Annotated in this window: 48 protein-coding genes and 4 tRNA genes (2 of these 52 cut by a window edge); 27 read left to right on the top strand and 25 right to left on the bottom strand. The window is 30.7% G+C overall.

Going from position 1 to position 57,671, the window contains the following annotated elements; genetic code table 11:
* The 14 genes from tuf to H0I27_RS05670 all read right to left on the bottom strand — a co-directional run.
* Positions 1-1,182: the 5' portion of an elongation factor Tu gene (gene tuf, locus H0I27_RS05735; RefSeq protein WP_218732905.1), read on the bottom strand. The gene continues 6 nt to the left of window position 1, outside the view; 1,182 of the gene's 1,188 nt are visible here — the first part of the coding sequence; the start codon lies at positions 1,180-1,182; its stop codon lies beyond the left edge, outside the window.
* A gap of 60 nt (positions 1,183-1,242) precedes the next feature.
* Positions 1,243-1,315 (bottom strand) — tRNA-Thr (locus H0I27_RS05730).
* 15 nt (positions 1,316-1,330) lie between these two features.
* Positions 1,331-1,403: transfer RNA gene (locus H0I27_RS05725), tRNA-Gly, on the bottom strand.
* Between the two features lie 16 nt (positions 1,404-1,419).
* Positions 1,420-1,501: transfer RNA gene (locus H0I27_RS05720), tRNA-Tyr, on the bottom strand.
* 54 nt (positions 1,502-1,555) lie between these two features.
* Positions 1,556-1,629 (bottom strand) — tRNA-Thr (locus H0I27_RS05715).
* A gap of 105 nt (positions 1,630-1,734) precedes the next feature.
* Positions 1,735-2,043, bottom strand: a complete 309-nt coding sequence (gene raiA / locus H0I27_RS05710) for a ribosome-associated translation inhibitor RaiA (protein WP_165732787.1) — start codon at positions 2,041-2,043, stop codon at positions 1,735-1,737.
* A 3-nt stretch (positions 2,044-2,046) separates the two neighbouring features.
* The gene (locus H0I27_RS05705) at positions 2,047-2,940 is read right to left on the bottom strand and encodes a tyrosine-type recombinase/integrase (RefSeq protein ID WP_218732904.1); all 894 of its coding nucleotides are present in this window, start codon (positions 2,938-2,940) and stop codon (positions 2,047-2,049) included.
* 101 nt (positions 2,941-3,041) lie between these two features.
* A complete protein-coding gene (gene rpsU, locus H0I27_RS05700) occupies positions 3,042-3,239 on the bottom strand; it encodes a 30S ribosomal protein S21 (protein ID WP_036822200.1) in 198 nt (65 codons plus the stop codon).
* A gap of 291 nt (positions 3,240-3,530) precedes the next feature.
* On the bottom strand, positions 3,531-4,697 hold the full coding sequence (locus tag H0I27_RS05695; RefSeq protein WP_218732903.1) for an acyl-CoA dehydrogenase family protein: 1,167 nt from the start codon (positions 4,695-4,697) through the stop codon (positions 3,531-3,533).
* Between the two features lie 26 nt (positions 4,698-4,723).
* Positions 4,724-5,611, bottom strand: a complete 888-nt coding sequence (locus tag H0I27_RS05690; protein ID WP_218732902.1) for a helix-hairpin-helix domain-containing protein — start codon at positions 5,609-5,611, stop codon at positions 4,724-4,726.
* Between the two features lie 10 nt (positions 5,612-5,621).
* A complete protein-coding gene (locus tag H0I27_RS05685) occupies positions 5,622-7,211 on the bottom strand; it encodes a sodium:alanine symporter family protein (protein ID WP_218732901.1) in 1,590 nt (529 codons plus the stop codon).
* Positions 7,212-7,300: 89 nt separating this feature from the next.
* Positions 7,301-8,200 carry an NAD(P)-dependent oxidoreductase gene (locus tag H0I27_RS05680; protein ID WP_218732900.1) on the bottom strand — a complete coding sequence of 300 codons (900 nt, stop codon included), beginning with the start codon at positions 8,198-8,200 and terminating at the stop codon, positions 7,301-7,303.
* Positions 8,201-8,290: 90 nt separating this feature from the next.
* Entirely contained in the window at positions 8,291-9,295 is a 1,005-nt protein-coding gene (locus tag H0I27_RS05675) for a TrkA family potassium uptake protein (protein WP_218732899.1), read from the bottom strand.
* Positions 9,296-9,298: 3 nt separating this feature from the next.
* Entirely contained in the window at positions 9,299-9,520 is a 222-nt protein-coding gene (locus H0I27_RS05670; protein WP_218732898.1) for a PspC domain-containing protein, read from the bottom strand.
* Between the two features lie 177 nt (positions 9,521-9,697).
* On the opposite strand from H0I27_RS05670, the gene uvrA reads away from it, so the two are divergent.
* The 7 genes from uvrA (at position 9,698) to H0I27_RS05635 (ending at position 23,862) form a co-directional block, all read left to right on the top strand.
* Entirely contained in the window at positions 9,698-12,520 is a 2,823-nt protein-coding gene (gene uvrA, locus H0I27_RS05665) for an excinuclease ABC subunit UvrA (RefSeq protein WP_218732897.1), read from the top strand.
* Positions 12,521-12,621: 101 nt separating this feature from the next.
* On the top strand, positions 12,622-13,329 hold the full coding sequence (locus tag H0I27_RS05660) for a TIGR00730 family Rossman fold protein (RefSeq protein WP_208888706.1): 708 nt from the start codon (positions 12,622-12,624) through the stop codon (positions 13,327-13,329).
* A gap of 146 nt (positions 13,330-13,475) precedes the next feature.
* Entirely contained in the window at positions 13,476-16,235 is a 2,760-nt protein-coding gene (locus H0I27_RS05655; protein ID WP_254713148.1) for an aminopeptidase, read from the top strand.
* A 102-nt stretch (positions 16,236-16,337) separates the two neighbouring features.
* Positions 16,338-17,003 (top strand): hypothetical protein, encoded by a 666-nt coding sequence (locus H0I27_RS05650; protein WP_218732895.1) that lies wholly within the window; start codon positions 16,338-16,340, stop codon positions 17,001-17,003.
* A 12-nt stretch (positions 17,004-17,015) separates the two neighbouring features.
* Positions 17,016-18,665, top strand: coding sequence for a hypothetical protein (locus tag H0I27_RS05645; protein WP_218732894.1), 1,650 nt, complete (start codon positions 17,016-17,018; stop codon positions 18,663-18,665).
* A gap of 180 nt (positions 18,666-18,845) precedes the next feature.
* Positions 18,846-21,299 (top strand): thiamine pyrophosphate-dependent enzyme, encoded by a 2,454-nt coding sequence (locus H0I27_RS05640; RefSeq protein WP_218732893.1) that lies wholly within the window; start codon positions 18,846-18,848, stop codon positions 21,297-21,299.
* A 139-nt stretch (positions 21,300-21,438) separates the two neighbouring features.
* Positions 21,439-23,862: a zinc-dependent metalloprotease gene (locus H0I27_RS05635; RefSeq protein ID WP_218732892.1), complete on the top strand. Its 2,424-nt coding sequence runs from the start codon at positions 21,439-21,441 to the stop codon at positions 23,860-23,862.
* A gap of 2 nt (positions 23,863-23,864) precedes the next feature.
* Here the strand turns inward: H0I27_RS05635 and H0I27_RS05630 are convergent, their stop codons facing one another.
* The gene (locus tag H0I27_RS05630) at positions 23,865-25,139 is read right to left on the bottom strand and encodes a DUF2851 family protein (protein ID WP_218732891.1); all 1,275 of its coding nucleotides are present in this window, start codon (positions 25,137-25,139) and stop codon (positions 23,865-23,867) included.
* Positions 25,140-25,257: 118 nt separating this feature from the next.
* On the opposite strand from H0I27_RS05630, the gene H0I27_RS05625 reads away from it, so the two are divergent.
* The 10 genes from H0I27_RS05625 (at position 25,258) to H0I27_RS17615 (ending at position 34,128) form a co-directional block, all read left to right on the top strand.
* The gene (locus H0I27_RS05625) at positions 25,258-25,890 is read left to right on the top strand and encodes an NAD(P)H-dependent oxidoreductase (protein WP_218732890.1); all 633 of its coding nucleotides are present in this window, start codon (positions 25,258-25,260) and stop codon (positions 25,888-25,890) included.
* Positions 25,891-25,962: 72 nt separating this feature from the next.
* Positions 25,963-27,423, top strand: a complete 1,461-nt coding sequence (locus H0I27_RS05620) for an aminoacyl-histidine dipeptidase (protein WP_218732889.1) — start codon at positions 25,963-25,965, stop codon at positions 27,421-27,423.
* Positions 27,424-27,616: 193 nt separating this feature from the next.
* Positions 27,617-28,381, top strand: a complete 765-nt coding sequence (locus tag H0I27_RS05615; RefSeq protein WP_165732805.1) for a ParA family protein — start codon at positions 27,617-27,619, stop codon at positions 28,379-28,381.
* A gap of 1 nt (position 28,382) precedes the next feature.
* Positions 28,383-29,267, top strand: coding sequence for a ParB/RepB/Spo0J family partition protein (locus tag H0I27_RS05610; protein ID WP_208888696.1), 885 nt, complete (start codon positions 28,383-28,385; stop codon positions 29,265-29,267).
* Positions 29,268-29,858 (top strand): DUF5683 domain-containing protein, encoded by a 591-nt coding sequence (locus H0I27_RS05605; protein ID WP_218732888.1) that lies wholly within the window; start codon positions 29,268-29,270, stop codon positions 29,856-29,858.
* 1 nt (position 29,859) lies between these two features.
* Positions 29,860-30,561: a 4-hydroxy-tetrahydrodipicolinate reductase gene (gene dapB, locus H0I27_RS05600; protein WP_218732887.1), complete on the top strand. Its 702-nt coding sequence runs from the start codon at positions 29,860-29,862 to the stop codon at positions 30,559-30,561.
* Between the two features lie 136 nt (positions 30,562-30,697).
* The gene (gene lepB / locus H0I27_RS05595; protein WP_218732886.1) at positions 30,698-32,395 is read left to right on the top strand and encodes a signal peptidase I; all 1,698 of its coding nucleotides are present in this window, start codon (positions 30,698-30,700) and stop codon (positions 32,393-32,395) included.
* Between the two features lie 73 nt (positions 32,396-32,468).
* Positions 32,469-33,071: a WbqC family protein gene (locus H0I27_RS05590; protein WP_218732885.1), complete on the top strand. Its 603-nt coding sequence runs from the start codon at positions 32,469-32,471 to the stop codon at positions 33,069-33,071.
* 44 nt (positions 33,072-33,115) lie between these two features.
* On the top strand, positions 33,116-33,691 hold the full coding sequence (locus H0I27_RS05585; RefSeq protein ID WP_218732884.1) for a Crp/Fnr family transcriptional regulator: 576 nt from the start codon (positions 33,116-33,118) through the stop codon (positions 33,689-33,691).
* Positions 33,692-33,822: 131 nt separating this feature from the next.
* Positions 33,823-34,128, top strand: a complete 306-nt coding sequence (locus tag H0I27_RS17615; RefSeq protein ID WP_218752453.1) for a DUF6122 family protein — start codon at positions 33,823-33,825, stop codon at positions 34,126-34,128.
* On the opposite strand, the gene H0I27_RS05580 is transcribed toward H0I27_RS17615, so the two are convergent.
* The 5 genes from H0I27_RS05580 to H0I27_RS05560 are packed head-to-tail and all read right to left on the bottom strand — an operon-like array spanning position 34,119 to position 40,739.
* Complete coding sequence (locus H0I27_RS05580) at positions 34,119-35,606, bottom strand: lipopolysaccharide biosynthesis protein (protein ID WP_218732883.1); 1,488 nt, start codon at positions 35,604-35,606, stop codon at positions 34,119-34,121. The two genes, H0I27_RS17615 and H0I27_RS05580, sit on opposite strands and share 10 nt — an antisense overlap.
* A 2-nt stretch (positions 35,607-35,608) precedes the next feature.
* Entirely contained in the window at positions 35,609-36,874 is a 1,266-nt protein-coding gene (locus tag H0I27_RS05575) for a glycosyltransferase family 4 protein (RefSeq protein WP_218732882.1), read from the bottom strand.
* Positions 36,871-38,094, bottom strand: a complete 1,224-nt coding sequence (locus H0I27_RS05570; RefSeq protein WP_254713147.1) for a glycosyltransferase family 4 protein — start codon at positions 38,092-38,094, stop codon at positions 36,871-36,873. The genes H0I27_RS05575 and H0I27_RS05570 overlap by 4 nt, the downstream gene beginning before the upstream one ends.
* The gene (locus H0I27_RS05565) at positions 38,061-40,469 is read right to left on the bottom strand and encodes a YfhO family protein (protein ID WP_218732881.1); all 2,409 of its coding nucleotides are present in this window, start codon (positions 40,467-40,469) and stop codon (positions 38,061-38,063) included. The genes H0I27_RS05570 and H0I27_RS05565 overlap by 34 nt, the downstream gene beginning before the upstream one ends.
* Positions 40,470-40,472: 3 nt before the next feature.
* Entirely contained in the window at positions 40,473-40,739 is a 267-nt protein-coding gene (locus tag H0I27_RS05560; protein WP_165732817.1) for a DUF4834 family protein, read from the bottom strand.
* Between the two features lie 178 nt (positions 40,740-40,917).
* Between H0I27_RS05560 and H0I27_RS05555 the strand changes: the two genes are divergently transcribed.
* The 7 genes from H0I27_RS05555 to H0I27_RS05525 all read left to right on the top strand — a co-directional run bounded on the left by H0I27_RS05555 (position 40,918) and on the right by H0I27_RS05525 (position 47,297).
* On the top strand, positions 40,918-42,054 hold the full coding sequence (locus tag H0I27_RS05555) for a transporter (RefSeq protein ID WP_218732880.1): 1,137 nt from the start codon (positions 40,918-40,920) through the stop codon (positions 42,052-42,054).
* Positions 42,055-42,084: 30 nt separating this feature from the next.
* Positions 42,085-43,206: a GTP cyclohydrolase gene (locus tag H0I27_RS05550; protein ID WP_218732879.1), complete on the top strand. Its 1,122-nt coding sequence runs from the start codon at positions 42,085-42,087 to the stop codon at positions 43,204-43,206.
* 73 nt (positions 43,207-43,279) lie between these two features.
* Positions 43,280-43,990, top strand: a complete 711-nt coding sequence (locus tag H0I27_RS05545; protein WP_218732878.1) for a 16S rRNA (uracil(1498)-N(3))-methyltransferase — start codon at positions 43,280-43,282, stop codon at positions 43,988-43,990.
* 39 nt (positions 43,991-44,029) lie between these two features.
* Complete coding sequence (locus H0I27_RS05540) at positions 44,030-44,671, top strand: DUF4159 domain-containing protein (protein ID WP_218732877.1); 642 nt, start codon at positions 44,030-44,032, stop codon at positions 44,669-44,671.
* Between the two features lie 148 nt (positions 44,672-44,819).
* On the top strand, positions 44,820-45,731 hold the full coding sequence (locus H0I27_RS05535) for a bile acid:sodium symporter family protein (protein ID WP_218732876.1): 912 nt from the start codon (positions 44,820-44,822) through the stop codon (positions 45,729-45,731).
* A gap of 13 nt (positions 45,732-45,744) precedes the next feature.
* Entirely contained in the window at positions 45,745-46,803 is a 1,059-nt protein-coding gene (locus H0I27_RS05530) for a 1-acyl-sn-glycerol-3-phosphate acyltransferase (RefSeq protein ID WP_218732875.1), read from the top strand.
* A gap of 11 nt (positions 46,804-46,814) precedes the next feature.
* Positions 46,815-47,297 carry a toxin-antitoxin system YwqK family antitoxin gene (locus H0I27_RS05525; RefSeq protein WP_218732874.1) on the top strand — a complete coding sequence of 161 codons (483 nt, stop codon included), beginning with the start codon at positions 46,815-46,817 and terminating at the stop codon, positions 47,295-47,297.
* 188 nt (positions 47,298-47,485) lie between these two features.
* On the opposite strand, the gene H0I27_RS05520 is transcribed toward H0I27_RS05525, so the two are convergent.
* The 4 genes from H0I27_RS05520 to H0I27_RS05505 form a co-directional block, all read right to left on the bottom strand.
* Positions 47,486-50,404, bottom strand: coding sequence for a glycoside hydrolase family 3 N-terminal domain-containing protein (locus H0I27_RS05520; RefSeq protein WP_218732873.1), 2,919 nt, complete (start codon positions 50,402-50,404; stop codon positions 47,486-47,488).
* A 189-nt stretch (positions 50,405-50,593) separates the two neighbouring features.
* On the bottom strand, positions 50,594-51,079 hold the full coding sequence (locus H0I27_RS05515) for an ABC transporter ATPase (RefSeq protein WP_218732872.1): 486 nt from the start codon (positions 51,077-51,079) through the stop codon (positions 50,594-50,596).
* 110 nt (positions 51,080-51,189) lie between these two features.
* Positions 51,190-52,017 carry a 3'-5' exonuclease gene (locus H0I27_RS05510; RefSeq protein WP_218732871.1) on the bottom strand — a complete coding sequence of 276 codons (828 nt, stop codon included), beginning with the start codon at positions 52,015-52,017 and terminating at the stop codon, positions 51,190-51,192.
* A 66-nt stretch (positions 52,018-52,083) separates the two neighbouring features.
* Positions 52,084-52,941, bottom strand: coding sequence for a PPK2 family polyphosphate kinase (locus H0I27_RS05505; RefSeq protein WP_218732870.1), 858 nt, complete (start codon positions 52,939-52,941; stop codon positions 52,084-52,086).
* A 443-nt stretch (positions 52,942-53,384) separates the two neighbouring features.
* Between H0I27_RS05505 and H0I27_RS05500 the strand changes: the two genes are divergently transcribed.
* A complete protein-coding gene (locus tag H0I27_RS05500; RefSeq protein WP_218732869.1) occupies positions 53,385-54,941 on the top strand; it encodes an NAD(P)/FAD-dependent oxidoreductase in 1,557 nt (518 codons plus the stop codon).
* 202 nt (positions 54,942-55,143) lie between these two features.
* On the opposite strand, the gene H0I27_RS05495 is transcribed toward H0I27_RS05500, so the two are convergent.
* On the bottom strand, positions 55,144-56,025 hold the full coding sequence (locus tag H0I27_RS05495) for an NAD(P)-dependent oxidoreductase (protein ID WP_218732868.1): 882 nt from the start codon (positions 56,023-56,025) through the stop codon (positions 55,144-55,146).
* Between the two features lie 426 nt (positions 56,026-56,451).
* Between H0I27_RS05495 and H0I27_RS05490 the strand changes: the two genes are divergently transcribed.
* Complete coding sequence (locus H0I27_RS05490) at positions 56,452-56,889, top strand: RimK/LysX family protein (RefSeq protein ID WP_218732867.1); 438 nt, start codon at positions 56,452-56,454, stop codon at positions 56,887-56,889.
* A protein-coding gene (gene rimK / locus H0I27_RS05485; RefSeq protein ID WP_165732831.1) for a 30S ribosomal protein S6--L-glutamate ligase crosses the window boundary here: on the top strand, positions 56,889-57,671 show its 5' portion. Its footprint extends 93 nt past the window's final position; 783 of the gene's 876 nt are visible here — the first part of the coding sequence; its start codon is at positions 56,889-56,891; its stop codon lies off the right edge, out of view. Before H0I27_RS05490 ends, rimK begins: the two co-directional genes overlap by 1 nt.

Genomic DNA, 57,671 nt, shown 5'->3' with positions numbered 1-57,671 from the left:
TAATAATTCAGTAACCTGACCTGCTCCAACTGTTCTACCACCCTCACGGATTGCAAAACGTAAACCAACATTTAATGCGATTGGTTGAATTAAATCTACTGTAATTGTTAAGTTATCTCCTGGCATAACCATTTCAACTCCTTCAGGTAAATTAATAGTACCTGTTACATCTGTAGTTCTTACATAGAACTGTGGACGATAGTTGTTATGGAATGGAGTGTGACGACCACCTTCTTCTTTCTTAAGAACATAAACTTCTGCTTTAAACTTAGCATGTGGAGTTACAGAACCTGGCTTACAGATTACCATTCCTCTTTTTATGTCTTCTTTTGCAATACCTCTTAATAAGATACCTGCATTATCTCCTGCCTCACCTCTATCTAAGATTTGACGGAACATTTCAATACCAGTAATAGTAGAAGTCATTTTTTCAGCTCCCATACCAATAATATCTACAACATCACCTGTATTAGCAATACCAGTCTCAATACGACCAGTTGCAACAGTACCACGTCCAGTAATAGAGAATACATCCTCAACTGGCATTAAGAAATCTTTATCAACTTCTCTTAAAGGCTCCTCAATCCAAGCATCAACTGCTTCCATTAATTCTAAAACAGTATCAACCCATTTTTGCTCACCATTAAGTGCACCTAATGCAGATCCAGCAATTACCGGTCCGTTATCACCATCATACTCATAGAAAGAAAGTAATTCTCTTACTTCCATATCTACTAATTCGATTAATTCTTCATCATCAACCATATCCACTTTATTCATGAATACAACCATACGAGGAATACCAACCTGACGACCTAATAAGATATGCTCTCTAGTTTGAGGCATTGGCCCATCTGTAGCAGCAACAACTAAAATAGCACCGTCCATTTGAGCAGCACCTGTAACCATGTTCTTCACATAATCCGCGTGACCAGGACAGTCAACGTGCGCATAGTGACGATTAGCAGTTTGATACTCTACGTGAGAAGTATTAATTGTAATACCTCTTTCTTTTTCTTCTGGTGCATTATCAATCTGATCAAAAGACCTAGCTTCAGAAAATCCTGCATCAGCTAATACTTTAGTAATAGCCGCAGTTAAAGTTGTTTTACCGTGATCTACGTGTCCGATAGTACCAATGTTTAAGTGTGGTTTCGAACGGTCAAAAGTTCCTTTTGCCATAATTATTAATTTTAATTCTTTAGTTTATTATATTTAGTGTGTAATGATAAATATTATATGAGCCAGCGATGGGATTTGAACCCACGACCTCATCCCTACCAAGGATGCGCTCTACCAACTGAGCTACACCGGCTTGCTGATAAAATTGAGCGAAAGACCGGGTTCGAACCGGCGACATTCAGCTTGGAAGGCTGACGCTCTACCAACTGAGCTACTTTCGCAATAATATGTAAATTGTGGGGAGAGCAGGATTCGAACCTGCGAAGACGTAGTCAACGGAGTTACAGTCCGTCCTCGTTGGCCGCTTGAGTATCTCCCCTTTAATTTACTATTTCAATGAACTTAATTGCTTTCGCAATTCTTATTGTTTTTGAGCCGATGGAGGGACTCGAACCCACGACCTGCTGATTACAAATCAGCTGCTCTAGCCAGCTGAGCTACATCGGCTTTTGATGTAAAAAACAATCCGCTATTTCTAACGGATTGCAAATGTACGAAGTTATTTCAGTTTTCAAAACTTTTTTTAAAGTTTTTTCATTTTTTTTTTCATTTTTATGAATTAACAGAGTCTCGAAGCTTTTCTTTAGACCTTTTTAACTGTCTTTTTAAATTATCAACCGCAGCATTAACGCCCTCTTCAAAGGTTTTTGCCTCTCTTTTTATGATTAACTCACTTCCTGGTATATTTATCTTAACTTCTGTAACTTTATTTTCTTTATCGCTCGTATTAATCACTTTTAAAAAAACTTCTGCGTCAACTATCTTATCGTGAAATTTAGTTAATGATAAAACCTTTTCATCTACATATGCTATAAGTTCTTTATCTGCATTAAAATTAACTGATTGCGTGAATACTTTCATATTTTATTGTGTTTTATGACTCTTAGGGTGAGCCTGATTATATACTTTTTTAATAACAGCAAGACTATTTTGCGTATAGACTTGTGTTGAAGCTAAAGATGAATGCCCTAACAACTCTTTAACTGAATTTATATCTGCCCCTTCATTTAAAAGATGTGTTGCAAAAGAATGCCTTAATATGTGAGGGCTTTTTTTCTGCTTTGAAGAGACTTGACTAAAGTAGGTATTAATAATTCTGTAAACAAGAGTTTCATAAATTTTATTTCCTTTTTCGGTAATAAAAAGCTCCTCTAAACCAATTGTAAATTCTTGTTTAAGTTTTAAATATTGTTTTAACGTTTGAATAACAGTATCTAATAAAGGCACAAAGCGTTCTTTATTTCTTTTCCCCAATACTTTTATAGTTTTATCTAATAAACTAACGTCTCTTTCTTTTATATTAATTAACTCTGCTCTTCTAATACCTGTGGAATAAAACAATTCAACAATTAATTTGTTTCTAATGGATGTAAAAGTAACATCGACCTCTTTTTCTATTTGATTGATAACCTCATTAATTTCTTTTGATGTAAAAGGCACCTGAACTCTTTTTTCTGTTTTTAAGGCTTTATGCTTAGAAAGCGGATTTAGTTCTACCTGTTTGGTTTTTTGTAAAAATTTATAAAAAGACTTTAAAGAACTTACCTTTCTATTAATGGTTCTATTTGATATTTGAGTATCTACTAAAAAAACAATCCAACTTCTAATTTGTGGATAATGCACTTCTAACAAACTTTCTTGACCATACTCCGTCTCTAAAAAATCTCTAAATGAGGTTAAATCGTTTTTATAAGCAGTAATAGTATGTAAAGAGTATTTTTTCTCAAAAGACAAATATTCTAAAAAAGGATCAATCAAATTGTTAGATATTAAGTGTTAGTAAATTTACAAAAAATTGAACACAAAAAACCCGTATTGAAAATTCAATACGGGTTTTATTTCTTAGAATTAAGTTATTTCTAACCTACTTCTTCTTGTGTTCTTAATCTCTGAACGTAAGAAGCTTTAATTCTTTGAGCTCTGTTTGCTACAGAAGGTTTTGTGAAGTTCTTTCTAGCACGTAAGTTTTTCATCGTTTTTGTACGATCGAATTTTCTCTTGTAACGCTTTAAAGCTCTATCGATATTCTCTCCTTCTTTAATTGGTATAATTAACATAAGTTGGCACCTCCCTTCATAGTCTCTTTATATTTTAGAATAGTATTTAAACTATTATTTTTATTTTTTGGACTGCAAATGTAATTACAAATTATGAATTGACAATTAGTTATTACAATATATTTTAAAAAAGCCATATGTGTTAGGGATTGAACGACTTGTTTGAGCTCTTTTGAGGCACGAAAAAAGCGAGTAGTGAAAGCCCGACCTTTAGGAAACGGCCTAAAAAAGAGTGTCCAGTGTATTCAAAAATTATTTTTTTTAATTGATACTTACAATGTTTTGGAAACCTTATGTTGCTGGTTTATATTCTTTCTTATCAATTACAATCTTTGCGATAATCTCTTTTAAGATTTCTGAAGTCCCACCTCCTATGGGTCCTAATCTACTATCTCTTAATAAACGCGCCATCGGGTAATCTTCCATATAACCATAACCGCCTAACATTTGCAAAGCGTCGTAAATAACTTCATCTGCCATTTTTGTAGAGAGTAATTTAGACATACTTGCCTCCTTTACTACATATTGACCATCGTCGAGACGTTTTGTAATTGAGTAGTTGTATTCTTTACACATATCTACTCTACTTGCCATTTCTGCTATTTTATGCCTTAATACTTGAAATTTATCTAAAGATTTACCAAAAGCAATTCGTTCTTGCATATAATTTAAAGCATATTCTAGCGCAAATTCTGCTCTAGCATGTGCATTTACACCCATTACCAATCTTTCTAAGGCAAAATGTTGCATAATATAAGGGAATCCTTTTCCTTCTTCTCCTAATAAATTTTCTGCAGGAATTTCTACATTATCAAATGCTATTTCTCCGGTATCTGATGCTTTCCAACCTAACTTATCTAACTTTGTAGCTGTAAGTCCTTTTGAGGCTCTATCTACCACAAAGATGCTAATTCCTTTATATCTATCTGAAGGATCTGTTTTTGCTGCTACAATTAAATAATCTGAATAAACGCCATTTGTAATAAAAGTTTTTGAACCGTTTAAAATATAGGTATCTCCTTGCTTAATTGCTGTAGAACGCATACCTGCAACATCAGACCCACCAAATGGTTCAGTGATACACATGCAACCAATCATATCTCCCTCTATACTTGGTGTTAAATATTTATTTTTTATAAAATCATTACCTTCTTTAGTTAAGTGCGTCATGGCTAAATATTCGTGCGCCCACATTGCAGCAGCAAAACCACCTGAATTAACTTTCTGCAATTCTTCTAAAAAGATAACTGTATAAAATAAATCTAAATTTAAGCCTCCGAACTCTTCTGGAGTGTTTAAACCGAAATAGCCCATTTCTCCAAATTTCTTCCAAATAAAACGTTCTATACTACCTTCTTTTTCCCATTTATCTATATGAGGAATTACTTCTTTTTTCAAAAACTCTTTAAAACTTGCACGGAAAGCTTCGTGCTCTTCAGTAAAATACATACTGCTCATAAGCCAATAAATGTGTTTGTGGTTTGTTATTCAGCCATCAAATATAAGACTATTCTATCATATTTATCTAACGGAAAATCTATGATGTTTTTTAATTCAGAAATATTTTGAAGTTCGGCTACTTCATCTCTGTATTCAAAAATCTTTTTACACAACGAATAATCAATATAAGGATTCTTTAAAAGTGCTTTAAATGAAGCTGTATTTACATTTATTTTATTGATAATTGGTTTATCAACTATTTTAAATTTTGATAATACTTTATTTGCAACTTCTACATCTAATCCCCAAACTTCCTTTAGTTGATCTTCAATAGAAAAGCCTTGTAGCTTTGTTCGATAGTTTATAATTCGTTCGGAAAAAGCGGCTCCGACTCCACTTACCGTTCTAAAATCTTGGGCAGTTGCTTTATTGATATCTGTAGTAGATACAATTTTTTCATTCTTTTTATAATAAATTTGCTTTCTGCCTGAAGATGATGGGCTAGAATTTTGTTTGACAACCCAATTTGGAAACTTAAAATACGGTGCAATTTTATGTAGTAAAGAATCAGAAATTTGGGTTACTCTTTGAAACTCACTTTTTGAGTTGACAAATTTATTTGTTTTTCTAAAAGCCAATAACCGATCTATCTCCTCTATAGACATCCCTAATTGTTCCCCTTTACTGTCTGTAATATAATTAGGATTAAATGGATAAATTTTAGGCTTTCTATTTTCTATTTCAATCGTTCGTATACTATCTATTTGTTGATGAAATGCTAAAACCTGTTTAGAATTAAGGTCTATTTTGTCATCCGAAGAAAAATTACCAAAGACAATTACAGATTGTATGATAAGGATAAGTAGTATTAAAAAGAAAATCCCATTTCTTTGGCTTTTGTGATACCAGAAATGGGATTTTAATATTTTCATAAAAAGTGATTTACGCTTTTGTCCTAGACTTTATAGCAGCCATATATTTATTTAGTTCTTCTTTTACTTTAGGTGCAAGAATTATTAAACCAATCATGTTTGGAACCATCATTGCAAAAACCATTGCATCAGAGAAACCAATTACAGAACCTAAACTTGCTGCCGCTCCGATTACTACGAATATACAGAAAATTATTTTATATGTATATTCCATTTTCTTAGACCTTCCGAATAAAAACACCCAACCTTGAAAACCATAGTAAGACCAAGAGATCATAGAACTAAATGCAAATAAAACAACTGCAACCGTTAACACATACGGAAACCAAGAAATTGCAGATTCGAATGCACCTGATGTTAATAATATTGCTTGTGCATCATTTAAAGAGGCATTTTCTGCCGCAACATTACCTGTGATAATTAATACCAATGCTGTCATTGTACAAACTACAACAGTATCTATAAATGGCTCTAATAAAGCAACCATACCTTCACTTGCTGCATATTTAGTTTTTACAGCAGAATGCGCAATAGATGCAGAACCAATACCTGCTTCATTTGAAAAAGCTGCTCTTCTAAATCCTTGTACCAATACCCCTACTGCTCCACCAGCAATACCTTCTGGACTAAATGCACCATTAAATATTTGTAAAAATGCATCGCCAATCATAGTATAGTTTGCAAAGATTACAAACAACGCTGCTGCAACATAAATTGCTACCATAAAAGGAACAATTTTATCTGTTACTTTTGCTATTTTTTTGATTCCTCCAATAATTACAATACCTACTAAGATTGCCATTACAAGACCAAATAACCAACCTTTACCGGCTAAAAATGACTCTGACCCTCCTGTTATGTTTTGTACTAATTGAAAAGCTTGATTTACTTGAAACATGTTTCCTCCTCCAAAAGAACCTCCAATAACAAATACAGCAAATAAACCTGCTAATATTTTACCTAAAGTTTTATTTTTTAATCCTTTTGTTAAATAATACATCGGACCACCATAAACGGTTCCGTCCGATTCAATATCTCTATATTTAACACCTAATGTACACTCTACAAATTTAGAAGCCATTCCTAGAAACCCAGCAACAATCATCCAAAAAGTAGCACCTGCACCACCAATGGAAACAGCAATTGCTACACCTGCAATATTTCCTAAACCAACGGTTGCAGACAATGCTGCCGTTAAAGCTTGAAAGTGAGAAACCTCACCTTCATGTCCCTCTACTCTTATAGTATCTGGATTATCTTCTTCATCTGTAAATGTAGATTTAGATATTTCTACTTTATGATTTTCTCTTTCTTCTAAATCGTCATACTTACCTCTAACAATATTTATTGATGTAAAAAAACCTCTAAAATTTATAAAATTGAAGTAAAACGTAAAATAAAGTGCTCCTAAAATAAGTGGAAACAACACCCAGTATATTCTAATTGTATCTGTAAATGGAATTTGGTAGAAAATAAGGTTCACAAACCAACCTGTTGCATCTCCGAAAGCTTTATCGATTTGTTGATCTAGTCCTTTTTCTTGTGCAAATGTTAACATGGGGATTGCCAATAAAAACATTGACAGAATTCGTTTCTTCATAATATATAAATTATTGTTTTTTCAATTAGTAACTCGCAATATCCTAAAAATTTGCTCTTTTCACAACTTTTAGCAGATAAATCCAAATTTTATATTAAGATTTCTTTAAATCTTTGTAAATCTTCTTTAAATGACTTTGGATAAAATTCTAGTATTTTATTGGTTTTAGATAAATCAAAACCTGTTTTTGCAGGTCTTGGTGCCGTCTGATTTAAAGTGGATGTTGATATTGGTTTAATTAAGTTTTTATCTAAATTAAAAGTAACTGCTATTTGTTGCGCAATTTCATAAACACTTAATAATTCATTTGATGATATATTAAAAATACCTGTTGCTTTTTTATCCATAGAGATCTTACAAGCTAAGGCTAAGTCCTCTACATAGGTTGGTGTTCTAAATTGATCGTCTACAATAGTAATTTCTTTTCCTTTCTCTAACATCTCTCTAACCCATAGTACAATATTACTTCGGCTCATATCAAACACTTTTCCGTAAACTAAAATAGTTCTTAATATCGTGTAATTTATGCTTGACTCTAATAAAAGTGCTTCAGATTTTAATTTCGAAGATCCATAATAACTTAATGGATTTGCAATATCCGTCTCTTTATAATTTCCTTTTATTCCATCAAAAATAAAATCCGTAGAAATATGAATTAAATGAGCATTTAGTTCTGCTGATATTTCTGACAACCATTTTACAACCGTTATATTTAACAAATCACATGCTGCCTTCTGGTTTTCACAGTCATCAACTTGTGTCATTGCTGCCGTATTGATAATAAAATCTGGCTGAATATCTAATAATACTTTTTTAAGATTTTCTTCTTCAGTAATATCAATAGAAACATAAGAAAAATCATTTCTCCCACTTCTATTATCTCCTCTTGAAAATCCAAAAACTTGGTAAGCTTCTTTTTCTTTAAGCAATAAACCTAATAAAGATTGACCTAACAACCCGTTACTTCCCGTAATCACAACTTTAATCATAGATAGATTTCTTATTTTATATTTTTTAGCGTTTTATTTTAGGTAAAAAAAAATCAATAACCCCAAAGATTCTTTTCATATTTTATGAAACTAAAACAACGCTCTTAATTTAATTATTTGATTTGGTCTCCCCAAGACAATTAAATGAGATCCTTTAATAAGTAGACAGTCTGCTTCCGGATTTATAATGTATTCTTTATTAGGACCTATAAAACCGATAACCGTACATCCTGTTTTTTTTCTTAAATCTAAATCTAAGAGCGTTTTATTGATATATTTTTCTGGCAAATCGTCTACAGCTATTTCTTCTAAGTTAGCTGTAGTCTCTCCTTCTATAGTTAAACGGTCTACAAACTCAATAACATCTGGTGTAGTTACCAATGAAGCCATATGATCTCCTCCTAATTTATCTGGCATAATTACATTGCTTGCTCCTGCAATTTTTAGTTTACTAAAAGAAGACTCATTAGATGCCCTACTTATTACTTTGCACTCTTTATTTAATTGACTCACCGTTAAAACTACAAACAAATTATTAGCATCCGAGGGTAAAGCAGTAATTAAATAGGACGCTTTTTCTATACCTGCTCTCAATAAGGTTTCATCTAAAGTTGCATCTCCGCTTATATTTAAAACCCCAGCTGCATCTAATATTTCTATTCTTTCTTTACTTTTTTCAATAACAACAAAGTCTTTATTATAATTTTTTAACTTTAAAATTGCTTGTTTTCCATTTCTTCCATATCCACAAACAATGGTATGCCCTTTTAAACTTGCTATTTTTTTTTCCACTTTTCTATGCTTAAAATGTTCAAATAATCTACCACTTACTAAATATTCTGAAAAAGCTGAAACAGCATATCCAAAAATAGTAATACTAGTTAAAATTAAAAATATTGTAAAAACTTTTTCTTCCGGAGAAAATGGTCTCAACTCACCAAAACCGACAGTAGTAACGGTAATAACCGTCATATACAATGCATCTATAAAAGAGTAATTAGAAAGCACCATATACCCTATTGTGCCTAAAGATAATATAGCAATAACTAAAAATAAAGTTTTATTAATTTTAGATTCTAATACAGCTATCTTCATATATTATAGATCAAAGACAGAACTTCTTTTAGTGTACACCGTATCTTTTAACTTTAATAAAAATGCTAATGTTAAGTAAAAACCAAAAGACAAACCTACCGTAAAAAAAGTGACATAAATAAAAAATAAGCGCACATTTAAGGCTCTCATCCCTATTCTATCTGCTAATCTTGACGAAACATGAAATCCATTTCTTTCAAAAAAATGTCGAATACTATCTATCATTTAAGTTCAAATAATTTAAATGCAATATAGTATTTTATCAATTGATAACAACATTTTTTAAATTACTGTTCTTATTATGGAATATTTCTATAAAAGTTTAACATCAAAAGCGTTAAACAATCATCCTTAAATTAAAATTGGTTTCTTTAACTTTGCGTTTTTCCAAAAAGATCTCATTTGAAAGACCAAGAATATATAGAAGTATACGGAGCAAGAGTCCATAACTTAAAAAATATTGATGTAAAAATCCCTCGTGAAAAACTAGTTGTAATAACTGGGTTAAGCGGAAGTGGAAAATCTTCTTTAGCTTTTGACACTATTTATGCAGAAGGACAAAGGCGATATATTGAAACTTTTTCAGCATATGCACGTCAGTTTTTAGGCGGATTAGAAAGACCCGATGTTGATAAAATTGATGGGCTTTCACCAGTAATATCCATAGAACAGAAAACAACTAATAAAAGTCCGCGTTCTACGGTTGGTACTATTACTGAAATTTATGATTTTTTAAGACTATTGTTTGCAAGAGCCGCAGATGCGTATTCCTATAATACTGGAGAAAAAATGGTAAGTTATTCTGATGAACAAATTAGACAACTTATTTTAAAGGATTTTGCTGATAAAAAAATTGCTGTTTTAGCACCTTTAGTAAAATCTAGAAAAGGACATTATCGTGAACTTTTTGAACAAATTTCTAAACAAGGTTTTTTACGTGTTCGGGTTGATGGAGAAATAAAAGAAATAGAAAAAGGAATGCGTTTAGACAGATATAAAACGCATGATATTGAGGTTGTAATAGACAGACTTTTGATAAATGATTCTATTGAAAAACGCTTAGAAGAAACTATAAAAACAGCATTATATTCTGGAAATAACATTATGATGGTTATTGACATTGACAACAATGAACCTCGTTATTTTAGTAGAGAATTAATGTGTCCAACATCTGGAATTGCATATCCAAACCCAGAACCGAATACTTTTTCATTTAACTCGCCAAAAGGAGCATGTAATAAATGTAGTGGATTAGGAATTACAAATGAAATTAACCTAGAAAAAGTAATTCCAGACAATTCTCTCTCCATACAAAAAGGAGGAATTACTCCACTTGGAGAACAAAAAAGTAGTTGGATTTTTAAACAGATAGAAAATATTGCTGAACGTTATCAGTTCAAATTAACAGATCCTATAAAAAATATTCCAAAAGAAGCGTTAGACGTAATTTTGAATGGAGGAAATGAGTCTTTTGAAATTGAGTCTAAAGCAGCCGGCGTTACTAGAAATTATAAAATAGATTTTGAAGGAATTATTTCTTTTATAGAAAACCAATATGACAGTGCAGAAAGCACCACAATAAAACGTTGGGCTAAAGGTTTTATGGATGAAGTTTCTTGTTCTACCTGCGGTGGAAAAAGATTAAAAAAAGAAGCGCTTCATTTTAAAATTATCGATAAAAACATTAGCGATTTAGCACAAATGGATGCTACTGAACTAGCAAAATGGTTTAAAAACATTGAAAAAAGTTTATCAAAAAAACAACTAATTATTGCAGCTGAAATTTTAAAGGAAATTAGAACTAGAATTCAGTTTTTATTAGATGTTGGTTTAGATTACTTAACGTTAGACAGAACCTCTAAATCACTTTCTGGAGGAGAAGCACAAAGAATTCGATTAGCAACTCAAATTGGTTCTCAATTAGTAGGTGTTTTGTACATTTTAGATGAACCAAGTATTGGATTGCACCAACGAGACAATCAAAAATTAATTGATTCCCTTGTAAAATTACGAGATATTGGTAATTCTGTTTTAGTCGTGGAACACGATAAAGACATGATGGAACATGCGGATTTTGTGTTCGATATTGGTCCTGGTGCAGGAAGACACGGAGGTGAAATAGTAAGCTCTGGAACTTTTGAAGATTTAAAAAAACAAAATACTTTAACAGCAGATTATCTAACAGGAAGAAAAGAAATTGCGGTTCCTAAAAAACGTAGAGAAGGAAATGGAAATTTCATCAAACTAAAAGGTGCAACCGGAAACAATCTAAAAAATGTTTCTGTAGAATTTCCACTTGGAAAAATGATTTGTGTAACTGGAGTTTCTGGAAGTGGAAAATCTACCTTAATAAATGAAACATTATACCCTATTTTAAACGCTCATATATATAGAGGCGTCAAAAAACCGATGCCTTACAAAAAAATTGAAGGTTTAGAGCATGTAGATAAAGTAATCGACATCGATCAATCTCCTATTGGAAGAACTCCAAGATCTAACCCAGCAACCTATACAGGTACTTTTGGTGAAATTAGAAGTTTATTTGCAAAAACACCAGAAGCGGCAATTCGTGGTTACAAACCTGGTCGCTTTTCTTTTAATGTAAAAGGAGGACGATGTGAAACTTGCCAAGGTGGAGGAGTTCGTGTGATAGAAATGAACTTTTTACCAGACGTACAAGTAGAATGTGAAACTTGCCAAGGAAAACGATTTAATAGAGAAACTTTAGAAATTAGATACAAAGGAAAATCTATTTCTGATGTTTTAAATATGACGATTGAAGATGCTACTGATTTCTTTGAACTCATACCAAAAATACACAGAAAATTAAAAACAATTAAAGATGTTGGGCTTGGGTACATAACATTAGGGCAACAATCTACCACACTTTCTGGAGGGGAAGCACAACGAATTAAATTAGCATCAGAGCTATCTAAAAGAGATACAGGAAATACTTTCTATATTTTAGATGAACCTACAACCGGACTTCATTTTGAAGATATTAGGGTTTTAATGGACGTTTTAAATAAACTTGCCAATAAAGGAAATACCGTACTAATTATAGAGCACAATTTAGATGTTATAAAACTAGCCGACTATATTATTGATGTTGGTATGGAAGGCGGAAAAAAAGGAGGAAAAATACTTTGCACCGGAACTCCGGAAGAAATTGCAAAACATAAAACGAGTTATACTGCTAAATTTTTGAAAAAGGAATTGAATTAAATTTTAATCATTTAACATCGTGTAATGTTAAAAAAGAGCTATTTTAGCAAGCTTTCTTTTTTTTTGAAAAAAGAAAAATAAATTTTAAAAAATTACAGATAATGACAAGTGATGATAGAAAAATAAAAGAAAAATTACAAACAAAAACCTGGAACGAGATAAAAACAAACGATTCTTGGGCTATTTTTAAAATAATGGCAGAGTTTGTAGATGGTTATGAGCGTTTAAGCAAAATTGGCCCATCAGTATCTATTTTTGGATCTGCAAGAACAAAACCAGATCATCCATATTATAAATTAGCAGAAGAAGTTGCTTTTCAATTAACTCGCAACGGTTACGGTGTAATTACTGGTGGTGGACCAGGAATTATGGAAGCAGGAAATAAAGGAGCTCACAGAGGAAAAGGAAGTTCTGTAGGTTTAAATATTGAATTGCCTTTTGAACAGCATGACAACCCATGGATTGACCAAGGGAAAAGTTTAGATTTCGATTACTTTTTTGTACGTAAAGTAATGTTCGTAAAATACTCGCAAGGTTTTGTAGTAATGCCTGGTGGTTTTGGTACTATGGATGAGCTTTTTGAAGCCATTACACTAATACAAACCCATAAAATTGGTCGTTTTCCTATTATTTTAGTCGGAACAAAATTCTGGGGTGGTTTATTAGATTGGATAAAAAACACTCTTTTAGAAGAAGGAAATATTAGCGAAAAGGATTTAGACCTTTTTAGATTGGTAGATACTGCAGAGGAAGCTATCGAACATCTTAATAATTTTTACGATAAATATCATTTTAAGCCTAATTTCTAAAATATTATATTAATTTACACTTTTATATAGCCTGTCTTTTTATAGTAAGATAGGCTATTATAATATAAACCCTATTTAACACAATAAAGATTTAATTGAAAAATCGTTATTACATAGTACTAATATGCTTCTTAGCATCCAGTTTTGTGTTTTCACAGCAGAACTCTATCAGCATAAAATCTAAATTAGATACCAAAAAAGACGAGCTTAAAATTCAACAAGAAATTGTTTTTAATAACCCATCAGACTCTATATTAACTAAAGTTTATCTTCATAATTGGGCAAATAGTTACAGAGACAGAAAAACGCCATTATCTAAACGTTTTATTAAGGATTTTAGAAAAGATTTATACTTTGCAAAACCACAAGAATTAGGTTCATCTACCATAAAAAGTCTTTCTGTCGATTTTGAAAATGTCTATTTTAAAGAATTAGACAAACAAGCAGACATCATAGAAATAGATCTTGACAAACCATTACATCCAAATTCAAAAATCACTATATCTATAACATATATTGTAAAAACACCCAGTGCTCGTTTTACAAAATATGGAAAAACAAAAACAGGTTATCATCTTAGGAATTGGTATTTAACACCTGCTATTTACGACAATGGCTGGCAATTAATGAGTAATTTAAATTTAGATGATTTATACGAAAAAGGGACTGATTTTAAAATAGAAATAGATGTACCCAAAGATTTAATAGTAGAATCTAACTTATATCAATATAAAACAAAAAAAGAAAATACAAACAGTTACTATTTAGTTGGAAAAAATAAAACCGATGTTATTCTTGGAATCAACAAAACAAAACAACTAAAAACCTATAATACAAAAACAGTTACTGTACATACAGATGTTTTCTCTAAAGAATTAGATTACAATTTAACAACAAGTATCTTAAATAGAGAAATCCTTTTTATTCAAAAATACTTAGGAAAATATCCTCATTTAGAAATTTTTATTGACAAAGCTACTCAAAATAAAAATCCAATCTATGGTTTAAATCAATTACCTAATTTCTTACGTCCATTTTCCGATACTTTTAAATGGGACGTTACTATGTTTAAAGCACTTACAAAAAGGTATATAGAAAATACTTTACTCTTAAACAAAAGAAAAGATTACTGGCTAATAGACGGTATACAAAACTATTTAATGATCGAATATGTAGAGGAATATTATCCAGAAGTAAAACTTCTAGGTAAAGTTTCTAACTCTTGGCTTGTAAAAGGATTTAATATTTCTAAATTAGATTTTAATGATAAATACCCTTTTGTATACCAATTTACAGCTCGTAAATTTTTAGATCAAGCATTAAATACTTCTGCAGATTCTCTTTCAAATTTTAATAGAAAAATTGTTAGTAAATACAAAGCTGGCTTAGGTTTTCGTTTTTTAAAAGGATATTTAGGTGATAGTATTTTAAACCAAACAATTCAAGAGTTTTATCAGAATAACCAATTAAAAATTACTTCAAGTACTCATTTTAACAAATTACTTTCTTCTAAGACTACTAAAGATTTAGATTGGTTTTTTAATGATTTTGTAAAGACCAATAAAAAAATAGATCATAAGATTGAAAGCGTAAAAAAAGAAAAAGACAGTATTTCTGTAACCATTAAAAATAAAAGAAATATTACGACTCCTTTAGCTCTTTACGCCATAAAAGACGAAGAAATTAAATTAAAAAAATGGATAGCAGACGTTGACAGTACTAAGACAGTAAAGTTTAAAAAAGGAGACTACGATACTTTTGTATTAAATTATGAAAATTTATATCCAGAATTAAACACTTTGAATAACTGGAAAACAGTTGATAAAAAAATCCTGAACAAACCTCTAAAGTTTTCATTTTTAAAAGACATAAGCAGCCCAAATTTTAATCAAGTTTTTTACCAACCCGATATAAATTATAATTTTTACAATGGTTTAATTCTTGGGGTAAAATTACACAACAAACCGCTGATAAAAAGAAATTTTGAATTTAAAATAGCTCCATATTATGCTACAAAAAGTAATACAGTAATTGGAAGCTTCTCTTTACTTTATAATCAATTTTTTGAAAAAACAAAAATATACAAAGTAGCTTACGGTTTGGCTGGAGGCACCTCTGATTACGCACCTAACTTATCATATAAATCTCTTACCCCTTATGTAGACATCACTTTTAAAAGAAAAACATTAAGAGACATTTCATCAGAATATTTAAGAGCAAAATTAATTCATATAGATAAAGAAATTGCACCTGACGCTATAAGAACAGACCAAGATAACTACAGTGTTCTTAGCTTAAGTTACAATTACTCTAACCCAGATATTATTAAAGAGTTTAGGTACAGCTTTAGCACAGAGTTTGCTAAAAAGTTTTCTAAAGCCACATTAGATCTTAGATTTAGAACCTTAACAACAACAGATACTCAATTAGACTTTAGGTTTTTTGCGGGTGTGTTTTTTAATAATAAAACAGAAGGAGATTATTTTAGTTTTGGCTTAGATAGAAGTAATGACTACCTATTTCAATTAAATTATTTAGGAAGATCTGAAAGCTCTGGTTTCTTTAGCCAACAATACATTATTAACGAAGGTGGTTTTAAATCTGTATTACCTACTAGATTTGCTAATCAATTTATGGTTTCTAATAATTCTAGCATTGGTTTATGGAGATGGATAGAGGTTTATAATGATGTCGCTTTCTTAAAAAATAAAAATCAGCCTCTGTATTTTGCCTATGAAAACGGAATCCGTTTCAACTTTGTACACGAGATCTTCGAAATTTATTTCCCACTATACTCCAACAACGGTTGGGAAATATCTCAGAATGCTTATCCAGAAAAAATAAGATTCTCATTATCTGCTGATGTAAAATCTATTTACAACTTTTTTAAGAGAGGATTTTTGTAATATTCACAAAAACCCCACTAAAGAGTCAATATACCTATAAGTAGGTATTTTAACATTCTCATTAAATATTAATTTTGTCTAACAAATTAAAAATTGATGAAAATGAAAAAAAAACAACTATTATTTATTTTTCTTATTAGCTTTAGTCTCCTAGGGCAATCACAAGAAATTGAAAAGAAAAATGCATTTGCAATTTCTGTTGGATCACCTGGTCTTGGATTAGAATATGCAAGAAAGATTAGCCCAAAACTTAATGCAAAAGTAGTCTGGCACATTTTTAAATTAGAAGATTTCGAAAAAGAAGACCTAGAGATTAAAGATGACTTTGTAGACCTACTTGCAACGATAGAATCTTCAATAATAGATTTAGGTATTGAATATTTACCATTTAAAAACTCTTCATTTAAATTAACAACCGGTCTAGGTATTTTATCTAAAGTAAATGCAAATGCCCTAATTACATATACAGAAGATGTAAAATATGGAGATATTACAATTACCAAAGAAAATATTGGTGAAATAAACGCAGATATTACTTGGAGCGGAGTAGCTCCTTATCTAGGGTTTGGTTTTGGTAGAGCTATACCTAAGAAAAAAATTGGTTTTGGTGTTGAATTTGGTACTTATTTTACTTCATCACCAGATGTAGAATTAACTGCAACAAATTTACTTTCACCGACTTCAAACCAAAAAGAAAATTTAAAAGAAGCTCTTGATACTTTTAAATTTATACCAAGAATACAAATAAGATTAGCTTATAAATTTTAAAAAAAAAGAAAAATGAAAAAACTAAAGAAACTACATGCATTAATTGCGCTCGCATTTATGACGCTACTTGTTATAAGTTGTGATTTTAAAGGAATAACAGACGATGTTGATATTCAAATATCCAACAATATATTAAAACAAGAAGCACTTATTAGTGTTTTAGATATTGTAAACCCTGAAAGTATTGAGGGCCCAAATAAATTAACTGTAGAACTTATTGGAGATGATGCTGATAAATTTGTAACAAATTCTGGAGAAAAAATTTCTAACTTAAAAGTAATTGACGGAAATATATCTTTAGCAGTAAACCCTAACTTTTCTAGTTCTGAAGATTTAAAAGTTTTACTAAAAATTAAAGGCGATAACTATCTAACAACCACTATACCTGTTATTATAGCTGCAAATGACACTTTAGTTACTAAATCTATAAACATAGTAAACAAATTAAATACTGTACAAGGAGTTGATTTCATTGAAACCACTAAAACACTTTCTAACAACTCAATTTCTGAAAACTACATCATTACAACACCAAAAACAAAAGCAACAACAAATACAGAAATCACAATTGAATCTGGTACTATTTTTCAAGATGCAAATGGAAACAACATCTCTGGAGCTAACTTAAAAAGTGAAATTGCTCACTTTAGTTTAGATACACCCGAAGCTATAGCATCTTTCCCTGGAGGTTTAACTCCACTAAGTGTTATTGACGAAACCGGAGAAGAAACTGAAGATGTTGCTTTTATCACAGCAGGTTTTACCTCTATTGATATGTTTGTAGATGGTAAAGAAGTTAAAAACTTTTCTAAGCCAATTAGCGTAGGTATTGAGATTCCAAATAATTACATAAATCCTGAAACTGGAGATAATATAAGTGAAGGTGATTTAATTCCAATTTGGTCATACGGAGAAGATGGTCAATGGGGCTTTCACAAAACAGGAACTGTAACCATGAATACTTCCGGGAACTACAACGTAGCTTTTACAACAACTCATTTATCTTGGTATAACTTAGACTACTATTATAGAGGATGTGATTATTACAGAAAACTAACAGTATCAATCCCGAAAACACCAAGTCTTTCTGATAATTTCAATAACTTAAGCTACGACCTAGTTTATGCACATAATGGTCAAGTTATCGCTAATAGGGATATACAGATATCTAAAACTAAAGATAATTCTAATGGATATTACAGAACACCTAACCAAAACCTAAAAATTAAATTATATTCTGGTAGTAGATATGACAGCAATAGAGTTTTATTATATACTTCAGATACTTTTGATGGTTGTAGTAATAACACTATAAATATAGATGGTTCTACATTTTCTAATTCCATTCCTCCGAAGCCGGACGTAAGAAATATCAACATACAATTTCAAGCCAAATGTGGAGACAAAGTATTAAATCCTTTTTTATACTTATACAGACAAGAAAGCTACACTTACTATGGTAGAACTTATACATACTGGAGATGGGTTGGATACACTTATGCTGGAAAAGGCTACATCTATAACGCACATATAGGAGTGTCCCAAAAATACAAAGTATATTTTGGAGGTAATTCTTATGAATATGATTATACATTTAACTCAGACAACATTATTATTGGTGACTTTGAAGCTCCCGGAGATTTATGCAGCAGATTATTCTAACCAAATAACAGTTTATACAAAAAAAGGGGTATTGTGAAAACAATATCTCTTTTTTATTAAACAAAACCCAATAAAAACTAAAAATCAGCAAAAAAAATTACCATATTCTTAATAAATATATAAGTTTTTAATTATCAACTAAAAAAACTATCTTTGTGATACATTAAAAAGCTCATAAAAATGTTGCAAGAAACACCTATAGATAATAAACAAAAACTATCTTTTCAAGACTTTAAAACAGAAGTTTTAAATGATTATAAAATAGCTAAAATTAGTAGAGAGTGCAGTTTATTAGGTCGTAGAGAAGTTTTAACAGGTAAGGCTAAATTCGGTATTTTTGGTGACGGAAAAGAAGTTCCGCAACTAGCAATGGCTAAGGCATTTAAGTTAGGAGATTTTAGATCTGGTTATTACAGAGACCAAACTTTTATGATGGCTATCGGAGAGTTAACTCCACAACAATTCTTTGCAGGTTTATACGCACACACAGATATAAAAGCAGAACCTATGTCCGCTGGTAGACAAATGGGTGGTCATTTTACAACACACAGTTTAAATGAAGATGGCAGCTGGAAAGACCTAACAAAACAATACAACTCTAGTGCAGATATTTCACCTACAGCAGGCCAAATGCCCCGTTTATTAGGTTTAGCACAAGCTTCTAAAATATACAGAACAGAAAAAAGCGTACAACATAAATCTAAATTTTCTACAAACGGAAATGAAGTTGCTTGGGGTACTATTGGTAATGCTAGTACTAGTGAAGGTTTATTTTTTGAAACCATAAACGCAGCTGGTGTTTTACAAGTACCTATGCTAATGAGTGTTTGGGATGATGAATACGGAATTTCTGTACACGCGAAACATCAAACTACAAAAGAAAGCATATCAGAAATTTTAAAAGGATTTCAGAGAGAACATAACAAAGCTGGTTACGAAATATTTGTGGTAAACGGTTGGGATTATGTACAATTAGTAGACACATATAATAAAGCGGCAAAAATTGCCAGAGAAGAACACGTACCTGTTTTAATTCACGTAAAAGAATTAACGCAACCACAAGGTCATTCTACTTCTGGATCTCACGAAAGATATAAAGGTAAGAAAAGACTAAATTGGGAGAAAGAACACGATTGCATTACAAAAATGCGAAACTGGATTTTAGACTTCGAATTAGAAACTGAATCAGGAGAAACTTTACGCTTTGTAGAATCTGAAGAAGATCTTATTATTTTAGAAAAAGAAGCAAAAAAAGAAGTTTTAAGTGCAAAAAGAAATGCTTGGAATACTTTTATTAATGAAATAAAAACAGAAGTAAACACTGCCTGTCAATTATTAGACAAAGTTGCTGAAAAAAGTAAAAACAGTAGCTTTATCAACAAACATAAAAAAGATTTAATTTCGATTGTAGAACCTAGTAGAAAAGATGTTTTATCTGCTACTAGAAAAACACTACGATATTTAAGTGATGAAAATTTTGCAGAAAAAATATTACTTCAAAATTTTATAAAAAACGCTTTAAAAAGTGCCTCTGAAAAATTTTCTTCATATTTATATAGTGAATCAAGCCTTAGTGCATTAAACGTTCCTGAAAAGAAACCTGTATATTCTGATAGTAAAACATTAGTAGATGCACGGATAATTATGAGAGATAATTTTGATGCTATTCTTAAAAAACATCCAGAAGTAATTATTTTTGGAGAAGATGCTGGTTTTATTGGTGATGTAAACCAAGGATTGGAAGGGCTTCAAGAAAAATATGGTGAAATAAGAGTTGCAGATACAGGTATTAGAGAAGCAACAATTATAGGACAAGGTATTGGTTTAGCAATGCGTGGCCTGCGCCCTATTGCAGAAATACAATATCTAGATTATTTATTGTACGCTTTACAAATAATGAGCGACGATTTAGCAACACTACATTACAGAACTTTCGGTAAACAAAAAGCCCCCTTAATTATTAGAACTCGTGGTCACAGACTAGAAGGTATTTGGCACGCAGGCTCTCCAATGGGCGGAATTATAAATAATGTTAGAGGAATTCATGTTTTAGTGCCTAGAAACATGACAAAAGCAGCTGGTTTTTACAATACTTTACTAGAAGGTGATGAGCCTGCATTAGTAATAGAATGTTTAAACGGTTACCGATTAAAAGAAGAATTGCCTGTAAATTTAGGTGAATACAAAACACAAATAGGTGTTGTAGAAATAGTGAAAGAAGGAACAGATTTAACGGTTGTTTCTTACGGATCTACCTTAAGAATTGTAGAAGAAGTAGCTAAAGAATTACTGCAAGCAGATATTAACATAGAAATTATAGATGCACAAAGCTTACTACCTTTCGACTTGCATCATGATTGTGTAAAAAGCTTAGAGAAAACGAATAAATTATTAATCGTTGATGAAGATTTACCTGGTGGAGCTTCTGCTTATCTTCTACAAGAAATCGTAGAAAAACAAAATGGTTATATGTTTTTAGATAGCAAACCTGCAACTTTAACTGCTAAAGAACACAGAACAGCATACGGTACAGACGGAGATTATTTTTCAAAACCATCTGCAGAGGATATTTACGAGAAAATCTATGAAATTATGAATGAAGCAAATCCTAATAAACATAAAAGTTTGTATTAAAAAACACAATACATAAATTCTATTAAGCTCAAAAAAACTATTTTTTTGAGCTTTTTTTTAACATAATTATAAGAAAACGTTAAGAAAATAACAAGCACATTTAAGTAATTTAGTGCCTTACACATCATTAAACTCTAATATGAAAAAAACACTACTCTTATTATTACTTTCTATTTTTACAATTTCTAATTCTCTTGAAGCTCAACGAAAATCAAAAGATAAAAAGAAAGAAAATTCAGAAGCTAAAACGAGCAAAGCAAAACTCCCAAAATATTCAGATTTTGTAAACAAAGACACAAAAACTGATGATGGATTATTTAAAGTACATACTAATAAAGATGAATTTATTTACGAAATTCCCAAATCTTACTTAGGTAAAGAAATGTTATTAGTTACTAGACTAAAAGACATACCTGCTGGTTTAGGCGGTGGTTACGTAAATGCTGGTTCTAAAATTAACACCCAAGTAGTGGTTTGGGAACATTATAAAAATAAAATTTTATTAAAAGTAAAATCTTATGATGCCATAGCAAATGATTCTTTACCAATTTTTAAATCTGTAAAATCGAACAACTTAGAACCTATTATTTATTCTTTCGATATTAAAACACAAAACACAGATTCAACAACTGTGTTAGTTGATGTTACAAAATTCTTTTCTTCGGATGTAAAAGCTATCTCTGGTTTATCATCAAGATTTAGAAAAACCTACAAAGTAAAAAGGTTAGATGCTACTAGAAGCTTTATCAATAGTATTAAGAGTTTTCCAGAAAACATAGAAGTAGTACAAAATTTTACTTTTGAAGCAGATGAACCACCAAGTAACAGAAGTACAAACACAATTACTTTACATGTTAATCAATCTATGATTTTATTACCAGAAGAACCAATGATGCCAAGAATATCTGACAAAAGAGTTGGTTATTTTTCTATTGGAAATGTAGATTATAGTTCAGAAGCTTTAAAAGCTGATAGCAAAAGATATATTAGACGTTGGAGACTAGAACCAAAAGATGTTGAAGCGTATAATCGCGGAGAATTAGTTGAGCCAATTAAACCAATTGTGTATTACTTAGATCCTGCAACGCCAGAAAAACTAAGAAAAGACATAAAACAAGGTGTTGATGATTGGGCTAAAGTTTTTGAAACTGCTGGTTTTAAAAATGCAATTATGGCAAAAATGCCACCTACAAAAGAAGAAGACCCAGACTTTAGTATGGAAGATGTTCGTTATTCTTCTATTAGATATGTAGCAAGTACCACAAGAAACGCAACAGGACCAAGTGTTTCAGACCCTCGTTCTGGAGAGATACTAGAAAGTGATATTATTTGGTATCACAACCATTTACGTTCTTACAGAAATAGATATTTATTAGAAACCGGAGCAGCAAATCCGTCTGCAAGAACCTTAGACACGCCTGCAGAAGATATTGGAGAAATGATGCGTATGGTAATTTCTCACGAAGTTGGTCATGCTTTAGGTTTACCACATAATATGGCTGCAAGTTATGCCTATCCTGTAGATTCTTTACGTTCTGGAAGTTTTACTCAGAAAAACGGAATTGCAGCAACCATTATGGATTATGCTCGTTACAATTACGTAGCACAACCTGGTGATAAGGATGTAAGATTTGTTAGACAATTAGGCCCTTATGATCATTATGCAATTAATTGGGGATATAGAGTTGTGCCAAATGCAAATACTCCTGAAGACGAAGTAAAAACTTTAGATAAATGGATTGAAGATAAAGCAGATAACCCAATTTATAGATTTGGTGGACAACGTTTTGATCCTTCTGCACAAACTGAAGGAATTGGAAATGACCAGGTAAAAGCAAGTACTTATGGAGTTAAAAACTTAAAAATTGTAGCTAAAAATCTTCCAAGTTGGACATCAGATCAAACAAACAATTACGAAGATTTAGGTGAATTATACGGAGAGTTATTAAGCGTTTGGGGAAGATATTCTGGACATGTTGTTGGTAATATTGGTGGTGTTTACGAGTTTAATAAAAAACCATCTCAAACTGGTGATATTTATGTTCCTGTTACAAAAGCAAAGCAAAAAGAATCAATGGCTTGGTTACAAGCAAATGTTTTTAAAACGCAAAATTGGTTACTAGATAAAAATATTTTAAACAAGATTGAAGAAACTGGTTATACAGACAAACTTGCAGGTTATCAAAATAGGTTTTTAAGCACTTTATTAAATTACCAAACTTTAAATAGAATGATAGAAGCAGAAGTAATTCAAGATGAATTTTATGCAGCATCAGACATGATTAAAGATTTAAGAAAAGGTGTTTTTTCTGAAACCAATGCAACTAAAAACGTTGACTTACAAAGAAGAACTCTTCAAAAATCATATATTGATAAAATGAAGAATTTAATGGATAATGAAGAGTCTAAAAATAACGACATCTCTTCTATTGTAAGAGGAGAATTAGAAGCTTTAAAATACCAAGTAAACACAGCAAGTAAAAGAGCTGTTAACACAATTACAAAATATCATTATAAAGATTGTTATGCTAAAATTAATGAAATCTTAAATCCTAAGAAATAACATTATTTTTCGCTTAACAACCGAACTCCTATTGCGCACTGTAAACATCGTTTCTTTGCGCAATAGTTGTTTTTAAGCTCTAATAAAGACTGTGTTTCATAAGCATTTTTAGATTGAACTCCAATTTCATCAAACTTAGAAATAATACTATTTTTTTCTGGTTTTATTTTTTTTAGAATCTTTAAAAATTCCATTTCATTCACTTCTCCCCTATTTTTTTGATATGAAAACTTTAGTGGAATAATGGTGTTGATCAATAATAAATCTACAAAGGATTTTGTCAACTTTTTAGGAGATAATTTTGAAGCGGTTTCAAATGTATAATGTGTTTTCCAAAACGGATGTACATCAATCTCAAACAAATTATAAAATTCTTTTAAGGTTTCTATTTGCATCATTTTAGAAAATAAATTTTGATGGCAATGATATAAAGCAATTAATTGAGCAATACGAATGGTTGGGAAATTAGGTGGTCGCATTCTAAAAAATGAAAACTGCACTTTTCCTATCGGTTCTAAGTTATATTTATGCTGCAAATAATTGTAGCTTGTTTTTAATTGCTGATGATATTCGCTATCAACAACCTCCTCTAAAAACCCTGCTTGTCCAAATAACAAAGCAGCTAATTGAGTTTCATCAAACCTTACTTTTCTAAGAGTTGAAAAATCGAAAGAAGTTGCCAAATTAAAAAAGACATCACCATTTACTTTCAATCCAAAGTTTTTGGCTAATAACTGAAATAGAACTGCTTCAAAATCGTTTTGATTGTCCAACAAAACTTTATTCATTTCAATCGATTTTCGTTCTAAACGCTCAAAAAATAATCGTTCTTTCCAATTATCCAAAGTAAAATCATCTACAGTACTAATTTCTTTTTCACAAGAAACCCAATTTTGTTTAGTCGAAAATAAATTCCGATAATTATGTAAAGCAGAAGCAAGCACAAAATCTTTTAAAACCAAAACAGGTAAAGGCTTGTTATTTTTCATAAAAACAGTTGCATCATCTTCCCAAACAACATGTAAAATAACGGCATCATAATTTTCATCAATTTCATGATGATGTACATACCAATCAGACGATTTTAAATGAATTTCTACATTGCCCGCCCACAATTGGTCATCAATTTTAAGTTGCGCATTTAAAAAATCAGGACCTGAGTTATAATTATGGATTCCAACTTTTAAAATAGAAACGTCTTCGTTAGTAGTTGTTTTTAAATCGTGAACAGAAAACAATTGATATTTCCATACATAATGAAGAAAATCCTCATTCATAGTCTTTTTTTTTGCTATCAAGATACAAAAAATCATTTATACCTTTATCAATATTTATAATCACATGAACAGAATTCATCAAAAATAATGACTTATTTTTGCAGCCTAATTAAGATAAATGAATATTATAGATAGTTTAAAATGGCGTTATGCCGTTAAAAAGTTTGATTCAGAAAAGCAACTTTCAGAAGTTCAAATAAACACCTTAAAAGAAGCTTTTAACTTAACAGCAAGTTCATACGGACTGCAGCCTTTAAAGTTGATTGTAATTAAAAATAAAGAAGTTCAAAAAGAACTAGTTTCACATTCTTGGAACCAAGCACAAATATTAGATGCTTCTCATGTTTTGGTTATTTGCATTCCTAAAAACTATACAAGTGTAGAAGTAGAAAACTACTTTACATTAGTTCAAAAAATTAGAAAGACTCCTAATGAAATTATAAAACCTTTTAAAGAATTTCTAACTGCAGATATTGAAAAAAAAACACAAGAAGAATTAACCGTATGGAATAAAAACCAAGCATATATTGCACTTGGTAATTTAATGACCGTTTGCGCAGTAGAAAGAATAGATGCCTGCCCAATGGAAGGCTTTATTCCTAATAAATACGACGAAATCCTTAATTTAACCGCTCAAAATTTACAATCAGTATTAGTACTTCCTGTTGGTTTTAGAGCCGACGATTGCTACATGAAAGATTTAACAAAAGTTAGAAAAGACTTAACAGAAACTGTAGTAGAAATATTGTAAATTTACTAGCTAGAATTAAACTTTTTAAAGACTTTAAAATGCCTTTAAAAATTCATAATAAAAATCAAGAAAATGAGTAAAGCAGTAAGAAATTTAGAACCTAAAATTGTTTGGAATCACTTTGCAGATTTAAATGCAGTGCCTCGTCCTTCTAAAAAAGAAGAACGTGTAATTCAGTTCATGGTAGATTTTGGTAAAAAATTAAACTTAGAAACTTTTGTAGATAAAGTTGGAAATGTCATTATTAAAAAACCAGCTACAAAAGGTTTAGAAGATAGAAAAACTGTTGTTTTACAGAGCCATTTAGATATGGTTCATCAAAAAAACTCAGCTACTGTTTTCGATTTTGATAAGGAAGGTATTAAAATGCTAATTGAAGGTGATTGGGTTACTGCAGACGGAACAACATTAGGTGCAGATAACGGTTTAGGAGTTGCCGCTATTATGGCTATTTTTTCTTCTGATGATCTTGAACACCCAAACCTAGAAGCACTTTTTACGATTGATGAAGAAACTGGTATGACTGGTGCAATGGGACTTGAAGGCGGGATTTTAGAAGGAGAAATTCTTTTAAATTTAGACACAGAAGAAGATGATGAAATTGGCATGGGCTGCGCCGGTGGCGTAGATGTTACTGCTACAAGAAGTTATGCTGAAGAAGATGTTTCTGAAAATGCTACCGCTTATTCAATTACTGTAAAAGGTTTAAATGGTGGACATTCTGGAATGGATATTATTAAAGAATTAGGAAACGCAAACAAAATTATGAACCGTTTATTATTTGATGGTTTCACCAATTTTGGTTTACAAATTTCTGAAATAAATGGAGGTAGTTTACGTAACGCAATTCCTAGAGAAAGTACTGCAATTGTAACTGTAGACATCATTTCTAAAGAAGCTTTTCTTTTAGAAACCAATTTACTTATCAACAATATAAAAGAAGAGTTTTCAACAATAGAACCCAACTTAACAGTTGATATTCAAGAATCTACACTTCCAAATAAAGTCATGGAATTAGGCGTTCAGGAAGGTTTATTAAAGTCTATTTACGCTGCTCATAACGGAGTCTATAGAATGAGTCCGAATATTAAAGGATTGGTAGAAACCTCTAATAATATTGCTCGAGTAATTGTAAAAGATGGAAGCATAAAAATTGGATGTTTAACACGATCATCATCAGAAAGTAATAAATTAGATTTAGCAAATTCTTTAAAATCTGCTTTTGAATTATCTGGTTTTGATGTAGATTTATCTGGTGAATACCCAGGATGGCAACCGAATGTAAACTCAGCAATTTTAGACGTAGTTTCTAATTTATATGAAACTTTACATGGTGAGAAAGCAGATGTAGCAGCTTGTCACGCTGGTTTAGAATGTGGAATCTTAGGTCAGAATTACCCAGAAATGGATATGGTTTCTTTTGGACCAACTATTAGAGGAGCGCACTCTCCAGACGAAAAAGCATCTATTTCATCAACACAAAAATTCTGGAAATTTTTAATTGAAATTTTAAAGAACATTCCAAAGAAATAGTACAATATTACCTGTTAGAAACCGAAGTTTATGCTTCGGTTTTTTTTTACTTAAATTTGTTTAAAAAGTCAACAAAAACAAACGCAAAAAACTAAAATACAGTATCTTACATTTTTATCTTTTTGTTAACATCTTTCATTTTCTAAAGACAGAAAAAAACGTAATTTTACTACCTATAAACTAAACTTTTATAATGGGTAAAATAATTGCTATTGCAAATCAAAAAGGTGGTGTTGGTAAAACAACTACAAGCATAAATTTAGCTGCTTCTTTAGGTGTTTTAGAGAAAAAAGTTTTGTTGATTGATGCAGATCCGCAAGCAAACGCTTCGTCTGGTTTAGGTATTGATGTTGAAACTGTAGAATATGGAACCTATCAAGTTTTAGAACATTCCATTGATGCAAAAGATGCGATTGTTAAAACCGAGTCTCCAAATGTAGATATTATACCTGCACATATAGATTTAGTAGCTATTGAAATAGAATTGGTAGATAAGGAAGATAGAGAGTATATGTTAAAAAAAGCGTTAGTCGATCTAAAAGACGATTACGATTATATTTTAATAGATTGTGCTCCGTCATTAGGTTTAATTACGTTAAACTCTTTAGTAGCTGCAGATTCTGTAATAATTCCTATTCAGTGTGAATATTTTGCCTTAGAAGGGTTAGGGAAATTATTAAATACCATTAAAAGTGTACAGAATATTCATAATTCTGACTTAGATATAGAAGGCTTACTTTTAACCATGTTCGATTCTCGTTTACGCCTTTCTAATCAAGTAGTTGATGAAGTTAGAAAACATTTTTCTAGTATGGTTTTTGATACTATAATTAGAAGAAATACACGTTTAGGAGAAGCACCAAGTTACGGAGAAAGCATTATTGCATACGATGCAACTAGTAAAGGTGCCGTAAATTACTTAAATTTGGCGCAAGAATTATTAAAAAAGAATTCGTAAAATGGCAAAAGCAACCAAAAAACAAGCTTTAGGACGAGGGTTATCAGCTTTATTGCAAGAATCTTCTAATGTAATTTCTGCATCAGATAAAAATGCAGACAAACTTGTTGGAAGTATTATTGAAATAGAATTAGATTTAATTGATGTAAATCCTTTTCAACCTAGAACTTATTTTGATGAAGAAGCATTAAGAGAATTAGCAAGTTCTATAAAAGAATTAGGTGTAATTCAGCCAATCACAGTTAGAAAACTAGAAGGAAATAAGTTTCAATTGGTTTCTGGTGAGCGTCGTTTTAGAGCATCAAAATTAATTGGAAACAAAACAGTACCGGCATATATAAGACTTGCCAACGACCAAGAAATGCTAGAAATGGCCTTGGTAGAAAATATTCAGCGTAAAAATTTAGACCCAATAGAAGTTGCTTTATCTTACCAACGTTTAATAGATGAAATTCAATTAACGCAAGAAGAATTAAGTACAAGAGTTGGTAAAAAACGATCTACAGTAACCAATTACTTACGTTTGTTAAAGTTAGATCCAATTTTACAAACAGGTATGCGAGACGGTTTTATTTCTATGGGGCATGGTCGTGCTATGATTAATGTAGAAAATACAGAAGATCAATTAGCTATTTACGAGAAAATTTTAAGAGATAAATTATCTGTAAGACAAACAGAAGATTTAGTAAAAAGCTTAAAATCTGGTACCATTGCAAAACCAAAGAAAAAACCAGTACCAAGTTTCATTAAAAGTAGTGTTAAAGATATTAGTGAATACTTTGGTCATAAAATAGACGTTACTGTTGGTAACAATGGTAAAGGAAAAATTTCGATTCCTTTTCATTCTGAAGAAGATTTTAATCGAATAAAAAACTTATTAAAATAAGTGTTTATTAAAAATACCATATTTGTTTTATTCCTTGCATTCTTTTCTGCATCTATTTTTGGGCAGAAAGATTCTGTGAATGTGAAAGATTTAAAAATAAAAGGAGATATTAAAATTGAAAAAGGTGGTGTTTACGATCCTTTAGCTCCTTCTAAAGCAGCATTTTATTCTGCTATATTTCCTGGAATGGGACAAATTTACAATAAGAAATATTGGAAAGCACCCATTGTTTGGGGTGCTATGGGTACTAGTATTTACTATTATTTAGACAATAATAAAGAATACCATAGATACAGAACTGCCTACAAACTTAGAAAGAATAATTTAGTAGACGAATTTACGGTAGATGGTGTGGAGATTCTTTCTCTTGAAACACTAGAAAGAGCACAAGAACAGTTAAGCGAAAATAGAGACATGTCTCTATTAACCACTGCTATTTTGTACGTTTTACAGATTGTAGAAGCAAGTGTAAATGCACATTTATTACAATTTAATACCGATGATGATTTATCATTTAAACCTACTTTTATTAACGATCCTACTTATTTTGAAGCTCCAAAAGTAGGTCTAACAATTAAATATAATTTTTAAAATGAAGATTGCACTATTAGGATATGGAAGAATGGGGAAAGAAATTGAAAAAATTGCTTTATCTCGTGGACATGAAATCGTAATAAAAAAAGACGTAGATGACGTTATTGACATTACGTTAGCTGACGTTGCCATTGATTTTAGCGTACCTTCTTCTGCTTATAATAATATTACCAACTGTATTAATAACAACGTTCCTGTAATTTCTGGAACAACAGGATGGTTAGACAAATATGAGGATGCAGTAGCTCTTTGTAAAGAAAAAAACAGCGCGTTTATTTATGCTTCCAATTTTAGTTTAGGAGTAAATATCTTCTTTGAATTGAATAAGCAATTGGCAAAAATGATGAGTTCTTTAGAGGATTACAATATCTCTATGGAAGAAATTCATCATACAAAAAAATTAGATGCTCCAAGTGGAACAGCCATTACGTTGGCAGAGGGAATTATAGAAAATTCTTCTAAAAACAATTGGGAGTTGGATGAAAAAACATCCGAAGAAAATATTCCTATTGTTGCAAAAAGAATTCCTGAAGTTCCAGGAACACACACCGTTTGGTACGATTCTGAAGTAGATTCTATAGAAATAAAACACACAGCACACAGTAGAAAAGGTTTTGCTTTAGGTGCCGTTGTTGCAGCTGAATGGATTGTAGGGAAACAAGGAGTTTTCTCTATGAAAGATGTGTTAAACATAGGTTAAACCCTGTAACAAACTAATAATAAAGCTACTAATAAATGTATCATTTATCCTCTCGAGCGCAGTTGAGAGGTTTATATTTTTAGTATAAAACATTAAGTTCTCGACTGCGCTCGAACAGAAATCAAATAGTACAATTATGACTTATTTAGAGTGGTTTATATTTTTTTTAGCAATACAAGTAATTCATTTTTTAGGTACTTGGAAATTATATGTTAAAGCTGGTAGAAAAGCTTGGGAAGCTGCAGTGCCTATCTATAACGGAATTATTTTAATGCAAATTATAAAGAGACCTAAATGGTGGATCATTTTATTATTTATTCCGATTGTAAACTTATTAATGTTTCCTGTTATTTGGATTGAAACTATTAGAACTTTTGGTTTCTATAAAAAATTAGATTCGTTTTTAGTTATTGTTACTTTAGGTTTGTATATTTTTTACATCAATTATGCAACAGATGCAAAGTACAATGCAGAAAGAAGCTTAAAACCACGCTCTGAACTAGGTGAATGGGTTAGTTCTATTGCTTTTGCAATTATTGCGGCAACTTTGGTACATACCTATTTTATGCAACCTTTTACCATACCAACTTCTTCTTTAGAAAAATCTTTATTGGTAGGAGATTATCTTTTTGTAAGTAAGTTTCATTACGGAGCTAGAGTTCCATCTACAGTAATTGCAGCACCAATGGTACATGATTCTTTACCATTTACAGGAACTGCTTCTTACTTAAAAAGTCCGCAATTACCATATACACGTTTACCTGGTTTACAGAAAATTAAAAACAACGATATTGTTTGTTTCAATTGGCCTGCAGATACATTAGCAACTATGTGGGGAGATACTTCTGGAAAATTCACCTACAAACCGGTAGATAAAAAAACCAACTACGTAAAACGAAGTGTTGGTATAGCAGGAGATTCTTTAGAAATTAAAGATGGTTACGTTTATATAAACGGACAAAAAAACAAATTACCGTACAGAGCAAAAATTCAATTTTATTATACTTACGAAGCGAAGTCTGCAATAGACAGAAACAATTTTCCACAGTTTTTAATCAATAAAGAAAGAACAGGAGTTTATAAAATTTTAAATGAATATTGGAACAATCCAAAGGTTCAAGAAGCTTTTGAAAAGAGTGCTAACTTATCTAAAATAGGTTCAGATTCTTTATATACAGAAGTTGCAGGTGGTGTTTCTCAAGATTTAGCAAGTCGTTTAAAAATGACGAATGTAGCTAACAAGATAAATATTAATTTAACCGAAGACGAATTTAATCAACTTAAAAAACACCCTTCTACAGTATCTGTAAAAAAGGTTAATTATAGAGCTGATGTTGGTATTTTTCCTCATATAAAAGAAAATCAATGGAGTCAAGATAATATGGGACCAATTTACATTCCTAAAGCTGGAGCAACTGTAAAAATTGATGCCAAATCTTTACCATATTACGAGCAAATTATTAAAAATTATGAAAACAACGATTTACAAATTGTTGGAGATAATATTTTTATTAATGGTAAAAAAGCAGATTCCTATACCTTTAAACAAGATTATTATTGGATGATGGGAGATAACAGACACAACTCTTTAGATGCACGTTATTATGGCTACACTCCTTTCGATCATGTATTAGGGAAACCCGTAATGGTTTGGTTTAGCTGGGATGCAAATGCGGCATCTTTTGGTGAGAAAATAAAATCTATTCGTTGGGATAGAATGTTTACAACTGTACATGGAGACGGAGAGCCTGTTTCTTATAGATATTTTGTATTTGCATTAATTGGTTTATATTTTGGATATAGTTTTTACAGAGGAAAAAAAGCTAAGAAATAGTATTCAGTTTTAAATAGCTGTTTGAAATAACAACAGATTTCGACTAAAAAAAGCATCTAAAAACCTATAGAAAATGTCTCTATTTATACCTACATATTTTGGCCCAATTTCTCAGTATACAGAGATTGTAAAATCTGATGCTGTTGTTTTTGAAATGGAAGACAACTTCCAAAAACAAAGCTATAGAAACAGATGTTACATCTTTAACTCTAACGGAAAACAGTTATTAAACATCCCTGTTAAGGATAAAAATAAAGGTACTTCTCAGCGTAAAAAAACAAAAGATTTACTGGTAGATAATGATGCTCTTTGGCAAGACCATCATTTAAAATCTTTACAAACAGCATATAGAACCTCTCCTTTTTACGAGTTTTATGAAGATGATTTATTAAAAATATTTCATAAAAAATATACATTTTTACAAGACGTAAATATAGACACACATTTGTTTATTACAGATGCATTACAAATATCTCAACAATATTCTAAAACAGCAGAATACCTTGTAGAAACTACAGAACCTGATTTTAGAGAACTTGTAAATGTAAAAAATCAACCAAAAAAAACACCCGATTCTTACATTCAAATGTTTGATGATAAACATGGATTTATTCCTAATTTATCAATTTTAGACTTAATCTTCATGGAAGGACCAAATGCCATTAGCTATTTATAATTAATTGCATTAAATTTAAACTTATTAACTAAAACGCTTATTTAATGAATGTTTTATCCTTTTTTATTAATAATTTCCACAAATTACCTCCTGAATCTTATCAAAAATTTTTAGAGCTCACAGAGTTGAAATTTTTTAATAATAAAGATGTTTTAACTAAAACAGGTGATAAACCTACGGATTTATATATTTTAAAAAAAGGAATTGTTAGATCTTACTATGAAGATGAAAACGGAAAAGAATACATAAGAAGTCTATTTGTACCTTTTAGTTCTACAGGTTCATTTGGAGCTTTAGTTTCTAATAAAAACTCTTTGTTAACCTATCAATGTTTAACTGATTGTGAATTATTTGTTATAAATTATAAAAAATTGAAAGAACTTGCTTTAGTTGATAATGACATTGCAGTTATGTATGCAAATGCTTTGGAAAGCATTTTTTTATTATTTGAAAAAAAAATATATAATTTATCCGTTTTAGATGCAACAGAAAGGTATAAAGCATTAAAAAAAGAGATACCTAATATAGAAAACATTATACCACAATACCACATAGCATCATATTTAAATATTTCTGCTGTGCAATTAAGTCGAATTAGAAAAAAAATATATTCAAAATAATTCTATTAACATAGGTAAAGAATTAATAAACAAATTATATCTAATTTAGCAGTGTAAGAATTCTAAGCTCCCCCAAAGAATTACTACCCCTAAAAAAAGGTTTATTTTGTAAAAGGAGTAAACCTTTTTTTATGTCAAAATTTATAATACACTATTCCCTACATTTTATAATACCTGCACTTATAGCCTATTTATTTTTTAAAGATAATTGGAAAAAGGTTTACTTAATCTTTTTGTGTTCTATGTTGGTCGATTTAGATCATTTATTAGCCACTCCTATTTTTAAAGAGAATAGATGCAGTATCAACTTTCATCCATTGCATTCTTACATAGCTATTGGCTTTTATGCAGTAGGTTTGGTTTTTAAGAAAACGAGAATACTCTGTATAGCACTCTTATTTCATATGATAACAGATTATATAGATTGTTATTTGTAGTATTTTTTTAAGAGTATATCAAACTCATTAGAAATATTAAGTTTAAGTACTAAAAGTATATATACAACCGTAATTAAAATACTTTTTAAAGCAATATTTATAATAGGGTGAACAGGAAACTTCCATAAATAAATGTCACTTATAGTAAAATCCCAAAAATTAAAAGCTAAATAAAGAACAGTAATTATTACAATCATTTTTAACGACTTGTCTGTAAAAGGTGTCATAGAAAACTTACTTTTTACAAAAAATAACTTAAACGTATTTGCTAAAAAGATTACTATTAAAGTTGCAAACGCTAAGCCATCTGTTCCCATATCTAATTCATAATAAAAAAGTTTATTTAAAAGATAAACCGATAATGCCATAGAAATACTAATGGGTAATGTTATTTTATAAAACTTAGAATTGTTTATGATAGCTCCATTGTTCCCTAAGAAACCATTATATAGCTTCAGTACAGAAATCATAAGAACCACCAATGCACCACCTCCATATTCTTTAGGAAGTAAATTAAATAATTGACCAACGTTTGCATTTATTAAAACAAAGAAAAGGCCGCTAATTAATAAAAGGTTAATAGAACTCTTTTTATATAATGAAGCAACTTCTTTATGGTTCTCTTCATTTAATGTTTTAGATGTTAAAGGCTGTAAAATGTTTAACATTGCCCTACTTGGTGCTTCTATAAAAGAACCAATAAAAACGGCAACAGAATAATAAGCTGCAATTACCAAAGACTCCTTACCAGGTATCATAAATTTATCAATATCTAAAATAATGGCTCCTGCACTTCCTGCTAAAATAATATACCCAGAAAAACGAATTACTTCCTTAAAATTATCTGGTCTAGAAAAGGTGAATTTTGGCGTATATAAATTAAATGCATAAAACATCATGATAAGCGTTCTTAGAAAATAAGCCCCTGTTAAGAAGTAAATAAACTCGTGCTTTGTTATCAACTCAAAGTAAACTGCAAATAACAAAATCATTACCATTACACGGTTATACAGCTCCTTTAAAATATTACCAAAAACAGATTGAAATTGAACTTTAGCCCAAGAATAAAAAATCTCAAAATAAGAACAAGCAACGGCTACTAGGTAAATAACAACAGTATAATCTTTTATAATAGGATTTTCAACGGATAAATAATCCCCTATTTCTTGATAGAATAAGTTTCCAAAATAAGCTATAGGAATTGCAATAAATAGTGGTAAAAAAAGTACCGACGATAAAAAACTATCCCTCTCTTCTTTTGTAAAATAGCTAGAATAAAACTTTACAATTGTATGATGGATTCCTAACGCAATTAAAGGCATTAACAAATTAGAAGTAGATAACAGAAAAGTTACCAAACCATAATATTCATCTTCTAAAAAACGAGTATATAAAAACAAGGTATTTATTCCGCCAAAGGCAAAGCCAAGATAAATAAAAAGTGTGTTTTTTAAAGACTGTTTAAATACAACTCCCATGGCTACGAATGTAAACTTTTAAGAAGTAATGCAAGGTCTTTGGTCAGTTCTTTTCTATGAAATCTCTCAATATTTTTAGAATTCACTTCTAAAGAACCTTTTTTATATTGATGATATAATTTTAATATTTCTAATGATAATTTTTTTCCATTATCAAAATCAACTACAACACCAGCATTGGTTTCTTTCACTATTTCAGATAAATCTCCATCTTCTGGTCCAATCGCTAAAATGGGTCTTTTAGCAGTTAGATATTCAAATAACTTCCCTGTTAAAATTCCTTTTGATTTTTCTACATTCGGAATTAATAACAATAAAATCTGAGCTTTCTGCTGGTATGCTATTGCTTTTTCATGCGCAACATATCCAACAAAATTAGAATTCTCTGTTAAGTTATTTTGAGAAATTTCTTCTTTTACTTCATTAGAAATATCTCCAATAAAATTAAATTTTAAATCCTTCTTAAAACCTTCATCTTGTAAGCAAAGTTCTTTTAAAACGTTAAATAACACCTTAGGATTGCTTTGTTTTGGCAACAAACCGATGTAGGAAATAGAAAACTCCGTATCTAAAGTACTGTTGCTATTGGTTAAAACTTCATCATCAAAACCATTGGTAATCACTTCTACCCTACCTGCTTTTTTAGCAAATTCGGTTTTTAAAGCATTACTAACCGTTAATACGCAATCTGCATTTTTTAAAACTTTTTCTTCTAATTTTTTATTTCGATTTTTCGCAAAAGACAATTGCTTAAAATCTTTATTGTAATACAAATCCGACCAAGGGTCTCTAAAATCTGCAAGCCATTTAATATTATTTTGTTCGTGTAATTTCTGAGCAATTAAATGCATACTATGCGGCGGACCGGTAGAAATAATTGCATCAATCTTGTTAGCATCTAAATACTTTTGCAAGTATTTTACAGAAGAGTTTACCCAAAATACTTTAGGATCTGGAATAAAAAAATTCCCTCTTATAAATGATAAAACGCCTCCGTTACTTGCATTGGAAATTCCACTTTTCTGAGGTGTATTCTTTTTCCAAAAAAGGATATCTGTAGGTTCCCAAATAGCTTGTTTTAAAACTTCTATATTTTTAGGGACTTCATTAATTAAGGTATTATCTTCCTTAGGATACTTTACATTATCAACTGTGTATACAATAGGTTCTATTCCAAATTCTTGTAAATATTTTACAAATTTCAACCAACGTTGCACTCCAGAGCCTCCTGCAGGCGGCCAATAATATGTAATTATTAAAACTTTCAAGATGGTAGATTATCGTATAAATGTAGCAGTTTTTTTGAAGTCTGTTCCCAAGAGAACTCATTTTCTATAAACTCTTTTCCATTTTGTCCTAATTCATTTCTTAATTTCTCATCCTTGTAGAGCGTTATAATTTTATCAGAAAAATCTTGTACATCTCTGTCTTTATGAATTAAACCTGTTTTATTATTCTCTACAACTCTTTTTTGAGCCGTAGCATCACTCACTAAAAGTGGTTTTGCCAAACTCATATATTGAAAAATCTTATTTGCATAAGCTACATCATGTTGTAAATTTCTATGCAAAGGCGAAATACAAATAGCACTAGACAAAATATAAGATTGAAATAAAGCAACATTTTGCCAACCTTCAAAATCAACAAATTCTTCTAATTTTAAGTCAGCTACTTGTTGTTTTAAAACAACATCTGTAGTATTTCTGCCTACAATAACCAACTTAATATTTGGGATGGTTTCTTTTAATGAAGTTAGAGACTCAATAGCCGTTTGCAGGCCTCTTCTTAAATGAGTATCTCCTAAATACAAGAGTACAAAATTGTCTTTGTACCTAGCTACAACCGTTTTATCAACTTTATAATCTGTATAAAACGATTCTCTAATGGTATTCGGAACTAAAACTAACTTTTCTTTAACAGAGGGGATTCTTTCTACTAGATTCTCTAAAAATTCAGGAGAAACCGAAATTACTTTATCTGCTTTTTTTATAAATTTCTTTTCTTTCTTTTTCCATTTTGATGGTGAAATAATATACTTTCCTGGAAATTTCTGCAGGTGCGGATATAATTTCATCACTTCTGGCATATTATCATGTAAGTCTAAAACTACCGGTAAATTGAAAGATTTATTTGCATTAAAAACAGCTTCTGCAATTCTAATGTCATGTATATGTAACGCATCAATTTTTGTTTCTTCTATAAATTGATGAATCTTTTTTTTCATCAAAATGCCATAAAGAGGAACGGTATACGCTAAAGCTGATAATTTATATTCTAGTTTATTTGATGTAAATCTTTTAACCTGAACTCCGTTTATAACTTCAGACGATTTTTCTTCAGCATATTTTAAGCAGAACAGAAAAACATCATGACCTGCTTTCACCAAAGAAACGGCTTCGTTTTCTACCCTTGGATCAGGCGGAAAAGGAGCATCTAAAATCATCCCTATTTTCATTATTTTTCTTTCTTCTTTTTGTAAAAAAACCAACCAGCTGTTATTAAAATTAACAACGCATAAGAAGCTAATGAAATAATTTTTCCTTGCTGAATTACTTTAGGTTCAAACTTAAATTCGATCGTATGCTCTCCTGCAGGAATTGTCATTCCACGTAACACATAATTAACACGCACATGCGGCGTTAATTTTCCATCAACATAAGCGTTCCAACCATCTTTATAATAGATTTCAGAAAAAACAGCAAACTGATCTTTCAATGTTTTAGCTTGATATGTTAACGTTGTTACATCGTAATTTAAAAGTTCTATTTTGGCAGTACTATCAATTTCTCTAGGAAAAGTAGATTGATTGTCTTCATCGTTATAGAAAACAGCCACCTTCTTTGTATTTAAAGAATCTAAAGCTTGAATTTCTTCATTCGCTGAATCTACAATTTTTACACGTTCTACAAACCAAGCATTTCCGTTAGCATCTGGGTTTAATTGCGATTGCTTCTCTCCTTTATCATTACCAATAATAAAATATTTAGTATTTAACATGTTTAAAACTTGCATGTTATTTTTGGCAATTTGAAAATCAAATAACTCTTGATAACGACCTAATTTTGCTGCATGATACCCTCCAATAGATTGATGAAAGTAAGATGTACTACCATCATTCATTGGGTTTACAGTGAAATTACCAACTCTATAATGACTTTTATCTTGTAAAATAATTTTATCTGCTGTTGATGCTATAAATGGTTTCTCAATTTTTCTTGCAGATTGAAAATCATCTTCATTTACGTACTTTTTATCCACAGAAATTAAATCAAATAACAAAAAGACAGTTAATGCTAAAATAGCAACACCTTGTTTTAATTTATCCTTTAACAACATCCATAAAACACCTGCAGAAAGTATCATTAAAAATAAAGAACGTAATGTATCTGTTAATAGCATCGATTTTCTATCAGAAATAATTGCATCTGCTAAACCCGGTAACTGATTGTATTGAGCATCTCTTATTCCTTCAAAAGTTGAAAATCCGTGTGCTAATAAAAACCCTAAAACAATTAATCCTCCAAAAGCATAGACTGCTTTTTTTAATCCATCTAGTTTTTCATCCGAAGAAATCTTAGACGAAAAGAATTCTTTTAATGCTAGTATCCCTAAAATAGGCACACATAGTTCTGCAATTACTTGTATCGAGGAAACAGCTCTAAATTTATTGTACAACGGAAAATAATCAATAAAGAAATTGGTTAAAACATCAAAGTTTCTCCCCCAACTCATTAAAATTGAAAAAACGGTTGCAGTAACCAACCATTGTTTCAAGCGTCCTTTTACCAAAAATATCCCTAAGAAAAATAGAAAGAAAATTACAGCACCAATATAAGCAGGTGCTTCTACAATATTTTGATTTCCCCAATAGGTAAGCGCTTGTTCAGAGTATTCTTTTGCTGCACTTCTTCCTGCTTTTTCTTCTAAAATTTGATAAAAATTAGAATCTTCCCCTAATTTTTCTATGGTTCCTCCGCCCATAAAACGAGGAATGAATAAATTAAAAGTCTCTAATTTTGCGTAACTATATTCTGTAATATAGGCTTTATCTAAGCCTTTTGTAGCTTCTTTTTTACTCCCATCTGGCGTAATAGTCAATTCAGATTTCCCTCTTGTACTATGATCTGCATATTCTTTCATAGCCATTAAACGAGGTGCATTTGCTCCAATACCTAATAAAACTGCTGCAAAAATTATAGCTACTTGTTTTATAAAAGTCGGAATAATTTTTTCTTTAATAGCATGGATAAACTCTACAATTCCTAGAATAATTAAAGCAAAACCTAGGTAATACGTCATCTGAGGATGGTTTGTATAAATTTCTAAAGCCATTGCGACTCCAGTTACCATAAAACCAAGAATATATCGTTTCTGAAAAACCCATAACAATCCAGCTAATATCAATGGCATATAAGCAATTGCATGTGCTTTTGCATTATGTCCTGCTCCAAAAATAATGATTAAATAGGTTGAAAACCCAAAGGCGAGCGACCCAAAAATAGCCAACCTCCAATTTACTTTCAAAGCCATCATTAAAACAAAGAAGCTTAAAAAATATAAGAAAGTATAATCTGCAGGTCTTGGCAAAAAGCGTAAAATTCTGTCTATTCCCCTTACAAAATCATTCGGATAATAAGCACTTACTTGGTACGCCGGCATTCCACTAAAAGAAGCACCTGTCCAATAAGGCTCTGTGTTTTTATCTGCTCTAAAATCATTAATCTCTTTTACCATTCCGGTAAACTGAGTAATATCAGATTGGTTTAGCTTCTCACCTTTTAAAACAGGATGAAAATAGATAATTGATACCAAAGCAAAAATTGCAACAGCACCGATGTATGGTAAAATTTTAGTAAACTTCATAAATTAATCTATTTCCTCAAAATCCACATATTCACCAACAGAATTTTTACTTTGCTGTTGATTCCCTGGAGTTTTATCGATTACTGTTTTCCCTTCTGGCACAGTATTTTTTTGCGGTTCTTGTTGTTGTCCGCCACCGTATTGCTGTTCTGCTTTCTTTTTAATTGTTTCAGCAGCCTTTTTAATTAAAAAAGGTGCGAATAATTTTGCTAAAAACTTAAACGCATAATAGCAAAAAACAATAATAGCTATGGTTCTTAATAATCCCATTCAAATATTTATTTATAAAAAAATCAATCAAAAATAACAATTTGAATACAATTGGAGCGTTTACAAACTATAAAACTTTCTTAAACTCAAAAAAGTATCGTTTGCTTTTATAAAATAGCATTTTTATACTATGTTTGTGTAATAGGTAGTTACTGCCAATAATATATTATCTTAATTTATGAAAAACTTTTTCCTGAAATTTTTTATTACCCTCATCGTATTTATAAGTAGCTCTACACAAGCACAATACACCGATGTAATAAACTCTAACAAACCTGGTTTTTCAGAAAGTCCATACAGTGTTGGTACTGGCGTATATCAATTTGAGACAAATGTTTTCTACAAAAACACCAGTATAGAGCCTACTTTTTCTATACCAGAATCTTTTGGAGCAGATTTACTTTTTAGAACAAGTTTTTTTCTTGAAAAATTAGAATTAAATGCGCAGTTAACATATCAAAAAGACGAAGTAACATTCCATAATGTTTTCACATCGCAATATTCAAATTCTGGGTTAAGTAAATTTACAATCGGTGCAAAATACTTGTTATTTCAACCAGAATATACTGATAAAACAAAAGAAGTTAGAAGTTGGAGAAAAAGGCATGCTTTTGATAAAAAGCGATTAATTCCTTCTGTTGCTTTGTATTTAGGAATAAATACAGATGTTGTAGATGATCTATATAAAACAGAAAGCATTTCACCTAAATTAGGCGTTTTATTACAGCAAAATATTACAGATCGATTTAATATCGTTTACAATGGATATTACGATAAAATAGGAACCGACTTCTTTGAACTTTCATATATCATTACTGCAACACAGAATCTAAACTACAATTGGTCTGGTTTTATAGAACACCAAGCAATTTTTAAAAAAGAACAAAATAATTTAAACATAGGAGCAGGATTAGCCTATCTTATTAATGAAGATTTCCAACTAAATACCTCAGCAAGATTTCTAAAAGAAGGAAAATCCCAAGGCTTTTACGGAGGTTTTGGTATCTCTTATAGAATAGATACTCATTCTGATTCTTATACAGATTTAGACGATAGCGGTCAAGTGATTAAAGACACGCCAATTAGTAGGTACAATAAAAAACAAAACGGTTTTTTCTCTAGAATATTTAGTGTTTTCAAGAAAAAAGACAAGAAAAAATCAGTTAGAAAAAGAAGTAGAAAAAGGACTTCTACAAAAGAGAAAAAAGGAGGTTTCTTAGGTTTGTTTGGTAAGAAAAAAGCAAAAGAAGAAACAGATATAGAAAAATTAGAAAGAGAAATTAAAGAGCTTGAGAAAGAAGTAGAAGAAGATTAAAATAACCATTAGAAATACTATTTTTGTAATATGATTACAATTAAAAAAATGACCACCAAAAAGGAAATGAAACAATTTGTAACATTTCCTTTTTCGTTATATAAAGACCATAAATATTGGGTTCCTCCTATTATTAAAGATGAAATAGACAATTTTGATCCAGCAAAAAACCCTGTTTTTGAAAATGCAGATGCGCAGTTCTTTGTTGCTTTAAGAGATGGCAAAATTGTAGGAAGAGTTATTGCAATAATCAATTGGTTTGAGGTTGAAAAACAACAAATTAAAAAAATGCGTTTTGGTTGGTTTGATGTTATTGATGATATTGAAGTAAGTAAAGCTCTATTGGAGAAAGTTAGAGAAATAGGATTAGAAAATAACTTAGAATATATAGAAGGACCAATAGGTTTTAACAACCTAGATAAAACGGGTGTTTTAACAGAAGGTTTCGACCATATTGGTACCATGATTACCTGGTACAATCATCCTTACTATAAAGACCATTTAGAGCAATTAGGTTTTGTAAAAGAGAAGGAATATTTAGAAAATAAATTCAAATTTAAAAATGTTGATGGTGTTTATTTTGATAGAATAAGTAACATTTTAAAAAGACGTTTTAAATTAAAAGCCTTAGATTTTACAAAGACAAAAGACATTTTACCTTACGTAGATGAAATGTTTGAGGTTTTTAGTGCTTCCTACTCTAAACTGTCTTCTTTTGTGCCAATTTCTGATTCTCAAATTGCTTTTTTCAAGAAGAAATACATCAGCTTTATCAATCCAGAATATATAAAATTTGTGGTTGATGAAAATAATAAATTAGTAGCTTTTGCCATTGTAATGCCCTCTTTCTCGGAAGCTTTACAAAAAGCAAACGGAAAGTTATTTCCATTCGGATTGTTTCACTTATTAAAAGCAAGAAAGCACTCTAAAGATGTTACATTTTATTTAATTGGTGTGCATCCAGATTATCAAAATAAAGGTGTACACGCCATTATATTTGATCAATACACAAAAACTTTTGCACCTCTAGGCATCGAAAATTGTATTAGAACTCCCGAGTTAGAAGACAATGAAGCTATTAAAAAATTATGGGAAAACTTTGATCCTGTAACGCATAAAAGACGAAGAACATATCGAAAGAGTATTCAGTAAATCATTAGCAAAAGCAAAATTAAAAAACTTTGCGTCTTTGCGAGAAAAAAGAACCTTGAAACTAATTTAAAAAATGCAATTATTTTATAATTCTGAAATTTCTACAGAAACCACTCAACTCACATTCGATAAAATTGAGAGTAAACATATTGTACGTGTTTTACGTAAAAAAGAAAATGACATTCTTAAAATTACAAACGGTAAAGGCTTTTTGTTTGATGTAAAAATTATACTTGCAAGCGACAAAAAATGTTTGGCAGAAGTTATTGGTTTTGAAGAAAAACCTAAACCATGGAATTATTACCTCCATATTGCCATTGCTCCTACCAAATTAAATGACAGAATTGAATGGTTTTTAGAAAAAGCAACAGAAATTGGTATCGATGAGATTACACCAATTATTTGTTCTAATTCAGAACGTAGAGTTGTAAAGCTAGAACGTTTCGAAAAAATTATTCAGTCTGCCATGAAGCAATCTTTAAAATTCACGCTTCCTAAATTGAATGAACCAGTAAAATTGAATGATTTTATAAAACAAGATTTTAAAGGTAACGTTTGTATTGCACACTGCGAAGATCAAAAAGATAAAAACTTATTACAATCCGTTATAAAACCTTCAGAAAAAACGACCATTTTAATTGGTCCTGAAGGCGATTTTTCTAGTGATGAAATTAAAAAATGTTTGGTAAAAAATATGATTCCTATATCTTTAGGAGAAAGTAGATTGCGTACAGAAACTGCTGCATTAGTAGCTGTAAATACCATTTCGTTTATCAATCAGTAATTTTTACTATATTGCTTTCAATTCTCACTAAAATAATTGATGAAGCAAACTTTAGTTCTAGTATTAATTTTCCTTATCTTCTCTACAAATGCACAGGATGTTGCCATTTTAAAATACAATGGCGGTGGAGATTGGTACGCAAACCCAACAGCAATTCCTAATTTAGTAGACTTTGCAAACAAAAATATTGGAACCAATATTTCTAAAGATCCACAAGCCGTAAATATTAATAGTGAAGATCTTTTTAGCTACCCTATCATCTTTATGACGGGGCATGGAAATGTATTGTTTTCTGATGATGACGCGAACAACTTAAAAAATTACTTAATTTCTGGGGGATTTTTACATATTTCAGACAATTACGGATTAGATAAATTTATACGAAGAGAATTAAAGAAAGTTTTTCCGAATTTAGAGTTTAAAGAAATCCCGACCAATCATCCTATTTTTAATCAGACTTTTAAATTCCCTAACGGGATTCCAAAAATTCATGAACACAATAAAAAACCTGCCCAAGGTTTTGGTTTGTTTTACAAAGGAAGGTTGGTTGTTTTTTACGATTATGAAACAGATTTAAGCGATGGTTGGGAAGATGAAATTATACACAATAACCCAAAAAGTGTAAGAGAAACTGCGTTAAAAATGGGGGCGAACATTATTGAGTTTGCTTTTAAGAATTAAGTTAGCAGTTAGCAGTTAGCAGTTAGCAGTTAGCAAAAATAAAAAACTTTTAGCCTTTGCAACTTTGCTAGAAAAAATAAAATTTAAAACAAGATTTTTTGAACCAAGAAAACCAGAAACTTTGAAACTTTGAAACTAATTTAAATAAATGCAAAACAACATAGATATAGACGATATTAAAATAAACTTTGATGAGAGTGGTTTATGGGTTTTAAACATAGCCATTGCCATTATTATGTTTGGCGTTGCTTTGGGTATTTCAGTAGAAGACTTTAAAAGGCTTTTTAAAAATCCTAAAATCGTTTTTGTAGGTGTTTTATCACAATTTATTTTATTACCTGCAGCAACATTTTTAATTATTTTAATACTAAAACCGCATCCTAGTTTTGCATTAGGGATGATGATGATTGCTGCGTGTCCTGGTGGAAATGTTTCAAACTTTTTCAGTAAAATGGCTGGAGGAAATGCAGCTTTATCTGTAAGTTTAACAGCTTTTGCAACCTTAATTTGTATTATAATGACGCCTCTTAATTTACAGTTTTGGGGAAGTTTATATGAACCAACCAATATAATTTTAAAAACAGTTTCTTTAAATCCGTATGATTTATTTAAACTCGTTTCTATAATTTTAGGAATCCCTTTAATTCTTGGAATGGTTATTAAACACTACCACTCTGAAATGGCTCAAAAGATTGAAAAAGTCTTAAAACCATTGTCCATGTTGGTTTTTATCGCTTTAATTTTTATTGCGTTTTCTCAGAATTTAGACGTTTTTATACATCATATTCACCACGTGCTATTCTTGGTTATTTTTCATAATATTTTTGCCTACATTTTAGGGTTTTATACCGCAAAAAGTTTTAAATTGAATAAAAAAGATTGTAAAACAATCGCTATGGAAACTGGTATCCAAAATGGAGGATTAGGTTTGTTACTAATTTTTGGTTTCTTTGAAGGTTTAGGAGGAATGGCTTTATTGGCTGCTTTTTGGGGAGTTTGGGATGTCTTTTCTGGCATGGCATTAGCGACTTATTGGGGCAGAAAATCATCTTTAAAATAATTATTAAAATTATATGGAAATTTCACAAATATGGTTTCGTTTAGTGCGTTTGTACGTTAAACTCGGACTCTTTTTTTACACAAAAGAAATAAAAGTAGTGGGTTTAAAAAACGTACCAAAAAAAGGAGCTGTACTTTTTGCTATAAACCACCCAAACGGATTGATAGATCCTTTAATTGTAACTACTAATAACCCAAGAGCTAGTTATTTTTTAGTAAAAGCGGCTGCTTTTAAAAACCCAATTATAGAAAAAATTCTAAATTCTTTAAATCTAATAGCCATTTATAGAATGCGAGACGGCATCGATCAATTGGCAAAAAACGAGGAAGTTTTTAATAAATGTTATGACATTTTTAATAGAGGAAAATCTTTAATGATTTTCCCAGAAGGTAGCGATTGTAGAGACAGAACCGTAAGACCTTTAAGTAAAGGTTTTACTAGAATTGTATATGGAGCTATTGAAAAATATCCTGATTTACAGATACAAGTAGTACCTGTTGGACTTACGTATCAAAATGCATCTCACTTTCCTTGTAAAGTAGCGCTGCATTATGGAGCACCTATTAATGCTAGTGAAATTTACGCAAACAATATCCCTAGTAAATCTATTAACATTTTAAAAAACGAAGTTGTAAATCAATTAAAAGGACTCTCTGTTCATGTAGAAAAAGATGAAAATTATGATACTATTTTAACGAAGCTAAATGATGCGCAAGTAGATTTTACAGAAGTAAAAAAAGTACAAGAGATGATTAAGACAAATACATTTCCACCTAAAAAAGAAGGCTCTAAAAACTATTTAAAACCGTTGTACTATTTAATTCTCCTAAATAGTTTGATTCATTATATAATTTATAAAAAGCAAGCGAAAAAAAATCCGGATATCGATTTTGTAGATACTTTTAGGTTTACCTATAACTTGTTTATTTTACCTGTTTTTTATGCACTCCAAGCTTTTATAGTTTCGTATTTCTTTGACAACAAAATAGGACTCTTTTATTTTACTTTTAGCTGTTTTATAATATTTATATATAGCAAGTTGTCACCAACAAATACAGAAGCTAACTCTTAAAATAAAAAAAAATGAGAAAAACGATTGCATTAATAATGATAATCTTATGTTCTGCATTCTCTTTTGGCCAAGAACAAAAAGCAATAACGATTACTTATGGGGCTGAAAAAGAAGTAATCCCAAATATTGGAGATACTATAAGAGAATACAATTCAACTAAAATACTTAAAAAAATAAAATTTAGGAGTTTAGAAAAATTCACTATTCAAGAATATACAGAAAATGGCGACTTGTATAAATTAACAACCTTTCCATTAGAAAACCTTAAAAATAAAAGCTTGACTAAATATCACCCAAATGGAAATATTATTTTAATAGCAAACTATGATAACGGAATTGTTGATGGATATTTTCAAAAATTTTATGCTAATGGAAAACCTATGAAAATTGGTACTTATAAAAAAATGAAAAAAATAGGAGAATGGAAATATTTTAATGAAAATGGTAAATTAACAAAACAAGAAAATTATGAAAACGGGAAGTTAATTAATTAAAAAAACAACTACAACGCATCTAAAATTAATAACATAAACATCTGACTTTCTATAATACAATAAAGCTAGCAACCAAGTTTAGCCCTGATTGCAGCAATTGTTTGAGCTCTTTTTTATTCTTTTTCTGAATAAAAAAAGCGAGTGCGGAAAGCAGGAAATAGCTTCTGAAAAAGAATATTTCATACTTCTTAATTTATAATAGCATCCTGAATAACTTGCTGAATTTCTGTACGCATATTACTCCTTACCAAACTCATGTTTGCTGCTGTAGGGTACACTCTATTAGACAAAAACACATATACAATTCCACTTTTTGGATCTGCCCAAGTGTAAGTACCTGTAAAACCAGAATGCCCAAAACTCTCGTCGGATACACAGCCACAAGTTGCTTTTACCTTAGGGTTTAACTGCGGTTTATCGAAACCTAAACCTCTACGCACCTGCATATCTGAAAAATAACGATGGTTAAATTTGTCTAAGGTTTCTGTTTTTAAATACCTTTTACCACCATAATATCCTTTCTGTAAATACATCTGCATAATTTTTGCAACATCATTTGCATTGGCAAATAAACCTGCATGCCCACCTACTCCACCTAACATCGCAGCTCCCATATCATGCACATAACCTTGTACTAATTGGTTACGGTAATAGTTGTCTTTTTCGGTAGGTATAATTTCGTTTGCAGGAAACTTTTGAAGTGGTAAATAAGTAGTTCTATTAGCACCTAAAGATTGGTAAAACTCTTCATCTACCAAGGTATTTAAAGGTTTTTCATAAGTATTTTCTATCGCTTCTTGCAATAAATAATATCCTAAATCGCTGTATTTATAACCTGCAGTTGTTCTTTGGTCTGCTTCTTTAATATATTTATAAATACTGTCTTTATAACTCTTGTTTATATATAAGTTTTTTGCCACGTTTAGTGAAAATCTTTCCGATTGTTTATTACTATAAAAAGCAGGTAAATTTTTATGCGTTATACTATCTTGAGTTGCCACATAAAAAGGAATCCACGCTTTTAAACGTCCGTAATGTGAAAGGATTTCTCTAACAGAAACCGCTGCTTTATTAGATCCTTTAAAACCTGGTAAAAGATCTTGAAGTTTTTCATTTAAAGAAATTTTCTTCTCTTCTTCTGCTTTCATCACTAAAGGTAAAGAGGCTAAAATTTTAGTAAGGGAAGCCAAATCATACACGTCAGAATTTTTTACTTTTCTAGACGTATCATCTGTGTGATGACCGTAACTTTTCTCTAAGACAATTTTACCATGTCTTGCCACTACAACCTGAAAACCAGGTGCCATTTTTTCCTTTAAAATAATGGTAGCTAAAGAATCTATCTTTTTTAATTTTATAGAAGATAATTGGGCTGCTTCTGGTATAGTATATTCAAATCTACTTAGGTTTGAGGTAAAGAAACCACTACCTTCTAAAAAATCACTTTTAATAGAAACAGGCAACTTCCCTTTTGCTCCAAAAGCTCCAAAAATTAATTGAGCAGAGAGTTCTTGGGCCAATTTACTATTTTGGTATGACACAATAATGCCTTCTATATTTGTAAAAGATTTTACCTGTAATAAACTATAAGGACTTGCAAAAACATCTAAAATTACATTATTCTCTCTAGATATTTCTTGCAACCAAACCAATTCTTTATTTGTAAACTTATAACTTTTCCATGGGTTAGCATTCGATTTATGAAAACCAACGATTACCATGTTATAAGGTTTCAATTTTGTTATAAGTCCGTCTAAATTTTCACTATAAATCTCATCTACTTGTCCATAATTTTGAAGCATATCAATAAAAGGATATCCAGAATCGTCGCCTAATTTTACATATGCAATTTTTCTTTCTTCTAAATTTGTAATAGGTATATTATAGTTTTTATTTTTGAGAACAGTTAAAGAATTCTTCACCAATTCTCTATGCAATAATTCATCTTCAATTGAATTTAAGTCTTCATGCAAATTATTTAAGACTACTGGTTTATATTCATTTAAACCTGCCCAATATTTCGCTTTTAATATTTTACGAACAGAAAAATTGATTCTTTCTTCTGTTAATGTCTTTAACTCAATAGCCTTTTTAATCATATTTACCGTAGCAGGAATCTCTTGCGGAATTAACAGTAAATCATTCCCTGCTTGTATAGCTGCCAAATTAATTTCTGCCGAAGTAGCATAATTAGCAGCACCCTTCATATTTAAACCATCGGTAATTACCAAGCCTAAGAAGCCTAATTTTTGCTGCAATAAATTAGTCACTACATTTTTAGACAAAGAAGTAGGCAATCTACTATCTGGTTCTAAACTAGCAATACTTAAATGTGCCGTCATAACACTTGCCATACCAGCATCAAAAACTCTTTTGTATGGATACAATTCAACAGAATCTAAGCGCGCTAAATCAAAATTTAAAACGGGTAATGTATGGTGAGAATCTGTTGCGGTATCTCCATGCCCCGGAAAATGTTTTGCATTTGCCAAAACCCCTTGACTTTGCATCCCTTTTGTAAACGCAATCGCTTTCTGGGTTACGTTTTCTTTATCTTCACCAAAAGATCTGTTTCCAATAATTGGGTTTTCTGGATTTGTATTAATATCTACAACTGGCGCAAAGTTTACATGAATTCCCAATCGCTTACAATGCATCCCCAAATGCTTACCGAATTCAGTAATTAAAGAATCTTTTTCAATAGCACCCAAAGTCATGTTCCAAGGAAATCTATAGGTATCTTTTAAACGCATGTCCAAGCCCCATTCTCCATCAAAACCAATTAACAAAGGTACTTTTGCCGAATCTTGAAATTTATTAGTAAGTACCGCTTGTTTTTCAGGAGTTCCTTGCATAAAAATTAAATTACCCACATGATATTTTTGAATCATATTGGTAATATAAGCTTCGTGCTTTTTGTCTTTATTAGAATAGGCTTGTATCATAAAAAGCTGACCAATCTTCTCATCAATCGACATATTTTTTAAAATACTATCTACCCAAATATCTTGCGCCTCTGCATCTTTCGCTATTAAAGGATCTACACTTTGTGCAGATAAATTAAAAACAAAACTTATAAAAACGACTATTAATAACTCTTTCTTCATATTATTATGGGACATATTCTTAGGGCGTTTTAACAGGCTTTCGCTACTCGCTTTTTTTAGGTTGTTCTCTATACAATTACGCTAAAAAGCGTAACCACTCGAACTGAAACCTAAAAAAGAGCTCAAACAGACCGCTCTATCCTTAACGCAACAATTTGCTAACTGAATTCAATAATTTTAATACAATTTTTACACCAAAAAACGTTTGTGCCAACTATCTTTTGCGGGAATTTCCCAATTGTTTTCAAAATCTTCTTTGGTAGCTACCATATTATTAAAAACAATCGTATCGGCAGTTACTTTATTTTCTTCTGCGAACTTCTGAAAATCGAACAATTTTACTAAGTTAATATTGTCATTATCTTTAAAAGTAACATTCAATTTATCCATTAAATCTAATTGTAATCCGTTTTCTAATTCTTTAATAAAACGAACAGAACTATCTATAGAACAACCAGAAACATTGTTAAAGCTTTCATCTACTGCCAACACCAAAAACTGATTGTATTTGATAGTAAAAGAACCTTTTAAATCGTCTCCATGACGCGTCCATTGGTTAATAAAGTCTTCTGCTTTTTCTGAAATAAAGTTTATTTCATTCTCTGTAAATTCTCTATTGGATTGGTAAATCCAAACGCGAGAATTATTTGGTAAATTTTTATATTCTGTAAACATTGTTTGTTGTGTAATTTTTTAACTGTTTAATTGACAGTTTAGTTTAATACATCTTAATTATTAGATTTCTCAATCGCCTAAAAAGACTCATTCCAAATGACAAAAAAGAACTATCTTAAATTAAACTTCTGTTGTAAAGCTTCTAATTTTTCTTTGTCAGACATTTGCTTTTTTGGCGCCGTCATTCTTTCTTTAATTTCTTTTAAAACCTTTTTAGTGTACAAAGGAAAATCTGCATTCTGCATCCAGTTATTATAACCAGGATTTTCTTTAAACACCTCTTCTACCGTTCTACCTTTGTATTTTCCGAAAGAGAAAATTTCTTGCTTTTTATCATTCATCAGAATAAAACCAGCAAAATCTGCTCTTTCTCCGTGTGTAGAATATTCACTTAAAGCATCTACAGTATTTTGTATGTCATCATATTTATCTAACTGAGCTAACAAAATTTCGTACGTTGCATTGGTATCTGCTTCTGCTCCGTGTGCTCCTTCTAATTCTTTTCCGCAGTAAAACTGATATCCAGCACTTAATGTTCTTTGTTCTTTTTTATGAAAAATTACTTGCACATCAATTGCTTTTCTATTTTTCATATCAAAGTCGATACCAGCTCTCATTAACTCTTCCGCTAAAAGCGGGATGTCAAAACGATTAGAGTTAAAACCTGCCAAATCAGAATCTGCAATCATCTCATTAATTTGTGGTGCTAATTCTTTAAAAGTTGGCTCTGAAGCTACTTTTTCATTTGTAATTCCATGTACATCTATAGATCCTTGTGGAATTTCCATTTCCGGATTTACCAACCAAGTTTTACTTTCCTTATTTCCGTTTGGGAATACTTTTAATATGGCAATTTCAACAACTTTATCTGTTGCAATGTTTACTCCTGTTGTTTCTAAATCGAAAAATACGATTGGCTTCTTTAAATCTAAATTCATTTTAATATTTTAATTTCTCTACTTCGCTCAGGTAAAAATAATTACCTACTAAATCGCAAGCAAGAACTATTCGTTATTTAATTGTGTTTTAAATGCAGCTACTTGATCCTGAATTTTTGCAGGTAAAGTTGGTTCTTTAAAGTTAAATTTTTCTAATTCTTCTAATACAATATCTGCTAAAATAAATCTTGCCGTTGGTTTGTCATCCGCAGGAATTATAAACCAAGGTGCATTTTCTTTAGAAGTTCTGTTTAATAAATCTTCATAACAGAACTGGTATTTATCCCACAGTTTACGTTCTTTTAAATCGCCTGCAGAAAATTTCCAATTCTTTTCAGGTAAATTCAACCTGCGTAATAATCTATTCTTTTGTTCGTCTTTAGACAAATTTAAAAAGAACTTTAATACGATGGTTCCACTATCTGTAATATGCTTTTCAAAATTATTGATTCTTTCCATTCTTTCATGAAAAAAAGCATCATTGATATCTTCTAACGTATTTATGGTCGGAATATTTTCTCCAAAAACATACTCAGGATGCACTCTTGTCACCAACACGTTTTCATAATGTGTTCTATTAAAAACACCTATTTTACCTTTTGCCGGAAGTGCAATATAATGACGCCATAAAAAATCGTGCTTTAATTCCAACTCTGTTGGTACTTTAAAACTATGCACTTCTACTCCACGTGCATTTACATCTTTAAAAACCTCTCTAATTAAACTGTCTTTGCCAGAAGTATCCATTCCTTGTAAGCAAATAAGCATACTATATTTGCCTTCTGCATACATTGTATCCTGAATATCACTCAGTTTTTTTCTGATTTTCTTTAGCTTCTTCTTAGACTTTTCTATTACTTCTTTTGTATTAAAATCAGTCAATTGAATAGTTCCTTTTACCTTATATTTTTCCTTGTCTAGCATCCTTTCAAATATTTTTTAAAGATAGATAAAATCGTGATTTTTACCCGTGATTTTCATAGCATTTTATAATAATTATATTCACAATATAGTCATCATTTAAAAATAAAATATCTAATTCTTAATTTTAGCATAAAGTTAACGTGTTTCATTTTATTCAGGTACAAAAACAGTACAAAATTTATCTAATTAAAAAAATGAAATAAATGTCTCCTTGCGTGTAATCAAGACCTATTTTAGTCGGTAATTAAATCTCAACTACGCTCAAACAGAAAATAAAAGAACAAAAAAAAGGCCTTTTACAACCACAACTTAAAAAACAGGATACATCAATTCACCTACTCAACTTAAATATTTTTAACGCTAAAATTATCATTATATCATATTGAAGAGAAATTCATGAATTCGTAGCTTTTTTAGACTTTAAAATTCATTATTTTTGCCACATGGTAAAAGAAATTCAACTTCGAGTAAATTTAATAGAAGAACGTAAAGAAAACATCTTATTATACAAAGCTTCTAAGCAATTAAGCCTTGATAAAAGTGAAATTTCTGCTGTTAAAGTATTGCGTAAATCTATAGATGCACGTAAAAAAGACATCATATTTAACTACAAAGTAGCCGTTTATATCAATGAAAAAGTACCAGATAAATCTGATTATACTTTTGAATATAAAGATGTTTCTAATGCCAAAGAAGTACATATTATTGGTTTTGGACCCGCAGGAATGTACGCTGCTTTGCGTTGTATAGAATTAGGTTACAAACCAATTGTTTTAGAACGTGGAAAAAATGTACAAGATAGAAGGCGTGATTTAAAAGCCATCAATCAAGATCATTTTGTAAACGAAGATTCTAATTATTGTTTTGGTGAAGGTGGAGCCGGAACCTATTCTGATGGAAAACTCTACACACGCTCATTAAAACGTGGTGATGTTAGAAGAATTTTTGAAAATTTAGTTTTTCATGGAGCAACAGAACAAATTTTGGTAGATGCACACCCTCATATTGGAACCAATAAATTACCAAAAATCATCGAGAATGTTCGTGAGAATATTTTAAAGTACGGTGGAGAAATTCATTTTGAAACTCGTGTTACCGATTTTACTGTAAAAAACAATAAACTACAAGCTATCCATCTTAAAAACGGAAAAGAAATGGCTGTGAATTCAGTTATTTTAGCAACCGGACATTCGGCTAGAGATATATACGAATTACTACACAAGAAAGAGATTGCTTTAAAAGCAAAGTCTTTTGCGATGGGCGTTCGTGTAGAACATCCGCAAGAAATTATAGATCAAATTCAATATCATTGTTCAGGAGAAAGAGACGAATTGTTACCAGCAGCAGCTTATAGCTTGGTACACCAAGTAAATAATAGAGGTGTATATTCTTTTTGTATGTGTCCTGGTGGATTTATTGTTCCTGCAGCTACTGCAAACGGTGAAGTTGTTGTAAACGGAATGTCGCCTTCTCGTAGAAATAATCGTTTTGCAAATTCAGGAATTGTTGTTGAATTAGATATTGATAAAGATTTTAAGAAATACGAACAGTTTGGACCTTTAAAAGGATTAGAATTTCAAAAAGATTTAGAAAAAATAGCCTTTTTTGCTGGAGGAAGAACACAAACAGCACCTGCACAAAGATTGGTGGATTTTGTTGACGGAAGACTTTCTAACGATTTAAATGATTGTTCATATCAACCAGGATTAAAATCGGCTCCTTTACATTCTTTATTACCTAAAATTATTGGAGGTAGATTAAGAAAAGGTTTTGCAGCATTCGGACAAAAAATGCACGGTTATTATACCAACGAAGCAAATATTATTGGAGTGGAATCTAGAACTTCATCACCGGTAAACATCCCTAGAAAAGAAAGTTTAGAACATACAGAAATAGAAGGTTTATATCCTTGTGGTGAAGGTGGTGGTTATGCTGGTGGAATTGTTTCTGCTGCCATGGATGGAGAACGTTGTGCAGAAGCTGCAATTGCAAAGTTGTAGACTTTAAATATTATCTCTTTAGACAATATAATATTAGTTCTCGATACAAAATTTATAAAAAGAAATTTTACTCGGACTGACATTTTGTAAATCATTATAAAAACAAAAAATACCTCGAAGCAAAGCCTCGAGGTATTTTTATACATTTCATTTTGATATTAAAATCAAAACTTATTTTATACTTCCGCTATTGCGGAAATAATTATTTCTTTAAACTTGTAAAGTAATCGAAAATTTCAGGAACGTTTCCGCTTCCCATATCAGCCGCTACAGCTGCTTGAAGGTTTGCAGAAGTAGCTTCTGCTATTTTAGAAGTAGTACCTAAATCGTTCATCATCTGAACAAAATAACCTAAATCTTTATTTGCATTGTTAATAGAAAAACCTAAATCACTTACGTTATCTACTGCGTAATGTTTACAAAATTTCATGAATGGAGAGTTTGACGGTCCAGAAGACATAATATCAAACAATTGTTGTGTATCTACTCCTGCAAGTTTTGCAGCAGCAAAAGCCTGAGACATTGCAACAACAGTAGTCATCCCCATAAAGTTATTAATTAACTTAGTTGTATGACCTGCTCCTAAAGCTCCTAAATAAAACACATTCTCTCCTTGCTCATCTAAAACTGGTTTTACTTTATCAAAAGTAGCTTTATCTCCAGCTGCCATGATATTTAATAATCCGTCTTTTGCATGTGCAGGTGTACGACCTAAAGGTGCATCAATCATACCAGCTCCTTTAGCTGCTAAATCTTTACCAATCTTAATCGTAGATGCAGGAATTGAAGTTCCAAAATCAATTAAAACAGTACCTTCTTTAATACCGGCTAAAATTCCATCTTCACCGTAAACAATCTTTTCAACTACAGCAGATGTAGTTAAACAAAACATTATAATATCACTTTTTTCTGCTAATTCCTTAGGAGAGCTAGCTTCGGTAGCATTACCACGAGCTATTACAGTTGCAACCTCATCTTTGTTAAGGTCCATTACTGTTAACTCATAACCTCTTTTTTGCAAATTTTCAACCATGTTACCACCCATAAGGCCAAGTCCGATAAATCCGATAGTAGGTTTTTTCATATTTATTCTTTTAATTTATAATTAGGGTGCAAATATATACATCTATAGGCATTTAAAAAACATTTAACAGAAGTATCCTTAGTTCTTTAATTTGTTTAACTTATATTTTTAATACACTGACTTGTAATTCATTAATAAAAATAAAAAAAATATAAATAGCTATTTTAATCAAGTTGTAAACGAATAGTCCATTTTTTAAAATAGAATAGCCTTAACAAGAAAAAAGTTTTATATTTTTTCTATATTTATCTAAATTTAAGATTCAAATATAATTGATATTTATATCGGTTTTAAAACATCAAAAATTTATCTAATTTTTAAAAACCTTATCGTTAGATTAGTTATTTAATAATTCTTTATAATTTTTTTCATTTTATCAAGATTTCGAATAAGTATCACTAATTTTACAGCAGTTTAATATAATATATGAAAATAACCATTGGTCGTGTTGATAAAGCAGATTTCCCGGAACTCCATTTAGAAGACATCGATTTAAAAATTGACTCTGGCGCTTATACATCATCAATACATTGTTCTAATATTGAAGAAATAACCATAGACGGAAAAAATTTCATCAGGTTTAAGCTATTAGATCCAGAGCATCCATTTTACAATAATAAGGAGTTTACTACAAAAAATTATGCTTCTAAATTGGTGAAAAGCTCGAATGGAATTTCAGAAAAAAGGTTTTTAGTTGAAACTGAAATTGTAATTTTCAACGAAATATTCCCTATTCATTTAACATTAAGTGAACGTAAAGACATGAAGTTTCCGATCTTGCTTGGAAGAAAATTTTTAAATAAAAAATTCGTGATAGACACTACAAAGACAAACTTATCACACAAATTAAAAAATAAAATATAATGAGAATTGTAATTCTGTCTAGAAATCCTAAATTGTATTCAACTAGAAGATTGGTAGAATCCGCCGAAAAAAGAGGTCATGAAGTAATGGTTGTAGACCATTTAAAATGTAACATTGAAATTGAAAAAAGATCGCCAAAAATATTTTATAAAGGTGAATATTTAGAAAACATTGATGCTATTATACCAAGAATTGGTGCTTCTGTAACTTTTTATGGAACTGCTGTTATTCGTCAATTTGAAATGATGAAAGTATTTTCTGCAGTTTCTTCTCAAGCTTTAGTAAAATCTAGAGATAAATTAAGCAGTTTACAAATTTTAGCAAGAGCTGGTGTTGGGTTGCCAAAAACAGTTTTCACCAACTACACAAAAGATGTAGAACACGTAGTAGAATCTGTTGGTGGAGCCCCTTTAATTTTAAAATTATTGGAAGGAACACAAGGTTTAGGTGTTGTTTTGGCTGAAACCAAAAACGCTGCAACTTCCGTTTTAGAAGCTTTTAATGGATTGGGTGCAAGAGTAATTGCGCAAGAATTTATTAAAGAAGCTGGTGGTGCAGATATTAGAGCTTTTGTAGTTGATGGTAAAGTAATTGGTGCTATGAAACGCCAAGGAAAAGAAGGAGAATTCCGTTCTAATTTACACAGAGGTGGTAATGCAACTGTCATAGAATTGACAGACGAAGAAGAAAAAACTGCCTTAAAAGCAACCAAAGCTTTAGGTTTGGGTGTTGCCGGAGTAGATATGTTACAATCATCTAAAGGACCTTTGGTATTAGAAGTA

Origin of the sequence: Polaribacter sp. HaHaR_3_91 (assembly GCF_019278525.1) — a bacterium.
Lineage (GTDB): Bacteria > Bacteroidota > Bacteroidia > Flavobacteriales > Flavobacteriaceae > Polaribacter.
Note: the sequence above shows the minus strand (reverse complement) of the source record. Positions and strands in the feature narration are given on the sequence as shown.

Excerpts from the sequence above, each read along its gene's own strand:
- H0I27_RS05690 (WP_218732902.1), bottom strand. The coding sequence starts at position 5,611 with ATGAAAATATTAAAATCCCATTTCTGGTATCACAAAAGCCAAAGAAAT.
- H0I27_RS05670 (WP_218732898.1), bottom strand. The coding sequence starts at position 9,520 with ATGATAGATAGTATTCGACATTTTTTTGAAAGAAATGGATTTCATGTT.
- H0I27_RS05490 (WP_218732867.1), top strand. The coding sequence starts at position 56,452 with ATGAAAATAACCATTGGTCGTGTTGATAAAGCAGATTTCCCGGAACTC.
- H0I27_RS05695 (WP_218732903.1), bottom strand. The coding sequence starts at position 4,697 with ATGAGCAGTATGTATTTTACTGAAGAGCACGAAGCTTTCCGTGCAAGT.
- H0I27_RS05580 (WP_218732883.1), bottom strand. The coding sequence starts at position 35,606 with ATGGGAGTTGTATTTAAACAGTCTTTAAAAAACACACTTTTTATTTAT.
- H0I27_RS05495 (WP_218732868.1), bottom strand. The coding sequence starts at position 56,025 with ATGAAAAAACCTACTATCGGATTTATCGGACTTGGCCTTATGGGTGGT.
- H0I27_RS05530 (WP_218732875.1), top strand. The coding sequence starts at position 45,745 with ATGGAAATTTCACAAATATGGTTTCGTTTAGTGCGTTTGTACGTTAAA.
- H0I27_RS05645 (WP_218732894.1), top strand. The coding sequence starts at position 17,016 with ATGAAAAAACTAAAGAAACTACATGCATTAATTGCGCTCGCATTTATG.
- H0I27_RS05560 (WP_165732817.1), bottom strand. The coding sequence starts at position 40,739 with ATGGGATTATTAAGAACCATAGCTATTATTGTTTTTTGCTATTATGCG.
- raiA (WP_165732787.1), bottom strand. The coding sequence starts at position 2,043 with ATGAAAGTATTCACGCAATCAGTTAATTTTAATGCAGATAAAGAACTT.
- H0I27_RS05520 (WP_218732873.1), bottom strand. The coding sequence starts at position 50,404 with ATGAAGAAAGAGTTATTAATAGTCGTTTTTATAAGTTTTGTTTTTAAT.
- H0I27_RS05615 (WP_165732805.1), top strand. The coding sequence starts at position 27,617 with ATGGGTAAAATAATTGCTATTGCAAATCAAAAAGGTGGTGTTGGTAAA.
- H0I27_RS05525 (WP_218732874.1), top strand. The coding sequence starts at position 46,815 with ATGAGAAAAACGATTGCATTAATAATGATAATCTTATGTTCTGCATTC.
- dapB (WP_218732887.1), top strand. The coding sequence starts at position 29,860 with ATGAAGATTGCACTATTAGGATATGGAAGAATGGGGAAAGAAATTGAA.
- H0I27_RS05535 (WP_218732876.1), top strand. The coding sequence starts at position 44,820 with ATGCAAAACAACATAGATATAGACGATATTAAAATAAACTTTGATGAG.
- H0I27_RS05565 (WP_218732881.1), bottom strand. The coding sequence starts at position 40,469 with ATGAAGTTTACTAAAATTTTACCATACATCGGTGCTGTTGCAATTTTT.
- H0I27_RS17615 (WP_218752453.1), top strand. The coding sequence starts at position 33,823 with ATGTCAAAATTTATAATACACTATTCCCTACATTTTATAATACCTGCA.
- rpsU (WP_036822200.1), bottom strand. The coding sequence starts at position 3,239 with ATGTTAATTATACCAATTAAAGAAGGAGAGAATATCGATAGAGCTTTA.
- H0I27_RS05635 (WP_218732892.1), top strand. The coding sequence starts at position 21,439 with ATGAAAAAAACACTACTCTTATTATTACTTTCTATTTTTACAATTTCT.
- H0I27_RS05610 (WP_208888696.1), top strand. The coding sequence starts at position 28,383 with ATGGCAAAAGCAACCAAAAAACAAGCTTTAGGACGAGGGTTATCAGCT.
- H0I27_RS05585 (WP_218732884.1), top strand. The coding sequence starts at position 33,116 with ATGAATGTTTTATCCTTTTTTATTAATAATTTCCACAAATTACCTCCT.
- H0I27_RS05590 (WP_218732885.1), top strand. The coding sequence starts at position 32,469 with ATGTCTCTATTTATACCTACATATTTTGGCCCAATTTCTCAGTATACA.
- H0I27_RS05650 (WP_218732895.1), top strand. The coding sequence starts at position 16,338 with ATGAAAAAAAAACAACTATTATTTATTTTTCTTATTAGCTTTAGTCTC.
- H0I27_RS05540 (WP_218732877.1), top strand. The coding sequence starts at position 44,030 with ATGAAGCAAACTTTAGTTCTAGTATTAATTTTCCTTATCTTCTCTACA.
- H0I27_RS05640 (WP_218732893.1), top strand. The coding sequence starts at position 18,846 with ATGTTGCAAGAAACACCTATAGATAATAAACAAAAACTATCTTTTCAA.
- H0I27_RS05675 (WP_218732899.1), bottom strand. The coding sequence starts at position 9,295 with ATGAAGATAGCTGTATTAGAATCTAAAATTAATAAAACTTTATTTTTA.
- H0I27_RS05630 (WP_218732891.1), bottom strand. The coding sequence starts at position 25,139 with ATGAATGAGGATTTTCTTCATTATGTATGGAAATATCAATTGTTTTCT.
- H0I27_RS05620 (WP_218732889.1), top strand. The coding sequence starts at position 25,963 with ATGAGTAAAGCAGTAAGAAATTTAGAACCTAAAATTGTTTGGAATCAC.
- H0I27_RS05660 (WP_208888706.1), top strand. The coding sequence starts at position 12,622 with ATGACAAGTGATGATAGAAAAATAAAAGAAAAATTACAAACAAAAACC.
- H0I27_RS05685 (WP_218732901.1), bottom strand. The coding sequence starts at position 7,211 with ATGAAGAAACGAATTCTGTCAATGTTTTTATTGGCAATCCCCATGTTA.
- lepB (WP_218732886.1), top strand. The coding sequence starts at position 30,698 with ATGACTTATTTAGAGTGGTTTATATTTTTTTTAGCAATACAAGTAATT.
- H0I27_RS05510 (WP_218732871.1), bottom strand. The coding sequence starts at position 52,017 with ATGAATTTAGATTTAAAGAAGCCAATCGTATTTTTCGATTTAGAAACA.
- H0I27_RS05625 (WP_218732890.1), top strand. The coding sequence starts at position 25,258 with ATGAATATTATAGATAGTTTAAAATGGCGTTATGCCGTTAAAAAGTTT.
- H0I27_RS05515 (WP_218732872.1), bottom strand. The coding sequence starts at position 51,079 with ATGTTTACAGAATATAAAAATTTACCAAATAATTCTCGCGTTTGGATT.
- H0I27_RS05500 (WP_218732869.1), top strand. The coding sequence starts at position 53,385 with ATGGTAAAAGAAATTCAACTTCGAGTAAATTTAATAGAAGAACGTAAA.
- H0I27_RS05505 (WP_218732870.1), bottom strand. The coding sequence starts at position 52,941 with ATGCTAGACAAGGAAAAATATAAGGTAAAAGGAACTATTCAATTGACT.
- H0I27_RS05550 (WP_218732879.1), top strand. The coding sequence starts at position 42,085 with ATGATTACAATTAAAAAAATGACCACCAAAAAGGAAATGAAACAATTT.
- H0I27_RS05680 (WP_218732900.1), bottom strand. The coding sequence starts at position 8,200 with ATGATTAAAGTTGTGATTACGGGAAGTAACGGGTTGTTAGGTCAATCT.
- H0I27_RS05545 (WP_218732878.1), top strand. The coding sequence starts at position 43,280 with ATGCAATTATTTTATAATTCTGAAATTTCTACAGAAACCACTCAACTC.
- H0I27_RS05555 (WP_218732880.1), top strand. The coding sequence starts at position 40,918 with ATGAAAAACTTTTTCCTGAAATTTTTTATTACCCTCATCGTATTTATA.